Origin of the sequence: Streptomyces chilikensis, assembly GCF_001642695.1 — a bacterium.
Classification (GTDB): domain Bacteria; phylum Actinomycetota; class Actinomycetes; order Streptomycetales; family Streptomycetaceae; genus Streptomyces; species Streptomyces chilikensis.
Genome location: NZ_LWCC02000005.1, coordinates 4,415,032 through 4,469,628 on the forward strand (window position 1 = coordinate 4,415,032; position 54,597 = coordinate 4,469,628).

53 protein-coding genes (1 of these 53 only partly in view) are annotated in these 54,597 nt (G+C 74.3%); 26 read left to right on the plus strand and 27 right to left on the minus strand.

Translation table 11 applies throughout. The features are described from left to right. Nucleotides 1-27: 27 nt before the first annotated feature. Nucleotides 28-591, minus strand: a complete 564-nt coding sequence (locus tag A2U95_RS19840; protein ID WP_166024399.1) for a Dps family protein — start codon at nucleotides 589-591, stop codon at nucleotides 28-30. A gap of 173 nt (nucleotides 592-764) precedes the next feature. Beyond that, nucleotides 765-3,032, minus strand: coding sequence for a catalase (locus tag A2U95_RS19845; protein ID WP_166024400.1), 2,268 nt, complete (start codon nucleotides 3,030-3,032; stop codon nucleotides 765-767). Between the two features lie 317 nt (nucleotides 3,033-3,349). Here A2U95_RS19845 and A2U95_RS19850 point away from each other — a divergent pair, with 317 nt between their 5' ends. Continuing rightward, nucleotides 3,350-4,711, plus strand: coding sequence for an FAD-dependent oxidoreductase (locus tag A2U95_RS19850; protein ID WP_166024402.1), 1,362 nt, complete (start codon nucleotides 3,350-3,352; stop codon nucleotides 4,709-4,711). Nucleotides 4,712-4,898: 187 nt separating this feature from the next. After that, on the plus strand, nucleotides 4,899-5,321 hold the full coding sequence (locus A2U95_RS19855) for a PPOX class F420-dependent oxidoreductase (protein WP_166024404.1): 423 nt from the start codon (nucleotides 4,899-4,901) through the stop codon (nucleotides 5,319-5,321). A gap of 91 nt (nucleotides 5,322-5,412) precedes the next feature. Here the strand turns inward: A2U95_RS19855 and A2U95_RS19860 are convergent, their stop codons facing one another. The 8 genes from A2U95_RS19860 to bdeA form a co-directional block, all read right to left on the minus strand. Next, nucleotides 5,413-6,693 carry an ABC transporter substrate-binding protein gene (locus tag A2U95_RS19860; RefSeq protein WP_166024406.1) on the minus strand — a complete coding sequence of 427 codons (1,281 nt, stop codon included), beginning with the start codon at nucleotides 6,691-6,693 and terminating at the stop codon, nucleotides 5,413-5,415. Further along, on the minus strand, nucleotides 6,690-7,853 hold the full coding sequence (locus A2U95_RS19865; protein ID WP_166024408.1) for a branched-chain amino acid ABC transporter permease: 1,164 nt from the start codon (nucleotides 7,851-7,853) through the stop codon (nucleotides 6,690-6,692). The genes A2U95_RS19860 and A2U95_RS19865 overlap by 4 nt, the downstream gene beginning before the upstream one ends. Further along, complete coding sequence (locus tag A2U95_RS19870) at nucleotides 7,846-8,742, minus strand: branched-chain amino acid ABC transporter permease (protein ID WP_166024410.1); 897 nt, start codon at nucleotides 8,740-8,742, stop codon at nucleotides 7,846-7,848. The genes A2U95_RS19865 and A2U95_RS19870 overlap by 8 nt, the downstream gene beginning before the upstream one ends. After that, a complete protein-coding gene (locus A2U95_RS19875) occupies nucleotides 8,739-9,608 on the minus strand; it encodes an ABC transporter ATP-binding protein (RefSeq protein WP_166024412.1) in 870 nt (289 codons plus the stop codon). Before A2U95_RS19875 ends, A2U95_RS19870 begins: the two co-directional genes overlap by 4 nt. Beyond that, nucleotides 9,605-10,438 carry an ABC transporter ATP-binding protein gene (locus A2U95_RS19880; protein WP_166024414.1) on the minus strand — a complete coding sequence of 278 codons (834 nt, stop codon included), beginning with the start codon at nucleotides 10,436-10,438 and terminating at the stop codon, nucleotides 9,605-9,607. The genes A2U95_RS19875 and A2U95_RS19880 overlap by 4 nt, the downstream gene beginning before the upstream one ends. Nucleotides 10,439-10,788: 350 nt before the next feature. Next, nucleotides 10,789-12,060, minus strand: a complete 1,272-nt coding sequence (locus A2U95_RS19885; RefSeq protein ID WP_166024416.1) for a PucR family transcriptional regulator — start codon at nucleotides 12,058-12,060, stop codon at nucleotides 10,789-10,791. A gap of 221 nt (nucleotides 12,061-12,281) precedes the next feature. Continuing rightward, nucleotides 12,282-15,041: a helix-turn-helix transcriptional regulator gene (locus A2U95_RS19890; protein ID WP_166024418.1), complete on the minus strand. Its 2,760-nt coding sequence runs from the start codon at nucleotides 15,039-15,041 to the stop codon at nucleotides 12,282-12,284. A 217-nt stretch (nucleotides 15,042-15,258) separates the two neighbouring features. After that, nucleotides 15,259-16,194 (minus strand): bis(hydroxyethyl) terephthalate hydrolase, encoded by a 936-nt coding sequence (gene bdeA / locus A2U95_RS19895; RefSeq protein ID WP_435839940.1) that lies wholly within the window; start codon nucleotides 16,192-16,194, stop codon nucleotides 15,259-15,261. A 300-nt stretch (nucleotides 16,195-16,494) separates the two neighbouring features. Here bdeA and A2U95_RS19900 point away from each other — a divergent pair, with 300 nt between their 5' ends. Then, nucleotides 16,495-17,868, plus strand: coding sequence for a type III PLP-dependent enzyme domain-containing protein (locus A2U95_RS19900; protein WP_166024420.1), 1,374 nt, complete (start codon nucleotides 16,495-16,497; stop codon nucleotides 17,866-17,868). Between the two features lie 84 nt (nucleotides 17,869-17,952). On the opposite strand, the gene A2U95_RS19905 is transcribed toward A2U95_RS19900, so the two are convergent. Beyond that, nucleotides 17,953-18,231 (minus strand): GlsB/YeaQ/YmgE family stress response membrane protein, encoded by a 279-nt coding sequence (locus tag A2U95_RS19905; protein WP_166024422.1) that lies wholly within the window; start codon nucleotides 18,229-18,231, stop codon nucleotides 17,953-17,955. A 232-nt stretch (nucleotides 18,232-18,463) separates the two neighbouring features. Between A2U95_RS19905 and tgmA the strand changes: the two genes are divergently transcribed. Then, a complete protein-coding gene (gene tgmA / locus A2U95_RS19910) occupies nucleotides 18,464-18,661 on the plus strand; it encodes a putative ATP-grasp-modified RiPP (protein WP_166024424.1) in 198 nt (65 codons plus the stop codon). Between the two features lie 24 nt (nucleotides 18,662-18,685). Further along, nucleotides 18,686-19,633, plus strand: a complete 948-nt coding sequence (gene tgmB, locus A2U95_RS19915; protein ID WP_166024426.1) for an ATP-grasp ribosomal peptide maturase — start codon at nucleotides 18,686-18,688, stop codon at nucleotides 19,631-19,633. Between the two features lie 4 nt (nucleotides 19,634-19,637). On the opposite strand, the gene A2U95_RS19920 is transcribed toward tgmB, so the two are convergent. Both A2U95_RS19920 and A2U95_RS19925 read right to left on the minus strand, forming a co-directional pair. After that, nucleotides 19,638-20,201, minus strand: coding sequence for a roadblock/LC7 domain-containing protein (locus tag A2U95_RS19920; protein ID WP_166024428.1), 564 nt, complete (start codon nucleotides 20,199-20,201; stop codon nucleotides 19,638-19,640). Nucleotides 20,202-20,332: 131 nt separating this feature from the next. Next, complete coding sequence (locus A2U95_RS19925; RefSeq protein WP_166024430.1) at nucleotides 20,333-20,761, minus strand: hypothetical protein; 429 nt, start codon at nucleotides 20,759-20,761, stop codon at nucleotides 20,333-20,335. A gap of 235 nt (nucleotides 20,762-20,996) precedes the next feature. Between A2U95_RS19925 and A2U95_RS19930 the strand changes: the two genes are divergently transcribed. Further along, nucleotides 20,997-21,488, plus strand: coding sequence for a DUF5709 domain-containing protein (locus A2U95_RS19930; RefSeq protein WP_166025406.1), 492 nt, complete (start codon nucleotides 20,997-20,999; stop codon nucleotides 21,486-21,488). A gap of 149 nt (nucleotides 21,489-21,637) precedes the next feature. Here A2U95_RS19930 and A2U95_RS19935 read toward each other — a convergent pair whose 3' ends face one another. Next, nucleotides 21,638-22,297 carry a GNAT family N-acetyltransferase gene (locus A2U95_RS19935; protein ID WP_166024432.1) on the minus strand — a complete coding sequence of 220 codons (660 nt, stop codon included), beginning with the start codon at nucleotides 22,295-22,297 and terminating at the stop codon, nucleotides 21,638-21,640. 189 nt (nucleotides 22,298-22,486) lie between these two features. Next, entirely contained in the window at nucleotides 22,487-23,605 is a 1,119-nt protein-coding gene (locus A2U95_RS19940) for an alpha/beta hydrolase family protein (RefSeq protein WP_166024434.1), read from the minus strand. Nucleotides 23,606-23,938: 333 nt separating this feature from the next. On the opposite strand from A2U95_RS19940, the gene A2U95_RS33795 reads away from it, so the two are divergent. Then, nucleotides 23,939-24,301: a GNAT family N-acetyltransferase gene (locus A2U95_RS33795; protein ID WP_420857005.1), complete on the plus strand. Its 363-nt coding sequence runs from the start codon at nucleotides 23,939-23,941 to the stop codon at nucleotides 24,299-24,301. Between the two features lie 35 nt (nucleotides 24,302-24,336). Then, on the plus strand, nucleotides 24,337-25,182 hold the full coding sequence (locus tag A2U95_RS19950; RefSeq protein WP_166025408.1) for a PaaX family transcriptional regulator C-terminal domain-containing protein: 846 nt from the start codon (nucleotides 24,337-24,339) through the stop codon (nucleotides 25,180-25,182). 40 nt (nucleotides 25,183-25,222) lie between these two features. On the opposite strand, the gene A2U95_RS19955 is transcribed toward A2U95_RS19950, so the two are convergent. After that, nucleotides 25,223-25,867 (minus strand): histidine phosphatase family protein, encoded by a 645-nt coding sequence (locus A2U95_RS19955; protein ID WP_166024436.1) that lies wholly within the window; start codon nucleotides 25,865-25,867, stop codon nucleotides 25,223-25,225. 314 nt (nucleotides 25,868-26,181) lie between these two features. On the opposite strand from A2U95_RS19955, the gene A2U95_RS19960 reads away from it, so the two are divergent. The 3 genes from A2U95_RS19960 (at nucleotide 26,182) to A2U95_RS19970 (ending at nucleotide 29,124) form a co-directional block, all read left to right on the plus strand. Beyond that, a complete protein-coding gene (locus A2U95_RS19960; protein WP_166024439.1) occupies nucleotides 26,182-27,621 on the plus strand; it encodes an MBL fold metallo-hydrolase in 1,440 nt (479 codons plus the stop codon). A gap of 60 nt (nucleotides 27,622-27,681) precedes the next feature. Beyond that, on the plus strand, nucleotides 27,682-28,263 hold the full coding sequence (locus A2U95_RS19965) for a rhodanese-like domain-containing protein (RefSeq protein WP_166024440.1): 582 nt from the start codon (nucleotides 27,682-27,684) through the stop codon (nucleotides 28,261-28,263). Nucleotides 28,264-28,857: 594 nt separating this feature from the next. Continuing rightward, nucleotides 28,858-29,124, plus strand: coding sequence for a metal-sensitive transcriptional regulator (locus tag A2U95_RS19970; protein WP_166024442.1), 267 nt, complete (start codon nucleotides 28,858-28,860; stop codon nucleotides 29,122-29,124). Between the two features lie 145 nt (nucleotides 29,125-29,269). Here A2U95_RS19970 and A2U95_RS19975 read toward each other — a convergent pair whose 3' ends face one another. Continuing rightward, complete coding sequence (locus A2U95_RS19975; protein WP_166024444.1) at nucleotides 29,270-29,806, minus strand: hypothetical protein; 537 nt, start codon at nucleotides 29,804-29,806, stop codon at nucleotides 29,270-29,272. A gap of 404 nt (nucleotides 29,807-30,210) precedes the next feature. Between A2U95_RS19975 and A2U95_RS19980 the strand changes: the two genes are divergently transcribed. The 6 genes from A2U95_RS19980 to A2U95_RS20005 all read left to right on the plus strand — a co-directional run bounded on the left by A2U95_RS19980 (nucleotide 30,211) and on the right by A2U95_RS20005 (nucleotide 35,323). Continuing rightward, complete coding sequence (locus A2U95_RS19980; RefSeq protein WP_166024446.1) at nucleotides 30,211-31,575, plus strand: MBL fold metallo-hydrolase; 1,365 nt, start codon at nucleotides 30,211-30,213, stop codon at nucleotides 31,573-31,575. A 44-nt stretch (nucleotides 31,576-31,619) separates the two neighbouring features. Continuing rightward, nucleotides 31,620-31,823: a rhodanese-like domain-containing protein gene (locus A2U95_RS19985; RefSeq protein ID WP_166024448.1), complete on the plus strand. Its 204-nt coding sequence runs from the start codon at nucleotides 31,620-31,622 to the stop codon at nucleotides 31,821-31,823. Further along, the gene (locus A2U95_RS19990; RefSeq protein ID WP_166024450.1) at nucleotides 31,820-32,563 is read left to right on the plus strand and encodes a sulfite exporter TauE/SafE family protein; all 744 of its coding nucleotides are present in this window, start codon (nucleotides 31,820-31,822) and stop codon (nucleotides 32,561-32,563) included. The genes A2U95_RS19985 and A2U95_RS19990 overlap by 4 nt, the downstream gene beginning before the upstream one ends. Before the next feature lie 222 nt (nucleotides 32,564-32,785). After that, nucleotides 32,786-33,355, plus strand: a complete 570-nt coding sequence (locus A2U95_RS19995) for a hypothetical protein (protein WP_166024452.1) — start codon at nucleotides 32,786-32,788, stop codon at nucleotides 33,353-33,355. A gap of 637 nt (nucleotides 33,356-33,992) precedes the next feature. Next, nucleotides 33,993-34,577 (plus strand): ECF RNA polymerase sigma factor SigK, encoded by a 585-nt coding sequence (sigK, locus tag A2U95_RS20000; protein ID WP_166024454.1) that lies wholly within the window; start codon nucleotides 33,993-33,995, stop codon nucleotides 34,575-34,577. Then, nucleotides 34,574-35,323 (plus strand): anti-sigma factor, encoded by a 750-nt coding sequence (locus A2U95_RS20005; RefSeq protein ID WP_166024456.1) that lies wholly within the window; start codon nucleotides 34,574-34,576, stop codon nucleotides 35,321-35,323. Before sigK ends, A2U95_RS20005 begins: the two co-directional genes overlap by 4 nt. Before the next feature lie 166 nt (nucleotides 35,324-35,489). Here the strand turns inward: A2U95_RS20005 and A2U95_RS20010 are convergent, their stop codons facing one another. From A2U95_RS20010 to A2U95_RS20020, 3 genes are all read right to left on the minus strand, one after another. Continuing rightward, nucleotides 35,490-36,140, minus strand: a complete 651-nt coding sequence (locus tag A2U95_RS20010) for a fasciclin domain-containing protein (RefSeq protein WP_166024458.1) — start codon at nucleotides 36,138-36,140, stop codon at nucleotides 35,490-35,492. A 105-nt stretch (nucleotides 36,141-36,245) separates the two neighbouring features. Then, complete coding sequence (locus A2U95_RS20015; protein ID WP_166024460.1) at nucleotides 36,246-37,892, minus strand: molybdopterin-dependent oxidoreductase; 1,647 nt, start codon at nucleotides 37,890-37,892, stop codon at nucleotides 36,246-36,248. A gap of 349 nt (nucleotides 37,893-38,241) precedes the next feature. Next, nucleotides 38,242-38,655 (minus strand): MerR family transcriptional regulator, encoded by a 414-nt coding sequence (locus tag A2U95_RS20020; protein WP_166024462.1) that lies wholly within the window; start codon nucleotides 38,653-38,655, stop codon nucleotides 38,242-38,244. A gap of 429 nt (nucleotides 38,656-39,084) precedes the next feature. Here A2U95_RS20020 and A2U95_RS20025 point away from each other — a divergent pair, with 429 nt between their 5' ends. Further along, nucleotides 39,085-40,575 (plus strand): SulP family inorganic anion transporter, encoded by a 1,491-nt coding sequence (locus A2U95_RS20025; RefSeq protein WP_166025410.1) that lies wholly within the window; start codon nucleotides 39,085-39,087, stop codon nucleotides 40,573-40,575. A 264-nt stretch (nucleotides 40,576-40,839) separates the two neighbouring features. Here the strand turns inward: A2U95_RS20025 and arsB are convergent, their stop codons facing one another. Both arsB and A2U95_RS20035 read right to left on the minus strand, forming a co-directional pair. Next, nucleotides 40,840-41,952, minus strand: coding sequence for an ACR3 family arsenite efflux transporter (arsB, locus tag A2U95_RS20030; protein ID WP_166024464.1), 1,113 nt, complete (start codon nucleotides 41,950-41,952; stop codon nucleotides 40,840-40,842). Next, complete coding sequence (locus A2U95_RS20035) at nucleotides 41,949-42,257, minus strand: ArsR/SmtB family transcription factor (protein WP_166024465.1); 309 nt, start codon at nucleotides 42,255-42,257, stop codon at nucleotides 41,949-41,951. Before A2U95_RS20035 ends, arsB begins: the two co-directional genes overlap by 4 nt. A gap of 95 nt (nucleotides 42,258-42,352) precedes the next feature. Between A2U95_RS20035 and A2U95_RS20040 the strand changes: the two genes are divergently transcribed. Further along, on the plus strand, nucleotides 42,353-42,778 hold the full coding sequence (locus A2U95_RS20040) for an arsenate reductase ArsC (RefSeq protein WP_166025411.1): 426 nt from the start codon (nucleotides 42,353-42,355) through the stop codon (nucleotides 42,776-42,778). Between the two features lie 97 nt (nucleotides 42,779-42,875). After that, on the plus strand, nucleotides 42,876-43,232 hold the full coding sequence (locus A2U95_RS20045) for a YkvA family protein (protein ID WP_240957379.1): 357 nt from the start codon (nucleotides 42,876-42,878) through the stop codon (nucleotides 43,230-43,232). Nucleotides 43,233-43,310: 78 nt separating this feature from the next. Here A2U95_RS20045 and A2U95_RS20050 read toward each other — a convergent pair whose 3' ends face one another. Further along, the gene (locus A2U95_RS20050; RefSeq protein WP_166024467.1) at nucleotides 43,311-44,969 is read right to left on the minus strand and encodes a catalase; all 1,659 of its coding nucleotides are present in this window, start codon (nucleotides 44,967-44,969) and stop codon (nucleotides 43,311-43,313) included. Nucleotides 44,970-45,237: 268 nt separating this feature from the next. On the opposite strand from A2U95_RS20050, the gene A2U95_RS20055 reads away from it, so the two are divergent. The 4 genes from A2U95_RS20055 (at nucleotide 45,238) to A2U95_RS20070 (ending at nucleotide 47,174) form a co-directional block, all read left to right on the plus strand. Then, on the plus strand, nucleotides 45,238-45,444 hold the full coding sequence (locus A2U95_RS20055; RefSeq protein WP_166024469.1) for a hypothetical protein: 207 nt from the start codon (nucleotides 45,238-45,240) through the stop codon (nucleotides 45,442-45,444). Nucleotides 45,445-45,586: 142 nt separating this feature from the next. Further along, the gene (locus tag A2U95_RS20060) at nucleotides 45,587-46,012 is read left to right on the plus strand and encodes a MerR family transcriptional regulator (RefSeq protein ID WP_166024471.1); all 426 of its coding nucleotides are present in this window, start codon (nucleotides 45,587-45,589) and stop codon (nucleotides 46,010-46,012) included. Continuing rightward, nucleotides 46,009-46,341 carry a thioredoxin family protein gene (locus A2U95_RS20065; RefSeq protein WP_277350922.1) on the plus strand — a complete coding sequence of 111 codons (333 nt, stop codon included), beginning with the start codon at nucleotides 46,009-46,011 and terminating at the stop codon, nucleotides 46,339-46,341. Before A2U95_RS20060 ends, A2U95_RS20065 begins: the two co-directional genes overlap by 4 nt. A gap of 137 nt (nucleotides 46,342-46,478) precedes the next feature. Then, entirely contained in the window at nucleotides 46,479-47,174 is a 696-nt protein-coding gene (locus tag A2U95_RS20070; protein ID WP_166024473.1) for a DNA polymerase beta superfamily protein, read from the plus strand. Between the two features lie 318 nt (nucleotides 47,175-47,492). Here the strand turns inward: A2U95_RS20070 and A2U95_RS20075 are convergent, their stop codons facing one another. Next, nucleotides 47,493-47,954, minus strand: a complete 462-nt coding sequence (locus A2U95_RS20075) for a DNA-binding protein (protein WP_166024475.1) — start codon at nucleotides 47,952-47,954, stop codon at nucleotides 47,493-47,495. Nucleotides 47,955-48,011: 57 nt separating this feature from the next. Continuing rightward, nucleotides 48,012-48,731 (minus strand): TetR/AcrR family transcriptional regulator, encoded by a 720-nt coding sequence (locus tag A2U95_RS20080; RefSeq protein WP_166024477.1) that lies wholly within the window; start codon nucleotides 48,729-48,731, stop codon nucleotides 48,012-48,014. A 141-nt stretch (nucleotides 48,732-48,872) separates the two neighbouring features. On the opposite strand from A2U95_RS20080, the gene A2U95_RS20085 reads away from it, so the two are divergent. After that, a complete protein-coding gene (locus A2U95_RS20085) occupies nucleotides 48,873-50,567 on the plus strand; it encodes a CocE/NonD family hydrolase (RefSeq protein ID WP_166024479.1) in 1,695 nt (564 codons plus the stop codon). 30 nt (nucleotides 50,568-50,597) lie between these two features. Here A2U95_RS20085 and A2U95_RS20090 read toward each other — a convergent pair whose 3' ends face one another. Next, entirely contained in the window at nucleotides 50,598-50,951 is a 354-nt protein-coding gene (locus A2U95_RS20090) for a YybH family protein (RefSeq protein ID WP_166025415.1), read from the minus strand. Nucleotides 50,952-51,092: 141 nt separating this feature from the next. On the opposite strand from A2U95_RS20090, the gene A2U95_RS20095 reads away from it, so the two are divergent. Next, entirely contained in the window at nucleotides 51,093-51,971 is an 879-nt protein-coding gene (locus A2U95_RS20095) for a LysR family transcriptional regulator (RefSeq protein ID WP_166024481.1), read from the plus strand. A gap of 226 nt (nucleotides 51,972-52,197) precedes the next feature. On the opposite strand, the gene A2U95_RS20100 is transcribed toward A2U95_RS20095, so the two are convergent. After that, nucleotides 52,198-54,597, minus strand: partial view of a tetratricopeptide repeat protein gene (locus tag A2U95_RS20100; protein ID WP_166024483.1) — the 3' portion only. Its footprint extends 117 nt past the window's final position; the window shows 2,400 of its 2,517 coding nt (coding positions 118-2,517); its start codon lies beyond the right edge, outside the window; it ends in the stop codon at nucleotides 52,198-52,200.

Genomic DNA, 54,597 nt, shown 5'->3' on the forward strand with positions numbered 1-54,597 from the left:
CCGCCCGGGTCGGCGCCGGCGGCGGCGTCAGGACGCGTCGCCGCCGGCGGAGGCGCCGTCCTTCTCGGTGGTGGCGTCGGCGGTGGCCAGGGTGCCTCCCGCGCTCTCCAGGTGGGCGCGGACGAACCACTGGAACTGCTCGAGGTCGCGCAGCTGCTCGATCAGCAGGTCCTCGGTGGCCGGGTCGATCTCACCGGCGACCTTCACGGCGTCGCGCAGGGACTCGAGGAGACCGGTGTAGACGACGTCGAGGGCCCCGAGGTGGGCGATGGCGTCGGCGCGGCCGATGGAGTAGTCGTCCCAGGTGCGCTCCTTGACCAGGGCGCCCGGGGTGCCCTGGGCGATGCCGCCCAGGGCGGCGAGGCGCTCGGCGACGTCGTCGGCCATGTCGCGGACCCGGTCCACCTGCGGGTCGAGCATCTCGTGGACCGCGATGAAGTGCGGCCCGACGACGTTCCAGTGGACGTGCTTGAGCGTCAGGTGGAGGTCGTTGAGGGCGTGCAGCCGCAGGCGGAGCAGGTCGATCAGCTTGCGGGCGTCGTCGGTGCTCAGGCCGGGAACGGTGTACTTCGGGGTGGGAACGGTGGCCATGGCGGTGGTGCCTCCTTGGGTGATCGTCTGGTGATGTTGGGCTCGTGCCCCGGGCGGGCGATCCCATTCGTCCCGTTTCGGCCGACGGCCGGGGACCGTTTCGCCGGCCCTCGGCGGGAGGCCGGGCACGAGCGACGGCGGCGGCGGGCCGCCGCCGTCACGCGCTGTGCCGGTCAGACCGTCGTCGGGAACCTCTCCCAGACCCGGTGGCTGCCCATGAGACGGCTGAGCTTCTCCAGGGTGGCCGGGCCGTCGGTGCCGACGACGACGCCGGGGGCGTCGGCCGGAACGCCGGCGGCTGCCAGGGCGGCGTCGCCGCCGCCCCAGGCGCCGATGGCCTTGCCGTGCCGGAACGCCTCGGCGAGGAGCAGCGCCACCCGGGGGTCGACCGGACCGGCCTGGCCCGCGGTCGGGGTGGCCTTCGCGTCCCGGGCGCCGAAGGCGTCGTTGCCCACGGCGGGCGCCCCGACGACCATCACGGCGTCGAACTCGGTGGAGCGTGCCGTGACGAAGGTGCGCTGGGGCTTCAGCCCGCCGCTGCCGAGCGGGCCGCCGGTCGGGGCGACGATCAGCGGCACCATGCCAGCGCCGAGGACGGCCTCACGGACCGTGGCGACGCCCTCCAGGTCGGCGTCGGGCGCGGCGACGATGCCGATCATGCGGCCGTCGGCGGGCCAGACCTCGCCGACCTGGGAGAGCGCCGGGCTGGGCCGCACGTCGGCGAGCGGCACGGTCGGCTCGGGCGCCGGGAGGCCGAGGCCCTCGGCGACCTTGGAGCACAGCACCGGGTCGATGTTGGCCAGGACCTGGAGGTTGCGCTCCTTGATCGCCTGCTCGTAGCACTTGCCCAGTTCGAAGGTGTAGGCGGCGATGATGTGCTCGCGCTCGATGGGGCTCATGGAGAGCCAGAAGCGCCGCGGCTGGCTGAAGTGGTCGTCGAAGGTCTCGGACTGGGCGCGGACCTTGGCCGCCTCGGGCAGGTGCACCGGCACGTCGACGAAGGCGCCGGCGTCCGCTCCGGCCGTGAACGGGCAGCCGCCGTCGAGGGAGTTCGGCCGGTAGGGCGCCACGCCGCGGTGGACGGCGGTCTGGTGGTAGCCGTCGCGCTGCATGTCGTTGACCGGGACGTGGGTCCGGTTGATCGGCAACTGGTTGAAGTTGGGGCCGCCGAGGCGGGTGAGCTGGGTGTCGAGGTAGGAGAAGAGGCGGCCCTGCAGCAGCGGGTCGTCGGTGACGTCGATCCCCGGGACCAGGTGGCCGACGTGGAAGGCGACCTGCTCGGTCTCGGCGAAGAAGTTGGAGGTGTTGCGGTTGAGGGTGAGCAGACCGATCGGCTGGACCGGGGCCAGTTCCTCGGGAACGATGTTGGTCGGGTCGAGCAGGTCGATGCCTTCGAACAACTGGTCAGGGGTGTCGGGGAAGGTCTGGATGCCCAGCTCCCACTGCGGGTAGGCGCCCGCCTCGATGGCGTCGAACAGGTCGCGGCGGTGGAAGTCGGGGTCCACCCCGTTGATGATCTGCGCCTCCTCCCACACCAGGGAGTGCACGCCCAGCTTGGGCTTCCAGTGGAACTTGACCAGGGTGGTCTCGCCGGCCGCGTTGACCAGCCGGAAGGTGTGGACGCCGAAGCCCTCCATCATCCGGTAGGAACGGGGGATGCCCCGGTCGGACATGTTCCACAGCGTGTGGTGGGCGGCCTCGGTGTGCAGGCTCACGAAGTCCCAGAAGGTGTCGTGGGCGCTCTGGGCCTGGGGGATCTCGCGGTCCGGGTGGGGCTTGCCCGCGTGGATGACGTCGGGGAACTTGATGGCGTCCTGGATGAAGAAGACCGGGATGTTGTTGCCCACCAGGTCGAAGACGCCCTCGGTGGTGTAGAACTTCGTCGCGAACCCCCGGGTGTCGCGCACCGTGTCGGAGGAACCACGGGAGCCGAGGACGGTGGAGAACCGGACGAAGACCTCGGTCTCGACGTCCTTGGCGAGGAAGGCCGCCTTGGTGACGGAGGCGGCGGTGCCGTAGGACTGGAAGACCCCGTGGACGCCGGCCCCGCGGGCGTGCACCACGCGCTCGGGGATGCGCTCGTGGTCGAACTGCATGATCTTCTCGCGCAGGTGGTGGTCCTGCAGCAGGACGGGGCCCCGCGGGCCCGCCTTCAGCGAGTGGTCGGTGTCGCGGAGGCGGACGCCCTGCGCGGTGGTCAGGTAGGCGCCGCCCTGGGCGACCTTCGCCTGGTCGACGCCGGTGCTCTGGCCGGTGGGCGACACGGTGGCGGGACCCCGCTGGTCGGCCTTGGGGGGCAGCGGCTCCCTGGGCTCGGTCGGTTCCGCGACCGTGGGCGACTCGGGGCCGGGCTTGCCGGGCACGCCGTCCTGCGGTCCCGTGACGGCCGGATCGCCGGTGATCTTCTGGGCAGCCCTCTTGAGGGGGTTGCTCTCGCTCATGCCTGGTGGATTCCTTCGCTCTCGCCTGTCGCGGGCCGCCGGAGGCGGCAGGACCTCACCTGATCTGGTGACACGGAGCGAGGGAACAAAACATGAAATCACCGGGATGATTTCAGCATGCAGCCATTCGCCGACGGCGCGGCGCGGCGGCCCGGAGGAGCCCCACGACGGCGGTACGATGATCACGCCACCTCTGTGCGGCGGTACCCGCATAAGCCGAGCTTATGGGTCCATAAAGTGGACCCGCATTCAAGGTAAGGCTTGCCTTAGCTTAGGCTTCCCGACGAGGAAGTTCACCGCTCGAAGGGAAACCGCACATGTCCCGCCCCCTGCGGGTAGCCATCGTCGGGGCCGGTCCCGCCGGCATCTACGCCGCCGACGCGCTGCTCAAGTCCGAGGTGGCCGCCGAACCCGGCGTGTCCGTCGACCTCTTCGAGCGGATGCCCGCCCCGTTCGGCCTCATCCGCTACGGCGTGGCGCCCGACCACCCGCGCATCAAGGGCATCATCACCGCCCTGCACCAGGTCCTCGACAAGCCGCAGATACGTCTCTTCGGGAACGTCGACTACCCGAACGACATCACCCTGGACGACCTGCGCGCCTTCTACGACGCGGTGATCTTCTCCACCGGCGCCACGGCCGACCGCGCGTTGCCGATCCCGGGCGTCGACCTCGACGGCTCCTACGGGGCCGCCGACTTCGTCTCCTGGTACGACGGTCACCCGGACGTCCCGCGCACCTGGCCGCTGACGGCCGAGAAGGTCGCCGTCCTCGGCGTCGGCAACGTGGCCCTCGACGTGGCGCGCATCCTGGCCAAGACCGCCGACGAGCTGCTGCCGACCGAGATCCCGGCCAACGTCCACGAGGGCCTGAAGCTCAACCGGGCCAAGGAGATCCACGTCTTCGGGCGCCGCGGTCCGGCGCAGGCGAAGTTCAGCCCGATGGAGCTGCGGGAGCTGGACCACTCCCCCAACATCGAGGTCATCGTCGACCCCGAGGACATCGACTACGACGAGGGCTCGATCGCCACCCGCCGGGGCAACAAGCAGGCGGACATGGTCGCCAAGACGCTGGAGAACTGGGCGATCCGCGACGTCGGCGACCGCCCGCACAAGCTGTTCCTGCACTTCTTCGAGTCGCCCGTGGAGATCCTCGGCGAGGACGGGAAGGTCGTGGGCCTGCGCACCGAGCGCACCGCCCTGGACGGCACCGGCAACGTCAAGGGCACGGGCGAGTACAAGGACTGGGACCTCGGCGCCGTCTACCGCGCCGTCGGCTACCTGTCCGACGCGCTGCCCAAGCTGCCCTGGGACGAGGCCACCGGCACCGTCCCCGACGAGGGCGGCCGGGTGATCGAGAACGGCGAGCACCTGCGGTCCACCTACGTCACCGGCTGGATCCGCCGCGGTCCGATCGGTCTGATCGGGCACACCAAGGGCGACGCCAACGAGACGGTGTCCAACCTGCTCGACGACCACGCGAACGGCCGGCTGCACACGCCGTCCTCCCCCGCCCCCGAGGCCGTGGAGGAGTTCCTGGCCCGGCGGGAGGTCCGGTACACCACCTGGGACGGCTGGTACCGGCTGGACGCCGCGGAGAAGGCGCTGGGCGAGCCGCAGGGCCGTGAGCGCGTGAAGATCGTGGAGCGCGAGGACATGCTGCGGGCCAGCGGCGCCTGATCCGCGCCCCCGCCGGCCGACGCGCGTCGAAGGGCTCCCGGTTCCGGCCGGGAGCCCTTCGGCGTGTCCCGGCGGACTCGGGGCAGGCGGTGCGGGACCGGGGCGGCCCGATGTGGCAGCGTGATCGGGTGACGCCCCGTCGAAAAATCCCGCACGGCCCCCGGGCGTGCGACGAGGAGGAGAGACGATGTCGAAACCGCCGCTTCCCGAAGCAGCGATCACCATGCTGGAGAAGCCCAACCCCGCGGTGATCACCACCGTCCGGGCGGACGGCCAGCCGGTCTCCGCCGCCACCTGGTACGTCTGGGACGACGGCCGGGTGCTGGTCAACATGGACGAGGGCCGCAAGCGGCTCGAGCACATCCGCAACGACCCGCGGGTGACCCTCACCGTCCTGGACGAGGCCAACTGGTACTCCCACATCACCCTCATCGGCAGGATCGCCGAGATGCGCGACGACACCGACCTGTCCGGCATCGACCGGCTCTCGCGCCACTACCTGGGCAAGCCGTACGCCGAGCGGGAGCGGGGCCGGATCAGCGCCTGGATCGAGATCGACCGCTGGCACGGCTGGGGCTCCTTCCGCGACAGCGACCAGGCCGCCGGCTGAGGCCGCCCCCGCGGGAACGCCGGGCGCCCGCGCCGGTGGTGCGGCCGCCCGGCGTTCCCGGCCGGGCCCGGAGGCGGGCCCGGCCGGGGGCTCAGGCGCGGCCCTTCTCCTTCAGGTACTCCTCGACACCGGGGGCGACGGCGGCCTCCTCGACGATCTCGGCGCCGCCGAGGGCGTCCTTGGACGGCTTGAGCACGTAGTTCTCCACCGCGGCCGGACGCTCGACGTCGCTGAAGTCCTGCGGGGTGCCGAGACCGGTGTCGGCGTCGGAGAGCTGCCGGTGGGCCGCGACGACGTCCTCACGTGCCAGGCTGCCGCCGTCGCAGGCCTTCTCCAGGGCGAGGCCCAGGAGCTGGGCGGTGTTGTAGCCGGAGAGCACACCGGTGTCGACCGGGGCCTTCGGGTAGACCTTCCGGTACTTGGCCACCATCTCCTTCACACCGGGGATGTCCGCGTTGACCGCGGGAGCGGCGCTGATCATGTGCAGCATGCCCTCGAGGGCCGGGGCGGCCTCGGAGGCCATCAGCTGCGGGGAGTAGCCGGGGATGTTGGAGACGACCGGGACCTGCAGACCGCGGGAGGCCGCGACGCCGACCAGCGACGCGGTCTGCACCGGGCCGGCGCTGATCAGGATCGCCTTGACCCCGGCCTTCTGCAGGGCGGCCACCTGGGCGGACAGGTCCTGGTCGGTGGGCTTGATCTTCTGCTCGACGATCTCCAGGCCCGCCTTCTGCGCCGCCCACTTCGAGCCCTCCAGGGCGTTGGCGCCGTAGTCGCCCTCGAAGTGGACGTGGCCGATCCTGTCGCCCTTCCCGATGCCCTTGGCGCTGGTGAGGAAGTCGACGGCGGCGATCATGTCGACGTCGTAGGTGGTGCCGGTGACCTGGACGGGCTCGATGCCCAGCAGGGACGCGGACCAGGCCTGCGGGTAGGTGAGGATCCGGTCCTTCTCGATGTCGTCGACCAGCGCGGCGACCACCGGGGAGCCGATGACCTGGGAGAGGGCGACGGAGTCGGGCGCCACCTCGGAGTAGGCGGCGACGGCCTTCTGGACGTCGTAGCCGTGGTCCTTGACGTTGATCTCGATCTTGCGGCCGCAGATGCCGCCCTCGGCGTTCACCTCGTCGGCCCACATCTTCTGGGCGTTGGTGATGGACTCGCCCAGAGTGGCGTACGGGCCCGTCAGATCGGTCAGGGAACCGATCGTGATCGTGGTGTCGGTGACCCCGGGGCCGCCCTTGACGCCGTCGGCGCCCTCCTCGCCCTCGGGGTTCTCGGCCTTGCTGCTGCAGCCCGCGACGAGCAGCGCCGACAGGGCCGCGGCGACGGTGATGCGGGTGGCGCGACGGTGCGCACGGGGCGTTGCGTTCACGGGGTGTGCTCCTTGACTGGAACGGAAGGGGCGGTGGTGGTCGGTGCGGGGGTCACGGGCTCGGCGGGCCCGGGTCCGTGGGGCGGTGCGGGCGGCTCGCGCCGCAGCCGTGACCGCAGCCGCGACCGGAGCCGCCGGGCGAGTCCGTGCAGGCCGTCGGGGGCCCACAGCAGGATCACGACGATCGCGGCGCCGTACAGGTAGCGCGAGGCCTCGGTCGGGCCGAGCGAGCCGTCCGGTGAACCGGGGGCGGCGACCAGCGGGAGCTGGTCGGCGTACTTGGCCATCACCAGCGGCAGGGCGGTCACGAAGAACGCTCCGGCCACCGCGCCGCCCACCGACCCCAGACCGCCGATGACGATCATGGCGAGGTAGTCGATGGAGAGGACCAGGCCGAAGTGGTCGGGCACCACGCGCCGGAAGGACAGCGCGATCAGCACCCCGGCGAGGCCGGCGTACATGGAGGAGACCACGAACGCCGAGGAGCGGTGGCGGGCCACCGGGACGCCCATCACGGACGCGGCGGTCTCGCTGTCGCGCAGCGCCGCCAGGGCCCGGCCGGGGCGTCCGCGCAGCAGGCCGCGGGCGGTGAACCAGGTGAACGCCAGCAGGACCAGGCCGAAGTACCACAGGCGCTCCTCCGCGCCGAACGGCACGCCCAGCACGACGAGGTCGTCCCGCCCGGAGTCGAGGACGAGGCCGCCGATCTCCATCGGCTCCACCGAGCGGCCGTTGAAGCCGCCGGTGACGCCGTCCAGGGTGAGCATCAGGTGGTGGCCGATGAAGACCAGCGCCAGGGTGGCGATGCCCAGGTACATGCCCTTCACCCGGCCGGCGACCGGGCTGAAGAGGCCGCCGGCCGCTCCGGCGAGCAGCACGGCCAGCACCATGGCGACCACCGGCGGGAGGCCGGGGCCGGGGTCGCCGGAGAACCAGACGTAGCCGTAGGCGCCGACGGCCAGGAAGAAGGCGTGGCCCATGGAGAGCTGGCCGGCCGTCCCGGACAGCAGGCTCAGCCCGATGGCGCCGATGGCGGCGGCCATGGAGAACAGCCCGATCCGCAGCCAGTACGACTCCAGATAGAACGGCAGGGCGCACAGGACGAGCAGCGGGACCACGGCCGCGGTCAGGCGCGGCAGGTGCTTGGCGGCGTCAGACACGGGCCGCTCCCTTCGCTCCGAAGAGTCCGTTGGGCCGCACCAGCAGCACCAGGACCATGACCACGTAGGGGGCGACGTCGCTCAGCCCGTCGCCGAGGACGTGCAGGTCGCTCTGGTAGGTGATGACGAACGCCTCGGTCAGGCCGATCACCAGGCTGCCCGCGAGGGCGCCGACCGGTGAGGCGAGACCGCCGAGGATCGCGGCCGGGAAGGCCTTGAGGGCGATCTGTCCGGTGGTGCGCTCCAGGCCGGTGGCCGGGAAGGCGGCGAGGAAGACCGCCGCCAGGGCGGCGAGGGCGCCGGCCAGGCACCAGGCGAGCATGCGGGTCCGGCCCAGCCGGATGCCCTGGAGGGCCGCCGCCTCGGTGTCCTCGGCCGCGCACCGCAGCGACAGGCCCCAGCGGCTGTACCGGAAGAGGGCGAACACGGCGCCGATGACCAGTGCGGAGACCGCGACGGCGGCCAGCCGGCTGTCGGGGACGGTCACCGGCCCGAAGGTGCGGACCCGGTCGCCCCACGGATCGCCGAGGGAGAGCAGGTCCCCGCCGATCCGGCGGGCCAGGTCGGTGACGAGGAGGATGTCGACGCCGATGGTGACGATGGTGGCGACGTGGGCGGCCCTGGGGTCCTGGGGCAGGCGCTGCAGCAGGACCCGGTCGACGACGCCGGCCAGCGCCGCGGTGGCGAGGACGCCGGCCGCCAGGGCCCCGGCGAAGCCCAGGTGCTCGTGGAGCACGGCGGTGAGGTAGCCGCCGAGGAGGAGCATGGAGCCGTGGGCGAAGTTCATGACGTGCGACGCCTTGAAGATGATCACGAAGCCCAGCGCCACCAGCGCGTAGACCGCTCCGAGGGCGAGGCCCGCCAGGAGGGTGTCGAGCAGGCCTGTCATGCCGCTTCCTTTCCGGGCGTCGCGGGACCGGGCGTCCCGGGACCGGGCGTCGCGGGACCGGTGCCCCCGGCGCCGGTGCCCAGGTAGGCGCGCAGCACCTCGGGGTCCCGGCGGACCTCGTCGGGGGTGCCGTGGGCGATGCGCCGTCCGAAGTCGAGGACGGTGACCTCGTCCGCGAGCCGCATCACCAGGCCCATGTCGTGCTCCACCAGCACGATGGACAGCGGCAGTTGTGCGCGCACGGTGCGGATGACCTCGACGGCCTCGGCGCGTTCGGCGGTGTTCATGCCGGCGACGGGTTCGTCCAGCAGGAGGACCCGGGGCTCCAGGCACAGGGCGCGGGCCATCTCGACGCGCTTGCGGTCGCCGTAGGACAGCATGGCGACGGGTGCGTCGAAGTGGCGCTCCAGGCCCACGAGTTCGGCGATCTCCCGGGCACGGGCCAGGTGGGCGCGCTGTTCGCGGACGGCGTGCGGCAGGTGGAGCGCGGAGGAGACGAAGCCGGCACGGGTGAGGGCGTGCCTCCCCAGCATCAGGTTGTCGCCGACGGTGCCCTCGGTGGTGACGATGTTCTGGAAGGTCCGCGCGATGCCCAGGGCGGCGATCCTGTGCGGGGCGAGGCCAGTGAGCCGCTGCCGGCCGTAGCGGACGGTGCCGGAGGCCGGCCGGTGGAGGCCGGAGAGGACGTTGAAGCAGGTGGACTTGCCGGCGCCGTTGGGGCCGATCACCGCGTGGACCGAGCCGGGCGCCACGGTGAAGGACACGTCGTCGAGGGCGGTGAGGCCGGCGAAGCGGACGGTGACGCGGTCGACCTCGAGGGGCTCGGGCGCTTCGGCGGCCCTGGTGGCGGTCGTGCCGGTGTTCATGCCGCACCCCTCTCCGTGCCGCCCGGGGCGGCGCCGTCCGTCTCGGGCGTCTCGCCGGTCCCGCCGGTCTCACCGGTCTCGCCGAGGTAGAGGCGGCGGACGGCGTCGGTGCGGGCGAGTTCGCCGGCCGGGCCGGAGAGGCGGACCTCGCCGACCTCCAGGACGTATGCGTGGTCGGCGAGGGCGAGCGCCATGCCCGCGTTCTGCTCGACCAGGAGGACGGAGGTGCCCTGGGCGTTGATCTCGCGGACCACCTCGGCGATCCGCTCGACCATCTGCGGCGCCAGCCCCAGCGAGGGCTCGTCGAGCAGGAGCAGTCCGGGGGCGGCCATCAGGGCGCGTCCGATGGCCAGCATCTGCTGTTCACCGCCGGAGAGGAGGCCGGCCTGCTGCTTGGTGCGCTCGGCCAGGCGGGGGAAGAGGGCGAAGACGCGGTCGCGGCCCTCCCTGATCCGCTCGGGGGTGCGGCGGCCGAGGCCGAGGCCGCCGGAGCGCAGGTTCTCGTCCACCGTGAGACCGGCGAAGACCCGCCGGCCCTCGGGCACCTGGACGACTCCGGCGCGCACCGCGGCCACCGGGTCCTGGCCGTCGAGGACGGTGTCGCCGTAGCGGACGGCGCCCGCGGTGACGGCTCCGCGGTGCAGGCGCAGGGTGCCGGACACCGCGCGCAGCAGGGTGGTCTTGCCGGCGCCGTTGGCGCCGAGCAGGGTGACGACGCTGCCGGGCGGCACGTCCAGACTCACGGAGCGCAGTGCGGAGACCGCGCGTCCGTAGGTCACGTCGAGGTTCTCCACCCTGAGGGTGGACGCCTCGTCGGATGCTCGGGGCATCACTGCTCCTTGGTTGCGTGCCGCGCGACCGGGGCCGGGGCGGGGGCCGGAGGGGCCGGGCCTTGGCGGGACCGGGGCCTGGGCACGGGGGTCGTCGTTCGTCCGTGCGGGTGTTCCGTGCGGTTGTCCCGTGCGGAAGTGGTGCTCAGACCAGCACGCGCGGAGGGTGCCGGTACAGCGGAAAACCCGTGCTCGCGGCGGTGCACCAACGGTTGCGGGGGCGGGTTGTGCGCGTGCCCAGCGGGTGTCGCGCAGGTGCGGCCGGCGGTGCGCACGGCTGTGCCCCGGACCGCGGTCGGGCGGTCCGGGGCACGGTGGTGCGCGGCGGCCTCCGCGCGGTTCGCCGTCGGTCAGGGGCGCAGCAGGCGGCGGGCGGCGAGGGCGAGGCTGACCTGGACGACGTCGGCGGGGCGGGTGAGGGAACGGCCGGTGAGCTGCTCGCAGCGGCGGAGCCGGTTGAGGACGGTGTTGCGGTGGCAGTAGAGGCGGGCGCCGGCCCGCTGGGCGGATCCGTCGCATTCCAGCCAGGCGGCCAGGGTGTCGAGGAGCAGGTCGCGGTCGGAGGGTTCCAGGCGCAGCAGCGGGCCGAGGACCTCTTCGGCGAGGGCGCGGCCGAGCTCCGGGCTGGACAGCAACAGGGCGGAGGGGAGTTGTTCGTGCAGCCGGACGGAGCCGCCGTCCTCGGGACAGATGCCGAGCGCGGCGTCGGCGTGACGGCGGGCGTCGCCGAGCGCGGCCAGGCCGTCGACGGGGAGGCCGACCCCGATGCGGGCGCCCCGGTGGGCGTCGGGGGCGGGGGCGAGGCGGCGCAGGGCGTCGTCGGTCTCGAGCAGGACGATGCCGTGGTCGACGTCGACGCCGGTGTGCCAGTGGACCCGCATGCCGGCGGGGACGGCCGCGGCGCGGGCCGCGGCGCTCTCGGCGGCGGCGCCGGCGTTGACCGCGACGACGGCGTAGCGGCCCTGCTCGGGCAGTCCGAGGGCCTCGGCCGCCTCGGGGAGGTCGGCGATGCGGCTGGTGCCGTCCAGCAGGGCGGCGGTGAGCAGGCGGAGCCGGTTCTCGCGCCGCCAGGCGAGGCGGCGTTCGACCTGCCGGTAGGCGTCGGCGACGAGGGTGCAGTGTTCGTCGACGAAGTTCCAGACGTCGGCGGCGACGTGGACCAGGAGCCTGACGTCGTCGGGCGCCCTGCGGGAGGTCTCCTCGACGAGGGCCTGCCAGACCAGGGCCCCGCCGAGGCGGAAGGCGTGCAGCAGGGCGTCGAGCGGGAAGCCCCGTTCGGCGCGGGTGGCGCCGATCCGCCACGAGCAGCGGCGGGCCTCCTCGCGGGCGGTGCGCGGGTCGAGCAGGGAGGCGACGCTGTGCCGCAGGGAACCGTGGGCCTCCTGCCAGGTGGCGTTGGGGTCGGTCTCCATGGCCGCGCGGTAGGCGGGTTCCTGTTCGCGCAGGGCGGCCACCAGCCGGTCGGTGAGGTCGGGCAGTTCGTCCTGGATGGCCCGGGCGCCCCGGTGCAGCACGCGGAGCGCCTCCGCGTCGGTCAGCGACCGGAAGCGTGGTGCGCGCGGCCGCGGCACGGCGGGTGCCGTGGGGCGCAGGGCTCCTCGTGACCGTACGGCTTGGTACATCGCGATCCTCCTCCGAGGTCGGCTCTCCCCGGCAGTACGCGTGCGGCGCCCGTGGGCCGCGGCCCCGCGGTCCGGGGGCCGCGGTGCGGCCGTCACCTGACTCGTCCTGCCACGAAGAATGACATACCGTCCGGTCGGTCCCTAGGGGTGTGCGGCTAGTTGCTCATTTGTTACCGACGGGTCTCCGGGGTGGTGCGGGCGGTACGGCCGTCCTCGCCGCGCTACTGTTCCCGGCCGACCAGACGGGCGAGTTCGACCCGGGAGCGGACGCCGAGGGCCGCGAAGATGTTGCGCAGGTGGTGGTCGACGGTGCGGGTGCTGACGGACAGGCGCTGGGCGACCTCCCGGTTGGTGTCGCCGGACGCCACGCAGCGGGCGATCCGCTGCTGCTGGGGCGTCAGCCGGGCCAGCGCGCCGTCCTGCGGGGCGGCCGGGGCCTCGCCGTTGGCCCGCAGCTCGGCACGGGCCTGGTCGGCCCAGGCGCCGGCGCCGCAGCGCTCGAAGACGTGCAGGGCCTCGCGGAGCCGCCCGCGGGCCTCCCGGGGGCGGCGGCGACGGCGCAGCCACTTTCCGTAGAGCAGCTGGGTGCGGGCCTGCTCGAAGTCGCCGTCGGCCTGTTCGTGCAGCTCGAGGGCCTGCCGGTAGAGGGTGTCCGTGCCGTCGGGGTCGTCCGGCGCCGCCAGCAGGGCGCGGCAGCGGGCGAGCTGGGCGGGGGCCTGCCGGTCGGCCCCGAAGTCGGCCCAGAGTTCGAACTCGTCGGCCACGAGGCGGGCCTCGTCGACGCGGCCGGCGAGGACCGCCGCCTCGACGAAGCAGGGCATCACCAGCGCCCGTACGGCGAAGTGGCCTCCGGTGCGTCCGGGCCTGACCAGCGGGCCGAGCCGGGCGGCGGCCTCGGAGGGGCGGCCGCGGCCCAGCTCGGCGCGTCCGGCGGCCCACTCGGCGAGGGTGGCGGTCTGGGCGAGGCCGTGGCTTCGCGCGGTGGCGAGGGCGGCGGACGCCTGCGCGGTCACCTCGTCGACGTCTCCCTCGATGGAGGCGGCGAGGGCGAGGATCGCCCGGTGGTGGGCCGCCGTGTTGCGCCGCCGGGAGTGGAGGGCGCTGCGCAGGCCCTCCTCGGCGTGGGCCCGGGCCCGGGCGTGGCGGCCGGCCCGCAGTTCGGCGTAGGCGAGGTATTCCAGGGTCTGCGGCACGAAGGCCTCGTGGCCCCGGGCACGGGCCGCGGCCAGGGCGCGGGCGCCGGCGCGGCAGGCGGTCTCCACCTCGCCGAGGAGCAGCGCGGCGGTCGCGGCGCGCCGCAGCGCCTCGGGTTCCTCCTGGGTCCAGCCGTGGTCGAGCACCCGGCGCAGCGGCCGGGCGGCGTCGGCGAGGCGGGCCTCGAGGATGGCGCGCATGCCGGTGAGGTAGTCGCGCACCGGGTCGGGCCGGCCGGGGCCGGGCGTGGGCGCGGTGGCCGAGGCGGTGGCGACCGCGGACAGGCAGCCCGTCAGGTCTCCGGCGGCCCAGGCGGCGTCGGCGGCGGCGACGGTGGCGGCGAGTGCCAGGGCGGGCGCCTCGCCGGCCAGCAGGGAGCGGGCGAACAGCAGCGAGGCGTGGGCGTCGGCGACGGGGCCGTCCCCCAGCGTCATGACGCCGCGCAGGAGTTCGGCGCGGCCGCGGACGGTGGCGCGGGCGTCGGGACCGCCGGCGTCGGCGAGCAGGCCGCGGGCCTGTGCGGGACGTCCCGCGATGAGGGCCTGTTCGGCGGCGGCGGTACGGCGTTCGGCCCGCAGGGTGGGGCCGGGGGTGAGGTCGGCGGCGCGGGCGAGGGCGGCGGCGCGCTGGAGGTGGGAGGCGTCGGTGGCCGGGTCGAGCGCGGCACGGGCCAGGTCCTCGGCGAGGACGGGATCGGGGGCGGTGACGGAGTGGGCGAGGTGGAGCAGGGCGGGCAGACGGTGGCCGTCGGCGGTCAGGACGGCGGCGAGCGCCCGGTGCGCGGCGCGGCGGCGGTCGGGGCGGGCGGTGGTGTGGACGGCGCGGCGGACGAGGGTGCCGGTGAAACGCAGCCTGCCGTCGGCGAGCACGATCAGGTCGGCGGCCTGCCGGTCGCAGGCCGGCGGCGCGGCGGCTTCGCCGAGTCGGGCCGCGGCGCGGAGCACCAGGTCCGCGTCGACCCCGGTGCGTCCGTCGGGCGGGGCGGTCTCGTGCGCCACCGCGGCGGTGAGCAGGAGGTCGTCGAGGCCGGCGGGCAGTCCGGTGAGGCTCTCCCCCACCACCGAGGCCAGCACGCCCGCGTCGGCGAGGGGGCGGGGCAGCGGAGCGGCGCCGGTCAGTTCCTCGGAGGTCAGGCGCCGGACCAGGGCGTGCAGCAGGGCGGGGTTGCCGTCCGCCTCGGTGAGGAGTTCCTCGCGGACGCCGGGGTCGACGCCGTCGGGGAGGAGGTCGGCCAGCAGGGCCTGGGCGGCGGGCCGGGGCAGGGGGCCGAGGCGCAGGACGGGCAGCCCCGCGAAGTCGGGGTCGGCGGCGCGGTGTCCGGCGACGGAGATCAGCAGGCCGACCCGGCCGGCGGCGTGCAGGCGGCGGGCGGCGAAGCCGAGGGCGGCGCGGGAGGGGGCGTCCCAGAGGTGGGCGTCGTCCACGCAGAGCAGGAGGGGACCGCCCGCGGCGGCGGCTCTCAGCAGGTCGAGGAGCCCTTCGGGGGTTCTGGGGGTGCGGCGCAGGCCGGCTCCGGTGCGGGCGGCGGCGCAACACACGGCGTGCACCCCGCCGTAGGGGAGGCGGGACTCGGCGGCGGCGGCGCCGACCCGCAGGACGGGGCCGGCGTCGAAGGAACGGGCGACGTCCTCGAGGAGGGTGGTGCGCCCGAGTCCCGGTTCGCCGGCCAGGAGGAGGACGGCGCTGTCGTCCTCCAGACGGTTCGTCAAGGTGGCGGCGGCCGCTCGCAGTTCCTCGCCACGGCCGTGCGTTCGCGGGGGGTTGATGACGGTCGTCTGTCCGGTCATTCCCGCGATGTTACGGAGGAGTAAAGCCCGCCGGAAGTCCGGGGTCCGCTCCTCGCGGAGCGGGTGTGTGGTGTTCCACGGCGGGCCGCGGCGGTCTGTGCGCCGGCACACGTCCGCGTCCCCCGGGCCGCGGGGCGCCGGACGGCCCCGGGGTCTCCGGGAACGCCGGACGGCGGCCGCACGTCCCGCGCGCGGCCGCCGTCGCGGTCCCCCGGGTTCAGAAGGCGCAGGTGTTGCGGTACTCCTCGACGTCGCTGAAGAGTCCGGTGCTGGGGCCCGGGCAGAGGAACTGGGAGTAGCGGGTGTCGTTGTCGACCCACCGCTTCAGCCAGGAGATGCTGTACTTCGCGATCGTCGTGTTCGACGTGTTGGGCGCGAAGTGGCTGGCGCCGTTCAGCTCCAGGTACGCCTTCTCGGTGGTCGAGGGGATGCTGCTGTAGAACGGCTCCGAGTGCGAGGCGACCGGGGCGACGCTGTCGGACTCCGCGCCGAAGATCAGGGCGGGCGTCCGGATCTCGGACCAGGTCTTGTCCAGGTTCCACGGGGTCATCGGGATGATGGCCTTGATGGACGGCCGGTCCTTGGCCGCCTCCAGGGTGCCGCCGCCGCCCATGGAGTGGCCCATCAGGGCGACCCGGGTGGCGTCGACGCGGCTGCGGGCCGTGCTGCGCTGCGTCAGGTAGTCGGCGGCCGCCAGCATCTGGTCGCCGCGGGAGGCCGGCTGGTCCATCGTGGTGTTGGTGTCGATGGTGAACACCACGAAGCCCTGGGAGGCGAGCCGCTCGCCGAGCCACGAGATGGACGACTCGTAGGCGGTGAAGCCCGGCGTGATGACGACGGCGCCGAAGGTCCCGTCGCTGGTGGTGGTCGGGTAGTAGATGGTGCCGCCGCCGAAGCCGGTCACCGCCAGGGACGAGACGGAGGTGCTGGAGACCGAGTAGGGGCCGCGCAGGGCCTCGATGCTCGAGTTGGTCGGGGCCGGGCCGCGCTCGTAGGGGTTGTCGGCCGCGGTGGCGCCCGGAGCGGCGAGGGTGCTGAACGCGATGGCCGCGGCCACCGAGGCGGACAGGCCGGCCACGCGGCCCAGACGCGTCCGACGGTTGACCGGCGTGGGGGGAGCGTCGTTGGACGCGCTGCTCTGCGAGTTCTGCACGACGAGTCGTCCTCTCTGACGTGGCAGACGCCTTGGCGGTCGCGGCACGCGTCGTCCTGACGTGTCCGCGCCACCGGCTGCGCTGCCGCTGACTGGCAACGCCACTGTCGGGCCGTCCGCCGGACGCGTACATCGGCAAAATCACCGGTGTCGGCGCACCGCGCCCGTCGCCGCGGTGTCCGCTCCCCCGGCGGGCGCGGCGCGCGGTCCCCTGGTTCACGGGGCCGGGACGGGGGAGGCTGTACGCGGCCGCCGCGCGCTCCGAGGGCCCGCGGCGCCGGTCCGTCCCGCCGTCGTGCCATGAGGAGTCAGACCGTGCACCCTGTCGTGCCGGCGCTCGTGGAGAGCGCCCCGTTGACCGTCGCCGACGTGCTGCCCCGGGCCGTGGCGGCCGGACTGGTGGGCCCGGACCGGCCGGTGGCCGGGTTCCTGGACACCGCGGGTGTCCTGCGGGCGGTCGAGGGACTGCGCGCGGCGTTCTCCGGGGTTCCCGAGGTGCTGCACACCTTCGCCGCCAAGGCGTGTCCGCTGGTCCCGGTGCTGCGGCTGATGGCGGCGGCCGGGATGGGGTGCGAGGTGGCGAGTCCCGGGGAGCTCCGGCTGGCGCTGGCGGCCGGCTTCCCGCCCGGACGGATCGTGCTGGACTCCCCGGTGAAGACCGAGGCGGAGCTGCGGGAGGCGCTGGAACTGGGCGTGGCGGTGAACGCGGACAACCTGGCGGAGGTGGAGCGGATCGCCCGGCTGCGCCGGCCGGACTGCTCCTCCGTCCTCGGCCTGCGGGTCAATCCTCAGGTGGGCGGGGGCGCCATCGCGGCCACCAGCACCGCCACCGAGCACTCCAAGTTCGGTGTGGCGCTGCGCGACGCCGGGGCGGCGGAGCGGGTGGCGGACGCCTTCGCCCGCCATCCCTGGCTGACCCGGCTGCACGTCCACGTCGGTTCGCAGGGCTGCCCGCTGCCGCTGATCGCCGAGGGCGTGGCCGCCGCGCACCGGCTCGCGGCCGCGGTCGACGCCCGGGTGGGCGAGCGGCGGGTGACCGGACTGGACATCGGCGGCGGACTGCCCGTCAACTTCGCCGACGACCGGGTGACGCCGACGCACGCCGAGTACGCGGCCGCCCTCCGGGAGGCGGAGCCCGCGCTGCTGGACGGCCGTTACCGCCTGGTCACCGAGTTCGGCCGGTCGCTGCTCGCCAAGAACGGCTTCCTCGCCGCGCGGGTGGAGTACGTCAAGGACGCGGGGGGCCGGCGGGTGGCGCTCACCCACGCCGGTGCGCAGGTCGCGACGCGCACCGCGCTGCTGCCCGACGCCTGGCCGCTGCGGGTCTCCGCCTTCGGGCCGGACGGGCGGGCGAAGACCTCGGCGGCGCTGCGGCAGGACGTCGCGGGGCCGCTCTGCTTCGCGGGGGACGTGGTGGCGCACGGCAGGGAACTCCCCGAGCTCGCCGAGGGCGACTGGGTGGTGCTGCACGACACGGGCGCCTACTGCTTCACCGCGCCGTGGAGCTACAACAGCCTGCCCCGCCCCGCGGTGCACGGGTACCGGGCCGGGGACGGCGCGGGAGTGGTCTTCGCGACGGTGCGCGAGGCACAGCCGGTGGAGGAGATCCTGCGGGAGAACGGGCTCGACCACGCGGACGCGCTGCTGGACGGGCCCGGCGGCACGGCCGGCTGATCCGCGCGCACACGTCGGCGCCCGCACCGGAAACGGTGCGGGCGCCGACGAGGGAAAGGGTGTCGCCTGCCGGATCAGGTCGGGTCAGGCGTGGCGGTGCGAGCTTCGGTTGCCTGTCACGGCACGGTAGATCAGCAGCAGGATCACCGAGCCGACGATGGCGGCGATCCACGTGGAAAGGTCGAAGAAGCCGTCGATCGAGTCGACGCCGAAGATGACCTTGCCCAGCCAGCCGCCCAGCAGACCACCGACCACACCGATCAGCATGGTGATGATGATGCCACCGGGGTCGCGCCCGGGAAGCAGCGCCTTCGCGATGGCGCCGGCGATCAGGCCGATCAGGATCCAGGCGATGATGCCCACGATTCCTCCACAGTCATCCAGGTTGTCTGTCCTTCCTTCGGATGATCCGTACACGCCACGGCAAACCAACCAATCGCGCCACCTCCCCGGGTGATTACGGAGCGTGAGGCAACCAATCACCGGCCCGGTACGTATAAGTCCCTGGAGGCGGAGCGCCCGGCGGCCGAGTGGCGGAGCCGGGCGGGACGTGTCCGAACGGAGAAGGTGACGGACCGTCCCAGGGGAGGGACCCATGCGCATGTTCGCCCTCGACTACGCCCGGCCGGCGGAGGAGTCCGAGGTCACCGCCACCCCGGCCTACAGGTACGACCCGCTCCTGCAGCTGAACGTCCTCGACGACGGACGCATAGCCGCGCGCGACCGCGCACTGCTCCGCGAACTGGGGTCGACCACCTCCACCGCCGGTTCCAAGACCCATTTCGACGACTGACGCCGTCGGCGCGGGCGCGGAGCGATGACCGTACTGGTCTTGACATGTACACACGATGTGACGGCGGATCTGGTGGTGGACCGGCTCGACGCCCGCGGCGTCCCGGTCGTCCGCCTGGATCCGGCCGATCTTCCGGGAGCCGTCGGGCTGTCCGGGGAGTACGGGCAGGGCGGGCTGCGGGGCACGCTCTCGGCGGGCGGCCGGCGGGTCGGGCTGGGCGCGCTGCGGTCGGTCTGGGTGCGCAGGCCCGGGGTGGCGGGCAGCGGCGCGCCGGAGGCTTCCGCCTGGCTCACGCAGGAGGCGTCGCAGGCGTTGTACGGGATGCTGCGGGGCAGCGCGGCGCGCTGGATGAATCCTCCGGAGGCGGCGTACCTGGCACGGCACAAGCCCTGGCAGCTGCGGCTGGCGCAGGAGTGCGGACTGCCGGTGCCCGCCACCCTCATCACCACGGTGCCGGACGCCGCACGGGACTTCGCCCGCCGGCACCGGGACCTCGTGGTGAAGCCCGTGTCGGGGTCCCACCCGCAGGACCCTCCCCTGGTGGTGCCGACCAGCAGGGTGGCCCCGGACGCCGACTTCGACGCGGTGGCGCTGGGGCCGACGCTGCTGCAGCGACGGGTCGTCAAGAGCGCGGACGTACGGCTGACGGCGGTCGGCGACCGGCTGCTGGCCGCCCGGAAGGAGGTCTCCCCCGACGCGGCGCCGGAGGACGTGGACGTCCGCTTCGCCCCCTCCGCCCAGGCGTGGCGGGCCGTCGGCGTGCCGCGGTCCGTCGCGGCGGGCGTGCGCGGTTACCTGGACGCCGCCCGCCTCGCCTACGGCGCGTTCGACTTCGCGGAGGACGCCGAGGGCACCTGGTGGTTCCTCGAGTGCAACCAGTCCGGGCAGTTCGCCTTCGTGGAGCTCGACACGGGCCAGCCCATCACGGAGGCCGTGGCGTCCTGGCTCGCGCGGCCCGGACCGGAGCGCTGAGCGCTCAGGCGGTCGGCCGCGGGCCGGCGGAGCGGGGGCCGTCGCCCGGACGCCGGCCGGGGCGGGCGGATCCCGGGGAGCGGACCGGGAGGGCCGCGGGCCTCCCCGTCCCGTCGGCCGGTGCGTGGCCCGCGGACGCCGGGACGGCCCGTCCGCCGCCCGGAGGGCCCTCGGCGACGGGCGCCGTGGGCATCAGGCCGGCCAGCCGCCTGCCCGAGCGGCGTCCCTCCAGGTGGAGCCGGCCGACGTTGACCCGGTCGCCGGCGAGCAGGGTGAGCACCGCGGTCCCGCCCGCGGCGTAGGTGGCGACGTAGCCGTCGGACCCGCGGACCAGCAGTTCGCGGAAGTCACCACGCGCGGCGGCGCCGGAGAGCCGGGCGCCCACGCCCAGGGCGGCGGCGGTGAGCGCGGCGAGCCCGTCCGGCTCGGTGCCGGGTGGCGTCTCGTGGGCCAGCACCAGCCCGTCGGCACTGGCCAGCAGCGCCCCGGTCAGCTCCGGCACGCGGGAGCGCAGCCCGCGCAGCTCCTCCCTGATCTCGGCCTCGTCGATCCCTGCCGCACCGGTCATCGGCCCGCTCCCTTCGCCTCGTCCGTCAACGCCTTCGTCACTTCCCGCGTCACCCCCGCCGGTGACGAGCGGGTCGCCCGTCCCCCCGGCCCCGGGCGGACCGCCGCCCGCGCGCCGCCGTCCCGGCCGCCTCATCCGAGCACCAGCCGGTCCACGACCTCCGCCAGCCGGATCCGGGCCATCGCGAGGTTTCCCTCGGCCCGGTCGAGCCACAGGTGGAGGCAGACGCTGCTGTCGAACGCGGTGGGCACGAACCGCAGGACGTGGTAGGCCGAGGCGGTGGTGACGATCACGTCCTCGACCGGTGGCTCCTGGCCGGCTCCACCGGCCGCCTCCTGTCCCCCGCCGGCCCCCGGAAGGGCGTCCGCCGGGGCGAAGACACGGTGTTCGGCGCTGATCCGGGCCACCTCGGCGACCTCGGCGGCCGCGGTGTCCGGATCCTCGCCCGGGGCCTCGCCGACCGCGCCCAGGGAGAGGCCGCTGATCCAGTCGACCAGTGCGGCGCCCCGTGCGCCGGGCAGCCGGACGGCCTCCAGCAGGCTCTCGTCGATTCCGGGCACGCCGAATCCCCTCCCCCACCGATCGCGCGTCCGCGGACGCGACCAGACACTACGGAATGTGCCGCCCCCCGTTCGGGGCTTTGGCATTTTCATTTTGAACATGCACGTATTCGGATCGATTCGTTGTCATGACCGATCGCGCCCCGGGCCGGGCGTCCGGGTGGCGGCCACGGCCGGGGGGTGTCAGCCGACCCGGGCTGGATACGTGGTCCCCATGACTGACCCGACTGACGCGATGGACGGAAACGCCGACGGCCAGGAGTTCGGCGACGAGGTGTACCAGCCGCAGGACGGCCCGGAGGGGCGCGAGGACGACGGCATCCTGGACCCGGAGGACACCCTCAACGAACGGGAGACCGAGCCCTACGACGAGGGCTACTCGCCTCCGGAGCGGCCGTTGGGGGTGAACAGCCACGGCACCACGGCCCGTGAGCAGCGCGAGGGCGAGACGCTGGACGAGCGGCTGGCCGAGGAGCGGCCGGACCCGGCGGCCGCGCCCCCGGCGGAGGGCGACGGGGTGGGCGACCTGCCGGGCGGCGAGGGGGAACCCCTCGACGACCAGGTGGGCGAGGACCGCGCCGGGCGCCTGGTGGCCCCGGACGAAGGCGCCCGGGAGGACGCGGAGAAGGACATGATCGCGGAGGACGTCGGCATCAGCGGCGGCGCCGCCTCCGCCGAGGAGGCCGCGGTGCACCGGATCCCGGACGAGGACGAGCGGCCCCGGTGAACGACCGCGCGGGCGGCGGATGAAGGCTGTCCGCCGCCCGCCGCGTTCCCGGACGGTGGCGGGGCGGCCACGGTGCAGGGCCCGGCCGGCCCGGACGGTGAGCCGCACCCGCCGCAGCCGGCGAGGAGCGTCAGGCCACGGCCCCTCCCTCAGGCTCCCGGGGTCCGCGGCGAACCGTCGTGGACCCGGACCAGGCCGGTCAGCGGGCCGTGGGTGTGCCAGCCCAGGGCCTCGTACAGCGCCCGCCCCTCGGTCGTCGCGGCCAGCACACCCCTCGAGGAGCCCGCGGCGAGGGCGGCGTTCCCCAGCGTCCGCACGACCAGGTCGCCGAGCCCCTTGCGGCGGTGGTCCGCGGAGGTCTCGACCTGGTCGACCACGGCCGTGCGCCCGGGGCCGGGCACGGCGACCTGTCCACGCGCGGCGAACGCGCCGTCCCCGGTCCGGACGAGCACCCGGGTGACGCCGCCCCGCGTCCAGGCGCGCACCCGGTACCCACCGGGAGCCTCGGCCGCGGCCGGGCGCAACGGTGCCGACATCAGGAAGCCGTCGTCGTCCGGACGCCAGCCGGGCGCCGCCCAGGGGACGACCGCCTGCCGCGGCAGGAAGACCTTGAGCCAGGTGCCCGGAGCGGTGGCCGTCCCGGTCAGTCCGCGGACCAGCGCCTCGTCGGCATCGGTCAGCACGTGCCGGGTGAGCTGGCCGGCCAGTCCCACGTCGACGGTGAAGCCCCAGGGCTCGGCCACCGGCGGCGCGGCTCCGCGCGAGACGGCCCAGCCCTCCACCCACGAACGTACGAGTTCGGCATCCATCCGGATCCATTCGTAAGGGCCGAGAAGCGTAACCGCATATTACCTGGGCCACTTGGCCGGAGAGCGGTGACCGGTGACACGCCGGGCATCCGTCCTGTCCCGGCCCACCCGACGGGGGGCGTCAGCCCGCGAGCCGCTCCCGGAACCGACGGTCCGGCACGGCCGGGGCGAGCTGCCGCACGGTGAGGCTCACGACCGGGTCATGCCACCTCCGCCTCGGCCGAGCTGCTCGAGGAACTGGCGCTGGCCGTCCAGGAATCCGTCCGCGAAGAGCGAGCGCGGGGAGAAGAGCGCGGTGAGCGTGATCCTGAGGTCCGACTGCTCGACGGACCGCTTGAGCAGTGAATGGGTCGCGTCCGGGTAACGCTCGACCCTCGCCGCGCCGCCCGCGCCCAGCACCTTGCGGTAGACGCGCTCCGTTTCGGCGGTGTCCACGTTGACGTCCTGGCCCGCGAGGACCAGCAGCACCGGTACGCCGCGCAGGGCGCGGAGGTCCCGCGTGGCGTCCGCGGTCCAGTTCCTGGAGACGAAGCCCCAGCGATCGGCGGTCATGCCGTCCGCGTCGCCGCCCATCGCCCTGACGTACTCCTCGAAGGTCGCGTGGCGCTCCAGCAGTCGGCGGACGGCGTCGCTCCTGGCGACCTCCGCCTTGACGCGGGCCGCCGACGCGCCGTCGGCGCGCAGCTCGGCGAGGAGGTGGTGGCGGCCCTGCCGGAGCCAGTTGACCGCGGGTGAGACGGCGACGACGAAGCTCACGGGCGTCCTGGCGGCGACCTTCGGCAGGACCCAGCCCGCCTGGCTGGCGCCCCAGAGCCCGATCCGGTCACCGTCGACGTCCGGGCGGGCGCGCGCCCAGGCGATCGCGGCGGCCACCTCGTCGGCGCGGTCGTCCATGGACTGGTCGAGCCAGTCGCCGGGCGCGCCCGCGACGCCGGGCTTGTCCCAGGACAGGGAGGCGTACCCGGCCTTGGCGTTCGCCTCCCACAGGGGCTTGTAGCCGCCGTCGTGGGTGGCGTCGACAGGGCCGTCGCCGTGGACGTACACGACCAGCCCATGGCGCTCGCGGCCGTCCCTGGGGACGGCCAGGACGCCGTTGAGGGTGTGGCCGCCGTGACGGATCGAGACCCGCCGCTCGTCCATGTCGTAGGAGTTCTGCCACAGCACCGCACCGACGAGGCCGGCGGCCACGGCCAGGACCGCGACGAGCGACCACGCGGCGAAGCGGAGCCCGCGCCGCCGGGTCCGGGTCCCCGGACGCGCGGGACGGCTTCCTCTGCTCGGATTCGAGCGACCCAAAACTATCGTCATGGAAACGATCGTAGAGAGTCTGATAGGTTCGAGTCCTGGTTTCGGGGAGAAGGGGGCACGGCATGGGACAGGACGCGACGGTTTCCGGAGCCGGACCGGTGACGGTGCGGCGGGGGCTTCCGGCCGGAGCCGAGCGGCGGGCGGCCGAGCTGTACTGGGACGCCTTCGGCCGCAAGCTCGGCCCCGCCCTGAACCCGCCGGACAGGGCGGTGCCCTTCATCGCCGCCCACCTGAACGCCGATCGCGCGGTCTGCGCGCTCCTGGACGGGCGGCTCGTCGGCCTCGCCGGGTACCAGCACGGCGGACGGGCCTTCACCGGGGGATCGGCCCGCCGTGCTGCGCGCGTACGGACCTCTGCGAGGACTGCACCGGCTCCTGCTCCTCGCCCTGTTCGAACGTCACCCGGCCCCCGGGCAGCTCGTCATGGACGGCATCGCCGTGCATCCGGACGTGCGCGGCCGGGGCGTCGGGAGCCTGCTCATCGAGGAGGTGGCCGCCGTCGCCGCGGAGCGGGACTGCCGGGAGATCAGACTGGACGTGATCGACACCAATCCGCGCGCCAGGGCCCTGTACGAGCGGCGCGGCTTCACGCCCGTGCGGACCGAGCACACGCCCTACCTGCGCCGGCTGCTCGGTTTCGGCGCGGTGACCACCATGCGCCGCCCGGTGGCGACGAGAGGAGCGGGAGAGCGGTGAGCGCCGGTACCGACCACGTCGAGGTCCCCACCCGCATGCTCGTCCACGCACTGATCCGCGAGGACGGCACCGTCGGCGCGGACGAGCTGTACACCGTCGCCAACACCCTGGGCATGAGCGACCAGCAGGTGCGGCTGTGCGTCAGACGCCTCGTGGCCGAGGGCCGGTTCACCCACGAGGGCCGGGGCCGCAAGGCGGAGCTGCACGCGACCGCCGGCACCACGCGCGCCCTGGCCCCCAACGCGGACTTCCTGCGGCACGCGTTCCGGCAGGACGCCGGAAGCGCGCCCTGGGACGGCGTCTGGCACCTGGCCGCCTTCGCGGTGCCCGAGTCGGCGCGCGCCGCCCGGGACACCCTGCGCGAGACGCTCGTCCGCCTCGGCGGCGCCCCGCTCCAGGGCGGGCTGTACGTCTGCGCCAACCCGTGGGAACCGTACGTCGAAGAAGCGGCCCACCGCCTCGGCGCCCACGGCGCGCTCACCCTCCTCACCACCACGGACCTGCGCAGGGGCGACACCCGAGAGCCTGCCGAACTCGCCCGGCGCCTCTGGCCCTTGCAGGAGATCGCCGACCGCTACCACCGTCTCAGCCGCATCGCCCGGCCCCGCCTCGCCCGGCTCACCGGCCCCGGCGGACTCCCCTCGTCCGCACTCCTCACCATCGCCGTCGAACTGGCAGCCGAACTCACCCGCGCCATGGAGCCCGATCCGCTGCTGCCGCCCCAGCTCCTGCCCCAGCCCTGGCCCGGCACCCGGGCCAGGGAGCACATCGCCCGGTGCTGGGCGGCCCTGTACGAGCGCGACCGGGGTGGAGCGCGCCCGGCCCTCTTCCGCGTCTACGCCGACATCACCCGGGAGGCGGCGGGCCGGGTCACGCGCTGAGGACGGGGCGGACCACGCGGAGTTCCGAGGGTCGGGGTGTTCACGGGGAACGACGTCGGCAGTCGAGATGGCGGGTGTCACCGAGGCCGACGACTTGGCGGTTGTGGAAGAAGTCGTCCTCGCGCAGGGTGGTGATGCTGCCGGAGGGCGCCCGGAAACTGACGTAACCGGCCGACTCGATCGGCATCCCGATCCAGGACGCCACGACGTACGTCAGGGATCCGCCGTGCGTCACGACGATCTGGTGCCCGCAGGGGCTCCGCAGGATCTCGTCCATGGCCGCGTAGACGCGCCGCGCCCACACCTCCTTGGTCTCCGCGCCCCGCACGCCCTCGTGGTGGTCCATCCGCTCCCCGGCGGCCGGCGGCGGGACGAAGCGCCGGTCGAGCCACTCCTGCGGCCTTCCCTCCGCCTCGCCGTAGGACTTCTCCCGCAGCCTGCGGTCCAGGACCGGCTTCACGCCGAACACCTCGGACACCTCGTCCGCCGTCCGCAGGGTGCGCCGCAGGTCCGAGGTGAACAGCTCCACCTCGGCGCCGTCCGGAATCCGGGCCCGCAACGCCCGGGCGATGGAGACCGCCGCACGGACGCCGGCGGGTGTCAGCCGCGAGTCGTGCCATCCGCCGACGACTCCCTCGACGTGGTGCGTCGCCTCCGGATGGGTGACGACGTGAAGAGTGCGCATGGGGTGTGTCCTCCTGCCGGGTGGCGTCCGCCTGGTCGCAGACCATCACTGTGGAAGACCGGCTCGGAACCATCAATCGGGTTCTTCGGCTCGCGGGCCCGCTCCCCCGTCCGCGGGAGGCCGGAGAGCGTCGTCGCCCGCCCGGTTCACCTCCCAGGACACGAAGCCGCTCCGGCCGATGACGACGAAGACCCGCACAGGTGATGCGCATCACTCACCGATACCCCCCGGGGCATGGACCGGACCCTGTTACGGTTGGGTTCAGACATACCCCCCTGGGTATCCCTGAAAGCAAGTGAGCAGGAGTTCCCCGCATGGTTCCCGAGATCGACCAGCAGCGGTCCGCCGAGGCGCACGCGGCAGGCGCGCTCGTCGTCCTGCCCGTCGAGACCCCTGGTCTGGGCGACCGCACCTACCTCGCCCACGACGGCTCGGTGGCGCTGGTGGTCGACCCCCAGCGCGACTACGACCGCGTCACCGCGCTGGCCGACGCCGCCGGGGTGCGGATCACTCACGTGTTCGAGACCCACATCCACAACGACTACGTCACCGGCGGCCTGGCCCTGGCCCGCGAGGTGGGCGCGCGGTACCTGGTGAACGCCGACGACGAGGTCTCCTACGAGCGGACCCCGGTGCGCGACGGCCAGGTGGTCGAGGTCGGCGACACCATGCGGGTGCGCGTGATCCACACCCCGGGCCACACCCACACCCACCTGTCCTACGCCCTGGAGGCCGGCGGGGAGCAGGTCGCGGTGTTCACCGGAGGCTCCCTGCTGTACGGATCCACCGGGCGGCCGGACCTGCTGGGGCCGGACCACACCGGCACCCTGGTGCGGGCCCAGTGGCGCTCGGCGCGCCGGCTGGCGGAGGAACTGCCGGACAGGACGGCCGTCTACCCCACCCACGGGTTCGGCTCGTTCTGCTCCGCCACGCAGGCCACCGGCCTGTCCAGCACCATCGGTGAGGAGAAGCGGACCAACACCGCGCTGACCTCCGACGAGGAGACCTACGTCGAGCGGCTCCTGGCGGGCCTGGACGCCTACCCGGCCTACTACGCCCACATGGGCGCGGCCAACTCCAGCGGGCCCGGCAAGCCCGACCTGTCCGCGCCGTCCGTGGCGGAGCCGGCCGAGCTGCGGCGCAGGATCGAGGCCGGCGAGTGGGTGGTGGACCTGCGCGACCGCACCGCCTTCGCCGCCGGGCACCTGGCCGGCAGCCTCAACTTCGGCCTGGACGGCCAGTTCGTCACCTACCTGGGCTGGCTGATCCCGTGGGGCACCCCGCTCACCCTGCTCGGCGGAAGTGCGGCGGAGGTGGCCGAGGCCCAGCGCGAGCTGGTCCGCATCGGCATCGACCGCCCGGCCGCCATGGCCACCGGAGGCCCCGAGGACTGGGCCGGCGGCGAACCCCTGGCCGCCTACGAGCGCGCCACCTTCGGCGACCTCGAGGCCGCCCTGACCGGCGACGACGAGTTCGTCGTCCTGGACGTGCGCCGCGACCAGGAGCGCCGGGAGGCGCACATCCCCGGCACGGTGCACATCCCCGTCCACGAGCTGCCGGGCCGCCTCGGGGAGATCCCCGCGGGCCGCGTCTGGGTGCACTGCGCCGGCGGCTACCGCGCCGGGGTCGTCGCCGCGCTGCTCCACGCCCGCGGCCGCGACGTCGTCGCCGTCGACGACAGCTTCGACAAGGCCCGCGACCTGGGCCTGTGCGCCCTCCCCTCCGAGACCCCCGCACCCCCGGCAGCCCCGTGATCCCCGCACCCCCCGCGACTTCCGACGACCGACGACCGACGACCGACAGGAGACCGACGCGTGACCACCTCCACCACCCCCCGCAGCCTGACCACCGACGAACTGCGCACCAGGCTGGAGTCGGCCGCCCCGCCCCGGCTGCTCGACGTCCGCTCCCCCGCCGAGTTCGAGGGAGCGCACATCCCCGGCTCCTACAACGTGCCGCTGGACACCCTGCGCGAGCACCGCGAGGAACTGACCAAGCACCTGGACGGCGACGTGGTGCTGGTGTGCCGCTCCGGCCAGCGCGCCGGCCAGGCCGAACGCGCCCTCGCCGAAGCCGGACTCCCCGGCCTGGCGGTCCTGTCGGGCGGCATGACCGCCTGGGAGAAGTCCGGCGCCCCGACCACCTACGGCCAGGAGCGCTGGGACATGGAACGCCAGGTCCGCCTGGTCGCCGGCTCCCTGGTGCTGGTCGGCGCCCTCGGCAGCTTCGCCGTCCCCGGCCTGCAGGCACTGTCCGCGTTCGTCGGCGGCGGACTGGCCTTCGCCGCCGTCAGCAACACCTGCGCCATGGGCGTGCTGCTGTCGAGGATGCCGTGGAACCGCACGCCCTCCTTCGACCCGCGCAAGGCCGTCGCCCAGCTCGCCGACGGCAGGTGACCACCATGCCGCCGACGCCCGTCCCGGTCCCCGGGCCGCCGGCGGAGGCGGGTCGATCCTGACCGCGCCGCTGCCGGCGCACGTCGCGGGCATGGACGCCGAGGAGGCCGCCGCCGCCTCCTTGTCCGTCGTCGGCGTCACTCCGCCGTGGGCACGATCCACCGTGCCCACGGCGGGCGGGCGGGGTGGCGACCACACCCTCCCCCGGCTCCCGCCCGGTTCACGCCGGCCGCGGGCGCCTTCGTCCTGATCCGACAGGCGCCCGCCCGCGCAGCCGCCCCGGCCCCCCACTGCCCCGGCGCACGCCCTTCGGCGCGCCGAAGGGCGTGCGCCGGGGCAGTCGCATGCCGTACCGACCGGGAATGGCTCGTCCCGCCCTCCGCGTTCTTTACCCCAGGGGGTATCAAAGGCAGCTCCTCCGGCGAACCGGGAGGGAGTGCCCACGAGCACCGCCGCCCGGCCGCCGCGGGTTTCGGGGACACCGTCACCGGCAACGGCACCACCCTCGACAGGGCCGGCGCCGAGGCCGAGCGGCTCCCGGACCGGCCGATCACCGCGGCCGGCACTCGACCGGTCCTTCGAGAGGAAGATCCCATGGTCCAGCTCCCCGCCGACCAGGTGCGGTCGGCCGCCAACCGCCTCAAGCGCGCCCAGGGCCAGCTCGCCGGCGTCGTGCGCATGCTGGAAGAGGGACGCGACTGCGAGGACGTCGTCACCCAGCTCGCCGCGGTCAACCGCGCGCTGGACCGGGCCGGCTTCGCCATCGTCGCCGGCGGCCTCACGCAGTGCCTGACCCAAGAGGGCGGAGCCGACAGCCTGGACACCCGGAAGATGGAAAAGCTCTTCCTCTCCCTTTCCTGAGACGCTCCCGCCCCGATCAGCCGAGCACCCCGGGGCGCTCGCGTCTTCGCGGCGTGGCTCCGCACACGTCGGGCAGCAGCGCTCCCACGGCGCTCCGGGAGGCAGCCCGGGCGCCTTCCCGCCCGTGGACGACCGCTGTCGCGGGTCACCGGCCGTGAGCCGCGCCCCGGGGCAGGGGGCCGACGCCGGATCGGCGGCCCGGGCGGAGGGCCGCGTGGCGCCGGCCGGGGCCGGGGCCGACGCTCCGCCGGGCGAGGGCGTCGGCGACGGCGCCGGTGGTGAAGGCGTAGACGGCCTTGTGCAGCACGTCGACGACGAGTTCCTCCCGGGGCCAGGTGGACGGCGGGGCTCCGACGCCGGTGGCGTTCTCGAGGATCTGGTCGTTGGTGAGGCGCACGACGGTGAACTTCGCCGAGGCGACCGGTCCGCGCAGCCCGGCCTGCGCCATGACCGAGCGCAGCACGCCGAGGAGGGCGGCCTGGCCGAAGTGCATGGCCCAGTTCAGGGGCAAGGGCTGCTTCCGGGGGTGTTCGGGCAGGCCGGACAGACGCTGGAGAACCCGGGCGGGCACGTAGGAGTCGGGCCGTCCCGTGACGGCCTGTTCGAGTTTCTCGCCGAGGGTCATCACGACGCCTCCGGCGGTGCCGGCGACCAGTCCCTGCCACAGAGCTCGCTTGATCACGCCGTTGCGGGTACCCACCGTCCGGCGCCTCGACCCGGGCCGCCGGAGGCTCACCCGGATGCCGCGCCCGTCGGGCACCTCCGCCGGGCAGCCCTGCCCGGTGCCGGAGGACGGTGGCCCCTGCGCCGCACCGGGTCGTTCGCCGCAGCACGGCACGAGCCGCGGCCGCGCGCCGTGACCGCCTCCCGGTACGCGGCCACCGACCGCGCCGTGCTGGCGGCGGCGACGGCGCGCCGCCCCCTTCGGCGCGGAACGCCCGCTTCCCCTACGTCCCCCCGGGTACCCGCCGCGGTGGACGCGGCACCGGGGGCGCCAGGCTCAGGAATACCCCCCCAGGTATACCTGTTAAAGTGGACGTCGAATACCCCCCGGGGTACCCATTCTCTCGTGGAGGAGTCGCAGCCGTGTTCTTCGTCGACACCCTGGAGTTCGAAGGCCTGGGCAACCGCAGTTACCTGGCCGGGGGCTCCCGCGGCGCGGTCGCCGTCGACCCGCCGCGCGACATCGACCAGGTGATCGCCGCCGCGGCGAAGCGCGGGGTGCGCATCGCGTACGTGGCCGAGACCCACGTGCACAACGACTACGTCACCGGCGGCCTGGAACTGGCCCGCGTCACCGGCGCCGCCTACCTGGTGCCGGCCGGGGCGCACATGTCCTTCGCCCGCACTCCGGTCGCCGACGGCGACACCGTGACGGTGGACGACGGCCTGGTGCTGCGCGCGATCGCGACTCCCGGCCACACCCCGCACCACACCTCCTACGTCCTGGAGGAGGGCGGGCGCGCGGCCGCCGCGTTCACCGGGGGGTCACTGCTGATCGGCACGGTGGGCCGGCCGGACCTGGTCGAGCCGCGGCTGACCGAGCAGCTGGCCCGCGCCCAGCACGCCTCGGCGCACCGGCTGGCCGACGAGCTGGACGACGAGGTGCCGGTGCTGCCCACCCACGGCTTCGGCAGCTTCTGCTCCTCCTCGCAGGCCGAGGGGGACGCGACCACGATCGGCCGGGAGCGCGGGAGCAACGACGCGCTGACCCGGGACGTGGACACCTTCGTCGCCGAGCTGCTCGCGGGCCTGGACGACGTGCCCGCCTACTACGCGCACATGGGCCCGGCCAACGCCGCCGGTCCCGCGCCGGTCGACCTCACCCCGCCGGGGCGTGCGGACGCCGGGGAGATCGCCTCCCGGCTGGCCGCCGGCGAGTGGGTGGTGGACCTGCGCAGCCGCACGGCCTTCGCCGAAGGACACGTGGCCGGGTCGTTCAACTTCGAGGGCGAGGGCAAGCTCGCCACCTACCTGGCCTGGCTGATCCCGTGGGGCAGGCCCGTCACCCTGCTCGCCGAGACCCCCGAGCGGATCGCGGACGCGCAGCGGGAGCTGGCCCGGGTCGGCATCGACCGGCCGGCCGCCGCCGCCACCGGCGACCCGGCCGGCTGGATCCGCGCCGGCGAGGAGCTCGCCTCGTTCCCCCGCGCCGTCTTCGCCGACCTCGCCGACGCGCGCGAGCGCGGCGAGGAGGTGGTGGTGCTGGACGTGCGCCGCGACTCCGAGCGCGCGAACGGCTTCGTCGCCGGCTCGGTGCACATCCCGGTCCACGAGCTGTACGGCCGCCTCGGCGAGGTGCCGTCCGGAACCGTGTGGGTGCACTGCGCGGGCGGGATGCGCGCGGCGATCGCCGCCTCCCTGCTGGACGCCGCCGGACGGCAGGTCGTCGCGGTCGACGACGGCTTCGACGCCGCCACGGACGCGGGCCTGACCGTCACCCGCGCCTGAACCGCCCCACGAACCACCCCGCCCCTCCCGTCGAAGGCACCTCCATGTTCCTCTCCCACCGCGGCACGGACCGCTCCACGCCCGACCGGGCCCGCGTCCTCGTCCGCACCGACGGCGGCACCGCCGTGCCGCTCGACGTCCGTGAAGCACCGGAGGGGGAGGCCGGGCACGCGCCGGGCGCCGTCCGCCCGCCCTTGGCAGGGCTGCCGGCGGCCGGCGAACGCGGGCAGGACGGCCGGATCGCGTGAGCGCCCTGATCCTGGCCCTGATCGCGGGAGCCGTGGTCGGTCTGGCGCTCGGCGCGCTCGGTGGCGGCGGCAGCGTCCTCGCCGTTCCCGCCCTGATCTACCTGCTCGGCTTCGACCCCGCCGAGGCCACCACCGCGAGCCTCGTCATCGTCACCGTGACGTCCCTGACCGCCCTGTACGCCCACGCCCGGGCCGGGAACGTGCGGTGGAAGGCCGGCGCGGCGTTCGCCGCGGCCGGGATCCTGCCCGCCGCCCTGGCCGGAGCCGCCGCCGCCCGCCTGCCCCAGTCCGTCCTCACCCTCGCCTTCTCCGCCGTCGCCGCCTTCGCCGCCTTCAAGATGCTCCGGCCCTCCTCCCCTGCCGGGGACGGCGCGGTCCGGCCGGCCAGGGCCGCCGGGACCGGGGCGGGCCTGGGCGCGCTGACCGGACTGCTGGGCGTGGGCGGCGGCTTCCTCGCCGTACCGGCCCTGGTCACCGTCCTGGCCTTCGAGATGCAGGCCGCCGTCGGCACCAGCCTGCTGGTCATCACGGTCAACTCCCTGGCCTCGCTGGCGACCCGCTCGGGTGCCGCCGTCTCCCTCGACTGGGCGGTGATCGGCCCCTTCATCGCCACCGCCGTCCTGGGCGCACGGGACGGCAAGCGCCTCGCCTCGAAGGTCTCCGGACCGCGTCTGCAGCGGGTCTTCGCCGTGGTCCTGCTGGCCGTGGCCGCCTTCATGCTCGTCGACGTGGTGACGTGAGACGGGGCTCGGGCCGACGGCAGGAGGAGCGTCTCGGGCGGGCGGGCGTCCCGTCCGCGCGGCGGTGGACGCCGCTCCGGTGGCGGAGCGGACGCGGGTGGCCGGCTCGCCCGTTCACCCGTCCGAGCCGCTGTGATGGCGGGGGCTTCGGAGTCCCGTGAGGGTGGAAGGCGCTGTCCACGTCGGCCAGGTCCTCGCGACCGCACCTCGGAAGGATCCGCCATGACTGAACGCAACACCACCATCCGCAGCCTGCACGATCTCGGTCTGGCAGCCTGGTTCGGCGGCTCGCTGATGGGGGCGATCGGCCTCAACGGGGCGGCCGAGGACGAAGGCGGGACGGAGACCGCCCGAGACCGGATCTCCTCGGCGGGCTGGGCGAAATGGGCACCGGTCAACGCCGCCGCGATCGGCGCGCACCTGTTCGGCGGCGGCGGGCTGCTCGTCCTGAACGCCCACCGTGTCGCCACCCAGCAGGGCGTGGCCGCCTCCACCACGGCCAAGACCGTCGTCACCGCCGCGGCCCTGGCCGCCACCGCCTACGCCCGCGTCCTGGGCAAGAAGCTCGAGCTGGCCTCCTCCACCGATCCCGCCGACGCCGAGAAGGCCCGGAAGCACCCCGTCGACCTCGACAAGGCGCGGCGGCAGCTGGCCACCGCACAGTGGGCGGTGCCCGCCCTGACCGGATGCCTGGTCGTGCTCAACGCCCTGCACGGTGAGCAGCAGCGCCCGAGCGAACAGGTCCCCGGCATGTGGGAGCGGGCCCGCTCCGTGACCCATCTGACGCACTGAGCCCCGCGGGCCCCGGGACGCCCGCACCTGGTGCGCGCCCGGCGGCTGTTGTGGCATGCCCGCGACGGCCGGGGTATGCGGGGAGGGCCGTGGCGGACCGGGCGGCCGGGGCCTGCCCTCACGCTCGGACGGGGAGTCGCCACGTCCACCCCCGCACGGACCACCGGCTGACCGGCCCGGGCACCTGACCGCCCTCCGGCCCGGCCGAGGGCGGAAGCAGTGGGGGCGCCGGACCCCGTCACGGCGTTCCGGGCCCCCTTCGGATTCCCCGCACGACCGAGGCGGCTGCCGGACGGCAGCCGCCTCCCCTTCTTTCGTCCGCCCGGCCCGCCCGGCCCGCCCGGTGCGCCCGCGGACGACTCCCACGCGTGCTCGTACACCGTCGGCCCGTGCCCGGTGTACCGCTTCGGCCCGGGCGGGGCCGGCTCCTCGTCGGACTTCCCCTACGACCCCGCCTGCTCGTCGGCCGGGAATCCCACCGGCACCCGGCCCCCCGCATCCCGTCCCACGCCCGCGGCGGAAGTGCCCATGGGCGCCGGCCGCGCGGATCGCGGGGCGCCCGGGACCAATCCGCGGCCTGTCCGGTCCCGGATTACCCGGAGTTGTTCCACCGTGCCGCACCCGTGGGAGGGTCTTTGTGAAGGAACCCGTGTTCATCGACAGTCGTCCAGTTGTCCAGCCCGACCTGCAACGGTTGCTCCACGCCGTGGCGTTGGGCGACCAGGAGGCGTTCGCCGCGCTGTACGACGCGGTGGCCGGCTCCGTCCTCGGGGTCGTCCGGGCCGTACTGCGCGACCGGGCGCAGTCGGAGGAGGTGGCGCAGGAAGTGCTCGTGGAGGTGTGGCGCACGGCCCCGCGCTACCGGTCCGAGCTCGGCACGGCCGTCAACTGGATCCTCACCCTCGCCCACCGGCGGGCGGTGGACCGGGTCCGCTCGGTGGAGGCCGCGGCGGCCCGGGACACCAGGGCCGCGCTGCTCGAGCACCGGACGGCGTACGACGAGGTGAGCGAGGAGGTCGAGTCCCGGCTGGAGCGGGAGCAGGTGCGGCGCTGCCTGCGCACCCTGACCGAACTGCAGCGCCAGTCGGTCACACTCGCCTACTACCGCGGCCTGACCTACCGCGAGGTCGCCGAAGCGCTGGCGCTGCCGCTCGGCACGGTCAAGACCCGGCTGCGTGACGGACTCGTCCGGCTCCGCGACTGCTTGGGGGTGACCGCATGACCACCACCGATCCGCATGCCCTGACCGGCGCGTACGCCCTGCACGCGCTCGACGGCCGGGAGGCTGCCGCCTTCGAACGTCACCTGGCGGGATGCGACGCCTGCGGGCAGGAGGTCGCGGAATTCACGGCGACCACCGCACGCCTGGCCCTGGCCTCCACGGTGCGCACGCCCCCCGCCATGCGGGACCAGGTCCTGCGGCGCGTCACCACCGTGCGGCAGACGCCGCCCGGTGCCGCGCCGCCGCAGCGGGTACGCCGGGGCGTGCGCCGCGGGGGCGGACCGGTCCGGTGGGCGCTGGCCGCCTCCGTGGCCGCCGCGGTCGCGTTCGGCGCGACCGCCGTGTGGCAGTACGAGCGCGCCGAGGACGCCCGCCTGCGGGCCGCTCAGACGCAGCGTCAGGCCGAGGCCCTGGCGGAGGTGCTGGCCGCGCCCGACGCCAGGTCACGCTCGGCGAGGATGGCGGGCGGCGCGGGCACGCTGGTGGTCTCCCCGGGCCGGGACCGGGCCGTGTTCGTGGCGACCGGCATGTCCCCGCCGCCGCGCGGCAAGGTCTACCAGCTGTGGTTCGCCGACGGCGAGGAGATGCGCTCCGCCGGCCTGATGGCTCCCGGCCGCGGCAGCCAGACCGTACTGATGCGGGGCCCGGTCGGCGGAGCCTCGGACGTCGGCATCACGGTGGAGCCGGCGGGCGGATCGAAGCAGCCGACGTCGGAACCGGTGGCCCTGCTCGACATGCCGGCGTGAGAACAGGCGCGGGGAGGCCGTCCGCCGACGGGCGGCCTCCCCGCCCCGGCCGCGCCGGGCGCGGCCCGCACCCGGGCCCCCGGGACGCGTCCGTACGGGGAACGCGGGCGCACAGGGCTGGTGCGCGGACCCCGGGGTCCGCGCACCAGCCCTGTGGCCGAAGGTGTCAGTCCTCGGGCATCAGGACGCTGTCGATGATGTAGACGTTCGCGTTGGCGGTCCTGACGTTGCCGCAGACCACCTCGGCGGAGTCGTCGACCGTGTAGGACTCCCCCGAGCCGGAGGTCGTCACCTCGGTCTTCCCCAGCGTCTCGAAGGAGCCGTTCTCCAGGTCCGCCGGGGTCAGCCTCTGGCCGACGACGTGGTGGGTGAGGATCCGCGTCAGCTTCTCCTTGTCGGCCAGGACCGCGTCCAGGGTCTCCTTCGGGATCTTCGCGAAGGCGTCGTCGGTCGGCGCGAACACGGTGATGTCCTGCGCGTTGTTGAGGGTGTCGACCAGCCCGGCCTTCTTCACCGCCGTCACGAGGGTCGACAGGGCGGGGTTGTTCGAGGCGGCGGTGGCGACCGGGTCCTGGGCCATGCCGTCGAAGGATCCGGCGCCCTCCTCCGGCACGGAGGAGCAGGCCGGCCCGAACGGCCGGTCCGTGCCGCTCGTGCCGTCCGTGCCCCCGCTGCTCGGCGCGGCCGGAGCGGACGCCGCGTTCGAGGCACCGGAGTTGCCGGAGTCACCGCTGTCGCCGGAGCAGGCGGTCAGGGCCAGGGGCAGCACGGCGGCAGCGGCGAGGAGACCGACGGTACGGCGGATACGGGTGTTCATCTTGTCCTCCTGTTGGACGGCGCGGTGCTGGTGCGCCCGCGGTTTCGGTGGTGCGGAAAGGCGGTTCGGGGAGGGCACGGGATCCTCGGCGGCAGGGGCCGGTGATCACTCGACGGTCACGACGACGGAATGCCGTCCGTCGGCGCCGTCGGGGACCGTGCGGGTGCGTCTGCCGGTCTGCACCGCGCCGGTGCGGTCGGTGGCGCGCACCGTGAGGGTGTGGCCGCCTCTGGACGCCTGCCAGGGAAATGACCACTGACGCCAGGTGTCGCGCCCGGCCTCGGCCGCCAGCCGGGCTTCCTGCCAGGGCCCGTCGTCGATCCGGACCTCGACCTTGGCGATGCCCCGGTGCTGCGCCCAGGCGACCCCGGCCACCATCACCGGGCCGGCCTTCGGCCGGGCGAACGGCCTGGGCGTGTCGATGCGCGACTGCGTCTTGACCGGAGCCTCGCGGGCCCATCCGCGCCTGACCCAGTACGGGTCGTAGGACGCGAAGGTCGTGAGCTCGATGTCCTCGATCCATTTGCAGGCCGAGACGAACCCGTACAGACCCGGGACGACCATGCGCACGGGGAAGCCGTGTTCGAAGGGCAGCGGCTCGCCGTTCATGCCGAGGGCCAGCAGGGCGTCCCGGCCGTCCATGACGACCTCGACCGGCGTGCCGAGCGTCATGCCGTCGACCGACCGGGACACCAGCTGGTCCGCCGGGCCTCCCCGGGAAGGAGGCTCGACCCCGCACTCGGCGAGCAGGTCGGCCAGTCGCACGCCGGTCCAGCGGGCGTTGCCCACGTACGGACCGCCGACCTCGTTGGAGACACAGGTCAAAGTGATGTCCCGCTCGACCAGCTCCCTGCCCAGGAGGTCGTCGAAGGAGTAGGTGGCCGGACGGCGTACGCCCTCGCCGTGGATGCGGAGCCGCCAGGCGGTGGCATCCACCTCGGGCACCGTGAGCGCGGTGTCCACCCGGTAGAAGTCGTCGTTGGGGGTGACGAACGGGGTGATGCCCGGAAGCCGCAGCCGGGCCCTCCCGGGCACCGGTCGCGCCGGCGATCCGGGAGCGGGCAGCACGACCCTCCTCCGTGAGGCGACGGCGTCCTGCCCGCGCGAGGTGCTGAGCGACCGGGCCGCCGCTCCCACGACGGCGGAGGCCGCCGCGGCCGACGCGGCCGCCAGCAGGAAGCTCCGGCGGTCCCGTCCTCCGGCTTCGGCCGGAGGCAGGACGCCCGCGGCGCCCTCGGCCCTGGTCCCGGCACCGTGCGCGGCCGGCGCGGGGGTCCGCCTCATCGCGGTCAGGCGGCCCGCGAGGAGGTGGAGGACCAGCGCCGCGGTCACGGCCCCACCGACGGAGGGAAACGCGTCGGTGGGGCCGGCGGAGTCGGGGCGGCTGACGGCGGCCACCGCCCCGACGGCTCCGAGGAGGAGGACGCCGGCGGCAGCGAGCCGCCGGGACCGCACCGCCAGCACGCCCAGCGCCATGACGAGCATCGTCAGCACGGCGAGGATTCCGAGCTGCAGCACGAGCTTGTCGGCGGTGCCGAACTGACGGATCGCCCAGTCCTTGACCGGAGCGGGCGTCGCGTCGACCACCGCGCCGCCCACCGCGACGACCGGACCGGCCTGGGGGCGCAACGCGGCGGCGACCAGCTCGGCCACCGCCAGCCCGGCGGAGCCGGCCGGCAGCCCGCTCAGCGCACCCGGCACCGGACGCGGCCGCTCCGGCCGTTCCCGCTGATCCCTCTCTTCGTCCCTCACGCGGGGAATCCGGTTCAGCCCGGGCGGCGGATTGGTCCTTCACCTGATCAGGTGAAGGAAACGCCCCGGACCCATCCGACACCCCTCCGGGCCACGTATCAATCGTTTGGGCTCCCGGAAGTGCGCCGCCGGGGTGCGGGCCGACGTCTCGCCGTACCGCCCTCGTCCTGTCCTGCGGAGATGACGGTGCGGGACGGGCAGGGGGATGTGACGAGGCGGGATTCCTGGTCGTCGCGGCGGTGACCACCCCGGCTCCGCGTTCCCGGCGAACGCGCCTTCGCCCACCTCAGGACGCGGCGGCTGCGACCGCGGGCCCGCCGTTCCGGCCGCCGGAAGTGCTGCCGCCCCGTCAGGCGCCGGGGACCCGGGGCCCTGTCTCCAGGCGAGCGCCCAGGGTGGCGGCGAAGTCCTCGGCGCGCGCCAGCTGGACGCGCAGCTTCTCCACCTGCTCGACGGCCGCCTGCCGGTAGGTCCGTACGCGTTCCAGCAGGGCTTCGCGCTCGTCCGCGTCGAGGCCGGCGTCGGCGTCGAGGCGGTCGGTGGCCTCCAGCAGGTCACGCATCTGGTCCAGGGTGAAGCCGAGCGGCTTCATGCGGCGGATGACCATGAGCCGGGCCACGTCCGCTTCGGTGTAGAGACGGAAGCCGCCCTGCGAGCGTGCGGACGGGATGACCAGGCCGGTCTCCTCGTAGTGCCGGATCGTGCGCAGGGACAGCTCCGTGCGCGCGGCGACCTCGCCGATCTGCATGTGCCTGCCGTCCATGCCCGTGGTCCCCTGGTCCTTCTCGTCGCCGGCGGTCCCGGCCCCGGGCGGGGCACCGCCGATCTCTACCCTAACGTTAGGGTAGAGTTGCCGACGGCGAGGGCGGTGTTCCGCCGCCCCGCCCGTTGCCGTGCCGGGGCGATGGCGCCCCGGCGAAGATCCGATTCTCGCAGGAGAGAAGCGTGCGCGAGCCCATGGCGCCCGGCGCCGCCGCCTCCCCGCCGTGACGCTTCGCCCCCGGACGTGAGGCAGGGCCGCGCCCTCGGGCCGGCCCGCCCCGTCCGCCCTCGACTTCCGGCTCCGCGTTCACGGGGCCGCCCGCGGGGCGCCGACCCGGTTGCTCCGCGTCCTTCCCGCACGCCCCGGCCCGCCGCGGGGTGTGCCCGAGCGCGACAGGTTCCGCCTCCCTTGTCCTCTGCTGCCACTGCCGTGTCCCCGGCCGCGCGCCTGCGCGGTCTGAAGCCCGACTGGTTCTCCGACCCGAAGGTCTGGCGCACCGAGGTCCTCGCGGGCCTGGTCGTCGCCCTCGCGCTGATCCCCGAGGCGATCTCGTTCTCGGTCATCGCGGGCGTCGACCCCGCGATGGGCCTGTTCGCATCCTTCACCATGGCCGTCACCATCGCGGTCGTCGGCGGACGCCGGGCGATGATCTCCGCCGCCACCGGCGCCGTCGCCCTGGTGATCGCACCGCTCAACCGCGAGCACGGCCTGGGCCACCTGGTCGCCGCCGTCATCCTGGCCGGCGTCTTCCAGGTCGTCCTGGGTGCGCTCGGGGTGGCGAAGCTGATGCGGTTCATCCCGCGCAGCGTGATGGTCGGCTTCGTCAACGCGCTGGCCGTTCTGATCTTCATGGCGCAGGTGCCGGAGATGCGCGACGTGCCGTGGGAGGTGTACCCGCTGATCATCGGCGGACTGGCGCTGATGGTGTTCTTCCCGAGGATCACCACCGTGATCCCCGCGCCGCTCGTCTCCATCGTGATCCTCACCGTGGTCACGGTGGCGGCCGGGATCGCGGTGCCCACCGTCGGGGACAAGGGCGAGCTGCCGTCGTCCCTGCCCGTGCCGGGCCTCCCGGACGTGCCGTTGACCTTCGACACGCTGACGACGATCGCCCCGTACGCGTTCGCGATGGCGCTGGTCGGCCTGATGGAGTCGCTGATGACCGCCAAGCTGGTCGACGAGATCACCGACACCCACTCCGACAAGACCCGCGAGTCCGTCGGCCAGGGCATCGCCAACATCGTCACCGGCTTCTTCGGCGGCATGGGCGGCTGCGCCATGATCGGCCAGACGATGATCAACGTGAAGGTCTCCGGCGCCCGCACCCGCCTCTCCACGTTCCTGGCGGGCTCGTTCCTGATGGTGCTGTGCATCGTCTTCGGCCCGGTCGTCTCCGACATCCCCATGGCCGCCTTGGTCGCCGTCATGGTCATGGTGTCGTTCGCGACCTTCGACTGGCACTCCATTGCCCCCAAGACGCTCAGGCGGATGCCCGCGGGCGAGATCGGCGTCATGGCCATCACCGTCGCGGCCGTCGTGACGACCCACAACCTCGCCATCGGCGTCGTCGTCGGCTCGATCACCGCCATGGTCATCTTCGCCAAGCGCGTCGCCCACCTCGCCCGCGTGCACAGCGTCCTCGACCCCGACGGCACCACGGTTGTCCACCGGGTCACCGGCGAGCTGTTCTTCGCCTCCTCCAACGACCTCGTCGGCCAGTTCGACTACGCCGGCGACCCCGACAGGATCGTCATCGACCTGTCCGAGGCCCACGTCTGGGACGCCTCCTCCGTGGCCGCTCTCGACACGATCGAGACCAAGTACGCCCAGCGCGGCAAGACCGTGGAAATCACCGGGCTGAACGACCTGAGCGCCGACCTCCACGGCAAGCTCACCGGTGAACTCTCCGGCAGCCACTGACACGGCACACGGCCCCCGGAAAGCCGCCCGCGACCGTCAGGCGCCCAGGTGCCGCCCGATCCGCCGCGCAGCGTCCCGGGCCGGCCGGCCCACGCCGGCGAGGGGGCGGAGGCGGGGCCGGTCCGGTCGCCGTGACCGGGGAGGGACGGGCGGGGCTCGCCGGCGGCCCGGGTGGCGGTGGCGCTGACGACCGCCTTCGCCCGCCTGCGGGGGGCGAGCCCCGCCCGGCCGCCGCCGGCCACCGTCACTCCCGTGTGCGCCGCGTCACGGGACCGTCGTGACCGCGACGGAGGGGAACTTCCGCCGCCAGGCGAGTGCGACGTGGACCAGGCCGATCAGGACCGGGACTTCGATGAGCGGGCCGACGACTCCGGAGAGGGCCTGGCCGGAGGTGACGCCGAAGGTGGCGACGGCGACCGCGATGGCCAGTTCGAAGTTGTTGCCCGCCGCGGTGAACGCCAGCGTCGCCGTGCGGTCGTAGGCCAGGCCCAGGCCCTTGCCGAGGAGGAAGGTGCCGAAGAACATGACCGCGAAGTAGACCAGCAGCGGCAGCGCGATCCGGGCGACGTCCCAGGGCTGGGAGGTGATGGTCCTCCCCTGGAGGGCGAAGAGGACGACGATCGTGAACAGCAGCCCGTACAGCGCCCACGGACCGATCTTCGGCAGGAACGTCCGCTCGTAGTCGGCGCGGCCCAGCCTCTGCTCGCCGATGCGGCGGGTGAGGAAGCCGGCCAGCAGCGGGATGCCGAGGAAGACGACGACGTTCAGCGCGATGTGCCAGACGGACACGTCCAGTCCCTGGCCGTCGCCGAGGTTCATCCAGCGCGGCAGCAGGTCGAGGTAGAACCAGCCCAGCAGGCCGAAGGCGAGCACCTGGAAGACCGAGTTCAGCGCGACCAGCACGGCCGCGGCCTCGCGGTCGCCGCAGGCGAGGTCGTTCCAGATGATGACCATGGCGATGCAGCGGGCCAGGCCGACGACGATCAGTCCGGTGCGGTACTCGGGCAGATCGGGCAGGAAGATCCACGCCAGGGCGAACATGACGGCCGGGCCGACGATCCAGTTGATCACCAGCGAGGAGATGAGCAGCTTGCGGTCGCCGGTCACGCGGTCGAGCCGGTCGTAGCGGACCTTGGCCAGAACCGGATACATCATCACCAGCAGGCCGAGTGCGATCGGCAGGGAGATACCGCCGATCTCGATCTTCGCGAGCGCGTCGTTCATCCCCGGGATCAGGCGGCCCAGGCCCAGGCCGACGGCCATGGCCAGCAGGATCCACACCGCGAGGTAGCGGTCGAGGGTGGAGAGCTTCCTGACGATCGAGTCGTCCCCGGCCGGGCCGGAGCCCTGGACGGTGATGGGCTCGGTGGAGGTCACGGGCAGGCCCTCTTGTTCCCTGCGGCGGTGCGGGCGGAGTCGGCCAGTGCGGCGAACTGCTCGGAGAGCCCGGCGAGGGCCTCGGGCTTGAGCTTGTAGTAGGTGAAGCGGCCGCACGGCTCGGTCTCCACCAGTCCGGCCTCGCGCAGCACCTTCAGGTGGTTGGAGAGGTTGGTCTGCCTGGCTCCGGTCTCCTCGACCAGGTGCGTCGTGCAGAGCGTTTCGCGCGCCAGCAGGGTCACGATCCTCAGGCGGAGCGGATCGCCCAGCGCCCGGATCACGTCAGGATCGACTGAAGTCAGCATGCACTGATACTTTCACATCACCGTCCGCCGACACCGGTGCGGGCCGAAGCCGTCGGCGGCAGGGTTCCGCCATGCGACGAGAGAGAACGATCACCATGGCCGACAAGCCCTCCGTCCTGTTCGTCTGCGTCCACAACGCCGGCCGCTCCCAGATGGCCGCGGCCTGGCTGACCCACCTGGCCGGCGACCGCGTCGAGGTCCGCTCCGCCGGCTCCGCCCCCGGCGACCGGGTCAACCCGGCCGCCGTCGAGGCCATGGCCGAGGTCGGCGTCGACATCTCCGCCGAGACGCCGAAGCTCCTCACCGTCGACGCGGTCCGCGAGTCGGACGTCTGCGTCACCATGGGCTGCGGCGACACCTGCCCCGTCTTCCCCGGCAAGCGCTACCTGGACTGGGAGCTCGAGGACCCGGCCGGCCAGGGTGTCGAGGCCGTGCGCCCGATCCGCGACGAGATCAGGGCCCGGGTCGAGCGCCTGATCGCCGAGATCGCCCCGGAGGCGCCGGGCCGCCCGCGGGCGTGAGGCCGGCCACGCCGGAGGCCGTACGGGCCGCCGGTCGGGGAAGCTGGAGAGGGAGGGCGTCGCATCCGCGCCGCCCTCCACGCTCTGGAGGTGCTCGGTGGACGAGCGGACGACGCTGGTGCTGATCGTGACCGTCGTGGTGGTCGCGCTGGCCCTGCTGGCGATCGCGGTGCGGCTGCTGCTGCGGCTGGTGCGCACCCGCCGCGCGCTGCGGCAGGCCGGTCTGCCGGCCGGCCCCAAGTGGGTGTTCTGGGGCGCGGTCGCCTATCTGGCGCTGCCGGCGGACCTGGTCCCGGACCCGGTGTACCTGGACGACATCGGCGCCCTGCTGCTCGCCCTGCGCAGCGTGGGCGCCGCGCTGCCGAAGGGCGCGCGGCTGCCGAAGGGCGCGGGCGGGCCCGTTCACGGCGGCACGCGCTCCCCCGGTGTCACCGCCGGGCCCCAGGAGGACTGACCGCTCCTCCCCCACGGCCGTCGTGTGCGATGCCCCCCGCGGAGATCCGCGGGGGGCATCGCAGGCGGGGAGGCCGGGTCAGCGGGTGACCACGAACCGCTCGTTGGGAACGCAGTGCGTCATGGTGAGGCCCTCGACGTCGCGCGGCGGGTTGTCACCGAGGTTGCGCAGCCGCTCCCGGTCCTCGTCGGTGAGGTCCTGGCTCTCCAGCGGCTCCAGGTGGGCGACGTCCTTCGCGCCGATGCCCAGACCCTCGCCGACCCGGGTGCCGAGGTCGTTCTCCACCAGCAGGAAGTGCCAGACCATGCGCTCCTGGATGGGGCGGTCGCACTGGGAGAGCAGGTCGATCATGTTCTTGACCAGGTCGTCCCGCTCCCACTGCTCCATCAGGCAGTACCGCTGTCCGGCCTGGAGGTAGTCGTTGGTCCGCGGGATGCGCTTGCGGGTGAGGCGGCCGCGGATCTCCGGACCCTGTTCGTCGTGGGTCGGGTAGTGGGCCTCGCGCAGCCCGCCGAGGATGGACGGCTCGTAGTTGACGATCGGGTTACCGCCGCCGCCGTCGACGTGGTAAGTCATCTGGCCGTCGCGCTGGTTGGTGCGGACCAGGCCGTGGTCGGGCTGGTTGACGGGAAGCTGGAGGTAGTTGGGGCCCACCCGGTAGCGCTGCGTGTCGCTGTAGGAGAAGGTCCGGCCGACCAGCATCTTGTCGTCCGAGAAGTCCAGGCCGTCGACGAGGACGCCGGTGCCGAAGGCGATCTGCTCGGACTCGGCGAAGAAGTCCTCCGGGCAGCGGTCGAGCACCATCCGGCCCACCGCCTTGGGCGGGAACTCCTGCTCGGGCCAGGTCTTGGTGTCGTCCAGCGGATCGAAGTCCAGCTCGGGGTGCTCGTGGTCGTCCATCATCTGGACGAGCAGCTCCCACTCCGGGTACTCGCCGCGCTGGATGGCTCCGTAGAGGTCCGCCGTCGCGTGGCCGACGTCCTGGGCCTGGAGGTTGGCGGCGTCCTCCTCGGTCATGCTCCTGACGCCCTGCTTGGGCATCCAGTGGTACTTGACCAGCTTGGTTTCTCCCTGCTGGTTGACCCACTTGTACGTGTTGACGCCGAACCCCTGCTGGTGCCGGTAGTCGGCCGGGATGCCGCGCGGGCTGAACAGGTTGACCAGCATGTGCATGGACTCCGGGGTCTGCGACATGAAGTCGAAGATCCGGCGGGGCTGCTGCACGAAGGTGACCGGATCCGGCTTGAGGGCGTGGATGACGTCCGGGAACTTGATCGCGTCCCGGATGAAGAAGACGCCCAGGTTGTTGCCGACGAGGTCCCAGTTGCCGTCCTCGGTGTAGAACTTCACGGCGAAGCCGCGGGGGTCGCGGTTGCACTCGGAGGAGTCGCGTCCGCCGATCACGGTGGAGAAGCGGCAGGCGACCCGGGACCGCTTGCCCCGCTCCTGGAAGAGCTTGGCGCGGGTGTAGCGCGCGATGGGCTCGTCGCCCCAGGCCCCGTAGGCCTCGAAGTACCCGAACGCGGTGGCGCCGCGGGCGTGGACCACGCGCTCCGGGATGCGCTCGCGGTCGAAGTGGCTGATCTTCTCGAGGAACTGGTAGTTCTCCAGCGTGGCCGGTCCCCGCGCGCCCACGGTGCGCTGGTTCTGGTTGTCGTAGACGAAGTGGCCCTGCCGGTTGGTGAGGATTTCCCTGTCGTCACCCTGCGCGGGGCCCTTGCTGGATACGTCCGTCATGCGGGGAGTGCTCCTTCGGCTGGTCGCCACGCTCACGCACCGTGTGCGGGTACGCGACACGCAGTTATGGGGCTTTCAAGTTTTTAGCACCTTTTGCCCGGTGCGGCGAACGGTACGCCCGGGAGACACGGGGCCCCCGGGAAAGCCCCGCACACCGCGCCGCCCCCGGCCGCCGCGCGACAGGGGCGACACCTTGCCCGTTTCGGAGGCATAGGTCAGGTTTTCCCCGGGTACGCGGGTGCTCATCGGCGAGCCGAGGGAGAGACCCATGTCGACCGCACAGCCCGACGAGTCCCGCGCCTCCTTCGAGGGGGTCACCCCGGACGGGAAGCTGCACACCCGTCCCGACACCGAGGTGACCCCCGAGGACCTGATCCTGGCCACGGGACGCGACGTCACGCCCGACACCCTGAAGTGGGCCGAACGCAAGCTGGCCGCCGAAGGCCCCGCGGCGATGGAGAAACTGCTGCCCTAGTCCTGCCGGGGCGACCACTTCCCCCCGCGCCGGGGGCGGCTCCGACCGCCCCCGGCGTTTCGTGTGCCCCCGGTGCTCCGCGCGCCCGGTGCGGCGCCGGGGTGTTGCCTTGACGTCGGCGTCAGGCCGTAGCGTCGTCGGCATGCGAATCGGCGAGCTGGCCGCTGAGGCCGGGACCACCACCCGGGCCCTGCGGTACTACGAGTCGCGCGGGCTGCTGCCGGCGCGACGGGACGGCAACGGACACCGCACCTACGACGAGCGCGATCTCGCGCAGGTCCGGCAGATCCGGACGCTGCAGGACTTCGGCTTCGGGCTCGAGGAGACCCGGCCCTTCGTCGAGTGCCTGCGCGCGGGGCACGCGGAGGGGGACTCCTGCCCGGCGTCCCTGGTGGTGTACCGGCGCAAGCTCGAGGAGCTCGACTCGATGATCGAGCGGCTGGGGGCGGTCCGGGAGAAGGTCGCCCGGCAGCTGGCCAGGGCCGAGCGGGCGCGTGACGAGCTGGCCGCCGGCGCGCCGGCTCCGGGGGGCCCGGAGCCCGTCTGCGAACTGGGAGGCCGAGGGTGATCAGGGCGAAGGGCGTGGCCGAGGTGACCGACGCGGACTTCGGGACGGAGGTGCTCGGGGCGGAACTGCCGGTCCTGGTGGAATTCACCGCGGACTGGTGCCCGCCGTGCCGGCAGATGGCGCCGGTGCTCAGCGCGCTCGCGGCGGAGGGGGCCGCGCGGTGGAAGGTGGTGCAGCTCGACGTCGACACCAGCCCGGAGACGACCAACCGGTACGGCGTGCTGTCCATGCCGACCTTCATGCTGTTCCGCGGCGGCGAGCCACTGCGCTCCATGGTCGGCGCGCGGTCCAGGCGGCGGCTGCTGGAGGAACTGGACGAGGCGTTGTAGCGCGCGGCGGGCGGGCCGCCCGGCGCGTCTGCCACGGGGAGAAATGCGGGTGACGTCCGGGGAGGCGCGCCGGAGAATGGGCGCCGAGCGGGTCCGGCCGGATCCGTGGCGCGACCACCCGGGGGGAAGGCGGCACCATGAGCGCTGTTCCGAACGTGCTGCTGTCCGGGATCGTCGGCTCCACCGCCTACGGACTCGCCCACGCGGGCTCGGACGTGGACCGGCTCGGCGTCTTCGCCGTGCCCACCGTGGAACTGCACGGGCTGCGGGCGCCGAAGGAGTCGTACGTCACCACCGCACCGGACCGCACCCTGCACGAGGCGGCCAAGTGGTGCCGCCTCGCCCTCTCCGGCAACCCCACCGCCGTGGAACTGGTCTGGCTCCCGGACGAGCTGTACGAGGTCCGCACCCCGCTGGGGGAGGAACTCATCGCGCTGCGCGGCGCGTTCCTGAGCGCCAAGAGGGTGCGCGACGCCCATCTCGGATACGCCGCGCAGCAGTTCGGGAGGCTGTCGCGCCAGGACGACGGTCCCGCCTCCGCCGGGCGGCGCGGACGGACCGCCAAGCACGCCCGCCACCTCAAGCGGCTCTGCGCACAGGGACTGGAGCTGTACACCACCGGCCGGCTGAACCTGCGGGTCGACGACCCGCGGGAGTACCACGACTTCGGCGACCGGGTGGCGGACGACCCCTCGGTGGCGCTGTCGCTGCTGCGGGACTACGAGGCCGCCTTCGACGCGGCCCGCAGCGTCCTGCCGGAGGCGCCGGACGAGGGCCCGGTGGAGGCCTGGCTGCACCGGGTCCGCGCGCACTTCTGCCCGCCCGCGCCCTGAGGCGCGTCAGCGGTTCCGGTGCGTCGTCACCGCGTCGCCCCGCTGCCGGATACTTCCCTCCCGCTCGCGGGCGTCGGAGCGGCCCCCCGTGGCGGCCGGGTGCGCCTCGTGGGCCCGGCCGGTGAGGCGGGCGCGGGGAGACCGCCGGGTTCACCGTGAAGGCATCGCCCGGGTGGACCGCGAGCGGCGCCCACGAGGTGGAGCACGTGACCTTCGTCCGGCCGGACGAAGGTCACGGTCACGGGGCGGCAGCGGTGCTTCGCGCCCGACGGCGGGGGCACCCCGCCGTACGTCGCCGCCGAGGAGGACGGCCGGAGGTCAGGGCGCCTCCTCCCGGGCGGTGCGGGAGGCCAGGCGTTCGTAGCGCTGCCGGGCGGCCTGCTGCGTGCCCAGGCCGAGGCCGAACGCGATCTCCTGCCAGGTCATCCCGCGGCCGCGGGCCATCTGCAGGAGACCGGTCTCGAGCTCGTCCAGCTCGCCCCGGACCAGCGGAAGGAGGGTGAGGGCGGCGGTGATGTCGGCCTTGTCGACCTCGGGTTCGCCCTCCTCCGGGCGGGCGGCCCCGCTGAGCAGGAAGGCCACCAGGCGGACGGCCTCGTGCGGCGCCGGCAGTATCGGGTTGGTCTGCCGGCGGCGCTGTTCCTCGGTCGCCGCGTGCCGTTCGGCGATGCGGAAGAGGGCGGAGGGGGCCCGCCCGGCCCGCGCCCGTTCGGGGTCGGGGGGCAGGAACGGATCGGCTTCGGCGTCGGCGGAGTGTCCGGGTGCGGGTGTCTCAGGCATGGACCCAGGGTCACGCCAATAACCAATGTTGTCAACGGAACGTTGTGAACGGTTTGTTCACAACTCTGCGTCGAGACCGTCGACGAGCCGGTCGAGGAACCTGGTGAAGGTGGCGTCCGGATCGGCGGGCTCCCTGGAGGAGGCCAGGACCGCGGCGAGTTCCGGGTGGCGGCCGTCGGCGGCGACCTCGGCCAGATAGCGCGCCTCGGCGGCGAGGCGTTCGGATGTCCACGCGGCCGAGGCCTGGGCGACCTCGTGGGCGACGTGTCCGGCGACGAATGCGGTGACCTGCGCGAACACCTCCATCCTGGCCGCGCCGTCCAGCCCGGCCGACCGCAGCGCGGCGAGGACGTGCTCCATGAACGCGAGGGTGTTCGGGCCCGGTGTGCGGCGGGTGGCCAGGGCCGCCGGGAGCCAGGGGTGGCGCAGCATGTTGGCGCGCTGCGACCGGGCGACGGCCTTGAGGTCGGCCCGCCAGTCCCCGGTGACCTCCCGGCCGGCGGGCAGTTCGCCGGCCACCCGGTCGATCATCAGCTCCAGCAGCGTCTCCTTGTCGGGGGCGTAGCTGTACAGCGACATGACCCCGGCACCCACCCGCGCGGCGACCCTCCGCATGGTGACGGCCTCCAGGCCCTCCGCGTCGGCCAGTTCCACCGCCGCGGCGACGATCCCCTCCCGGCTGAAGGCCGGCCGCCGGCCCCGGCGCGGCCGGGCCTGGGACAGCCAGAGTTCCCGGGGGTCCACTCCCCCGGCCCGGGAGGCCTCGTCATCCGGCATCCGTCGCCACCTGTCCCTCCGGTCCCGCGGTGCGGCGCTCCACGGCCTCGCGGACGCCATCCAAGCATGGACTATTGTCGTACGTCGTACGAGAATAGTCCGGTCAGAGCTTCCATGAGTTGCCCAGCCGAGGAGTTGGCGATGCGGCCACACCCGAACGACGCACCCACGAGGACCGGTTGGACGCCGCCCGGCGGCAGGCCGCCGCTCTCCTCGCGCCTGCTGCGGGCGACCTGGCGCGGACTGCCCGGGCGGCGGTACCGGGCCGGACGGGAACGGTCCCTGCCCGTCGCGGCCGCCGACGGCAGCGTGCTGGTCACCGACCACTACTTCCCGCGCTCCCCGGGCGACTTCCCGACCCTGCTGGTGCGGTCGCCGTACGGCAGGGGCCTGCCCTGGTCACCGATGTACGGAGTGCTCTTCGCGGAGCAGGGTTTCCACGTCGTCCTGCAGAGCTGCCGGGGCACGGGCGGGTCGGGCGGGAGGTGGCACCTCTGGCGCAACGAGTCCGCCGACGCCCTGGCCACGGTCGAGTGGCTGCGGCGGCAGGTGTGGTTCGACGGCCGGCTGGGCACGGTCGGCCCCAGCTGTCTCGGCTACACCCAGTGGGCGCTGGCCGCCGATCCGCCCCCGGAACTCAAGGCGATGGCCGTCCAGGTCGGCCTGCACGATCCCCACCGGTTCTTCCACGCGGGGGGCGCGCTCCACCTGGAGAACGCCCTGATCTCCGGTGTCGGCATGACGCACCAGCATCGGGGCGTCCTCCGGTTCGCCGCCGCGGCGAACCGGCTGCGCCGCGATCTCGGCCGCATCGCCGCCGCCTGGCCGATGAGACCCGCCTGGCGGCGGGCCCTGGGCGAGGAGGCCCGCTGGCTGGACGACGCCCTCAGCCACCCGGACGCCGACGACCCGTACTGGGACGGCGCCTCGCCCGAAGGCGCCGCGGACGGATCGCGGGTGCCCACCGCCCTGGTCACCGGCTTCCACGACGCCTTGGCCGGCCAGAGCTTCGAGCAGTACGCCCGGCTGCGCGCGGCCGGCTGCGAGGTCTCGCTGCTCGCCGGCCCCTGGACCCACGGCACGGCCCTCCAGCAGGGCTGGGCCGAGGGGTTCGCCGAGATGCTCGCCTGGCTGCGCGCCCATCTGTGCGACGACCCGTCGGCCCTCCGCCCCACCCGGGTACGCGTCCACGTCGGCGGCGCGAACGTCTGGCGGGACCTGGACGACTGGCCGCCCGCCGCGGACCCGTCCCCCTGGTTCGCGGCGCCCGCGGGCCGGCTCGGGCGCGGGAGGCCCGAGGCCCCGGGGCTCCTGGCCTCGTTCCGTTACGACCCCGCCGACCCGACCCCGTCGGTCGGCGGCCCCCTGCTCTCCCCCGGCGCGGGCCCCCGGGACAACCGCGCGCTGGAGGCGCGGGAGGACGTGATCACCTTCACCGGGGAGCCCTTGACCGCACCGCTGGAGGTCGTCGGTCCGGTCTCCGCGCTCGTCAGGGTGTCCGCCGACAGCGGGCGGTGCCACGTCTTCGTCCGGCTCTGCGACGTCGACGGGCGGGGCCGATCCGTCAACGTCTGCGACGGGCTGGGGGTGCTGGACGCGGAGCGCGAGGCGGTCGTGGAGCTCGCCGTCCCGATGGGTGCGGCGGCGCACCGTTTCGCGGCCGGGCACCGGATCCGCTGGCAGGTCAGCGGCGGCGCCCATCCCCGGTTCGCCCGTCACCCGGGCACCGCCGACCCGGTGGCCGAGGCGGCGGCGGGCACTCCGGTCAGGATCACGCTCCGTCCCGGCTCGGCGCTGCTGCTGCCGGAGACCGGCGAGGTCCGGCCCTCCGGCTGAGGCCCGGGCCCGGGCCCGGGCCCGGGAAGTTCAGCCTTCCACCGGTTCCACCGGAAGGAACTCCGGCCGGTCGAGCACCCGCAGCCAACTGCCGTCGGGCCGGCGGCGGACGACCTGGGCGCGGGCGCCGGCGCCGTCCTTCGGCGGGGTGGCGGTGAGCGCGATGCCGTCGGCGACCAGGGTGGGCAGCGGTTCCTCCGGCTCGAAGCGGGGGCGGGCGGCCAGCACCTTCTCCCACAGGGCACGGATGGCCTCCCGGCCGACGGTGGTGGAGCCGGGCGGGTAGGCCATCACCGCGTCCTCCTCGTAGAGCGCGGCCACACCGGCGGCGTCGCCGGCGTTGGACCGCTCGACGAAGAGGCGGGTGACGTCCTCCGGCCGCATGGCCTTCTCGTAGTCCTCGTAGGCGGGCACGGCTTTCCTTCCGGTCGAAGCGGATGCGTTCCGTCGGTTCGCCTCCAGCCTCCGCCCGGACGGATGCAGAAGTCCAACAGATGATTCTGCTGGTCACTAGAATCAGCAGTCATGGAACTGCGCCAGCTGGAGTACTTCGTCGCGGTCGCCGAGGAGCGGAACTTCACACGCGCCGCCGAGCGGGTCCACATCAGCCAGTCCGGGGTGAGCGCCCAGATCCGCCGGCTCGAGCGGGAGCTCGGGGCGGAGCTCTTCGACCGGTCGGCGCGGACCGCCACCCTCACCGTCGCCGGCAAGGCGGCGCTGGAGCACGCCCGGGCGGCGCTGGCCGCGGCCGAGGCGGTGCGGCGGAGCGTGGAGGAGGTGACGGGGCTGCTGCGGGGGCGCATCGCGGTCGGCATGGTCGTGGGGTGCACGGTGCTGCCGTTGTTCGAGGCCCTCGCCGCCTTCTACGAGGCGCACCCGGGCGTGGAGATCTCCCTGCTGGAGGACGACTCCGACCGGCTGGTGGAGGCGGTGCGCGGCGGCGCCCTCGACCTGGCGCTGGCCGGGGCGGCGTCCCTGCCGGAGGGGGTGGGCTCGGTGGCCGTGGTGAGCGAGCCGCTGGTGGCCGCGGTGGCCGCCGGGCATCCGCTGGCGCGCCGGAAGCGGGCCGGTCTGCGGGAGGTCTGCGCCCATCCCCTCGTGTGCATGCCGCCGGGGACCGGCCTGCGCACGGTCTTCGACCGGGCGTGCGCCGCGCAGGGACTGCGGCCCCGCATCGCCCTGGAGGCGAGCGCCGCGGACGCCGTGGCCGACCTGGCGGCCCGGGGCCTCGGGGTGGCGGTCCTCAGCGAGTCCATGGCCGCCCGTCACGGCGACCGGCTCACCGCGGTCGCCCTGCGGGACGTCCCGGACCCGGCGCTGCTCGCGCTGGTGTGGCGCGACGGCGCTCCCGCCGTGCCGGCGCTGTTGGGGCGGATGCGGCAGGCGTTCGGCCTGGCCGACTGAGCGGAGGGCGGCGCGGGCGGGCACCCGGGCGCCGCCGCCGGGACCCGGCCCGGGGCGGCCGGACGCGGTGGACGGCGCCGGCACCGGAGTTCCTCCTGCCGGTGCGTGACGCGCACGGCGCACCGGGCTCAGGGTGGCTGGGCGCCCCGCCGCGGACGGGGGGACGCCCCGTCCGCGGCGGGGCGCCGCCGGTCCTCCCCGGGTGCCGTTCCGGGAGCACGCGGCCTCATGCGGTCGGTGCGCCGGGAGGTGCGCCGGGGCCGCCCGCCCCGCCCACCGTGTCGTGGCGCCACGCGCCGTCGGGGTCCAGGGCCGCCGCCCGGTCGAAGTCCCGCCGGGCCTCGGCCGTGCGGTGTGCCGCGGTCCGGGCACGGCCTCGCCCGACGAGAGCCCAGAGGTCGTCCGGGTCGATGTCCAGCGCCGCCGTGAAGTCGGCCTCCGCCGCCTCGTGGCGGGCGGCCGCCAGATGGGCGTTGCCGCGTTCCACGAGCGCCCAGCGGTAGTCGGGGACGAACGCGAGCGCGGCGGTGAGGTCGGCGACCGCCTCGGCCGGCCGGCCCGCCAGGCGGTGCGCCTTGCCCCGCTCGGCCAGAGCCCAGGCGTAGTCGGGCCGGAGCCTCAGCGCCGCGGTCAGGTCCGCCACCGCCTGCGGGTAGCGCCCGGCCTGCCGGTGCGCCTGCCCCCGCGAACCGAGCGCCCACGCGTAGTCCGGAGCGATGGCCAGCGCGGCGGTGAAGTCGGCGACCGCCTCGTCGAGCCGTCCGGCCTGCCGGTGCACCTGGCCGCGGGAACCGAGCGCCCGGACCTGCCGGGGGTCGAGGGCGAGCGCGGCGGTGAGGTCGGCGACCGCCTCGTCGAACCTCCGGGCCCGGCGGTGCGCCTCGCCGCGCTGCGCCAGCGCCCGCGCGTCGCGGGGGTCGAGGCGGACGGCGGCCGTCAGGTCGTCCACGGCCTCGTCCTGGCGTCCTGCCCGGAGGCGGGCGCGTCCGCGGTGGAACCGGGCCCCGGCGTTCTCCGGATCGAGGGCGACGGCCCGGTCGAACGCGGCGGCCGCCTCCTCCTCCCGGCCGGCCGGTTCCAGGTGCCGGCCGCGCGCGACGTGTGCCTGCGCCTGCGCCTGCGGGGTGAGCACGGAGTGGGCGAGCAGCGCGCCCAGCGCGGCGACGACCGGGTCCTCTCCCGTCGCCGTGGCGTCGCGCAGCCGGCCGGTCCAGGCGCCCAGGGTCTCGTCGTTGGTGTCCAGCGCCGCCTGGGTGAAGGCGTCGCCCCACTGCCGCAGCGTTTCCGGACCGCCCTCGGCGCAGTGCACGGCCTCTTCCAAGGCGTTCGCCAGGGCACCGCCGGGGTGCGCGCAGAGCCGGTGGTACATCTCGTCCAGCCGGTGACAGAGCCAGCGGGCGTCCTGCCGGTGCCGGCCGTCGGGCAGGTTCCGCTCGATGTCGGCTCCCCAGGCGGCGTGCGCGTCGGCCAGCCGCAGATGGACCGCCGTCCAGCCCTGCGGGGAGCGGGTGCGCTCACGCCGCACCATCCCGGCGCGCACCACGGCGTGGTACCGCTTGAAGTCGCCGTTCCCGCTCACGAACGGCTGCCCGCAGAGCCACTCCCACAGCCCTCGTGCCTCGTCGGGCACCACCGTGGCGAAGACGTCCGCGTTGAGCCGGGGCGCCAGCGCGCAGGTCAGGACCACCTCCCGGTACAGCGGATCGGCGATCCACCGCACGAACCGTTCGACGGCGGCCTCCACGAGGTCCCCGTTCGCGTCGACGGCGGCCGCGCTCTCCGGCCGGGCGAGGGCGAGGATGTCCGCCAGGAGGGGCAGCCCCATGGACAGCCGCACCACCGCCTCGACGGTCTCCGGCTCGTCGACGCCCCTCCTGGCCAGCAGTTCGCGGGTCTCCGGTTCGGTGAACGCCTCCAGCGGCACGTCCCGCCCCTGGGCCATGAGACCGCTCCAGTCCCGGTGCAGGTCGTCACGGCCCGCCAGGACGACCATGACGTTGACCGGCAGGGGCCCGAACCCGTCGCGCAGCAGCGTCCGCAGCCACGCGTCGAGATGGCGGCCGGTCTGCTCCCAGGTGTCCAGGAACAGCACCACCCAGGGGTGTTCCGCGCACAGTTCGTCCAGCACGTCGACGAACGCCCGGCTCACCGTGTCGCGTTCCACGTCGCGGCCCCGCGCCCTCCGGCCGCGCACCCGGTCCCATGCCTGGTCCATGCCCTCGGCCACCGCGTCCGGGTCGACCATGGCGGCGATGGCGCCGCCGCCGGGCAGGAGGGCGGTGGTGCCGCCGACCACGGCACGGGATATCGCCCGGCTCGTCACCGAGGGGCCCTCGTCGGCCGCCCCGTCGAAGTCGGCCGGCCGCGCGGCCGCCTCCTGCTCCCTGCGGCACTCCTCGACCGCCCTGTCGAAGGCCTTCAAGGGCCGTGTCCGCTCCGCCAGTTGCCGGGCCATGGCGACCATCGCGGACAGGACGCCGTGCACGTCGTTCTCGTCCACCGCGGCGGTGACCGCTCCCGCCTGCCGGGCGGCCTCCCTCCACTGGCGCAGCAGCGTCGACTTGCCGACGCCGCCCACACCCCGCACGTGGAAGAGGTAGGCCGCCGGATCCGCCGGCGACAGCGG

Excerpts from the sequence above, each read along its gene's own strand:
- A2U95_RS19885 (WP_166024416.1), bottom strand. The coding sequence starts at position 12,060 with ATGTACCAAGCCGTACGGTCACGAGGAGCCCTGCGCCCCACGGCACCC.
- A2U95_RS19950 (WP_166025408.1), top strand. The coding sequence starts at position 24,337 with ATGCTCGTCCACGCACTGATCCGCGAGGACGGCACCGTCGGCGCGGAC.
- A2U95_RS19875 (WP_166024412.1), bottom strand. The coding sequence starts at position 9,608 with ATGAACACCGGCACGACCGCCACCAGGGCCGCCGAAGCGCCCGAGCCC.
- A2U95_RS19935 (WP_166024432.1), bottom strand. The coding sequence starts at position 22,297 with ATGGATGCCGAACTCGTACGTTCGTGGGTGGAGGGCTGGGCCGTCTCG.
- A2U95_RS20090 (WP_166025415.1), bottom strand. The coding sequence starts at position 50,951 with ATGCGGCCGGAGGACGTCACCCGCCTCTTCGTCGAGCGGTCCAACGCC.
- A2U95_RS19900 (WP_166024420.1), top strand. The coding sequence starts at position 16,495 with ATGAGGAGTCAGACCGTGCACCCTGTCGTGCCGGCGCTCGTGGAGAGC.
- A2U95_RS19920 (WP_166024428.1), bottom strand. The coding sequence starts at position 20,201 with ATGACCGGTGCGGCAGGGATCGACGAGGCCGAGATCAGGGAGGAGCTG.
- A2U95_RS20060 (WP_166024471.1), top strand. The coding sequence starts at position 45,587 with ATGCGAATCGGCGAGCTGGCCGCTGAGGCCGGGACCACCACCCGGGCC.
- A2U95_RS20005 (WP_166024456.1), top strand. The coding sequence starts at position 34,574 with ATGACCACCACCGATCCGCATGCCCTGACCGGCGCGTACGCCCTGCAC.
- A2U95_RS19960 (WP_166024439.1), top strand. The coding sequence starts at position 26,182 with ATGGTTCCCGAGATCGACCAGCAGCGGTCCGCCGAGGCGCACGCGGCA.
- A2U95_RS19870 (WP_166024410.1), bottom strand. The coding sequence starts at position 8,742 with ATGACAGGCCTGCTCGACACCCTCCTGGCGGGCCTCGCCCTCGGAGCG.
- A2U95_RS19890 (WP_166024418.1), bottom strand. The coding sequence starts at position 15,041 with ATGACCGGACAGACGACCGTCATCAACCCCCCGCGAACGCACGGCCGT.
- A2U95_RS20085 (WP_166024479.1), top strand. The coding sequence starts at position 48,873 with ATGCGGCCACACCCGAACGACGCACCCACGAGGACCGGTTGGACGCCG.
- A2U95_RS20010 (WP_166024458.1), bottom strand. The coding sequence starts at position 36,140 with ATGAACACCCGTATCCGCCGTACCGTCGGTCTCCTCGCCGCTGCCGCC.
- A2U95_RS20035 (WP_166024465.1), bottom strand. The coding sequence starts at position 42,257 with ATGCTGACTTCAGTCGATCCTGACGTGATCCGGGCGCTGGGCGATCCG.
- A2U95_RS20075 (WP_166024475.1), bottom strand. The coding sequence starts at position 47,954 with ATGCCTGAGACACCCGCACCCGGACACTCCGCCGACGCCGAAGCCGAT.
- tgmB (WP_166024426.1), top strand. The coding sequence starts at position 18,686 with ATGACCGTACTGGTCTTGACATGTACACACGATGTGACGGCGGATCTG.
- A2U95_RS19970 (WP_166024442.1), top strand. The coding sequence starts at position 28,858 with ATGGTCCAGCTCCCCGCCGACCAGGTGCGGTCGGCCGCCAACCGCCTC.
- A2U95_RS20020 (WP_166024462.1), bottom strand. The coding sequence starts at position 38,655 with ATGGACGGCAGGCACATGCAGATCGGCGAGGTCGCCGCGCGCACGGAG.
- A2U95_RS20095 (WP_166024481.1), top strand. The coding sequence starts at position 51,093 with ATGGAACTGCGCCAGCTGGAGTACTTCGTCGCGGTCGCCGAGGAGCGG.
- A2U95_RS20055 (WP_166024469.1), top strand. The coding sequence starts at position 45,238 with ATGTCGACCGCACAGCCCGACGAGTCCCGCGCCTCCTTCGAGGGGGTC.
- A2U95_RS19845 (WP_166024400.1), bottom strand. The coding sequence starts at position 3,032 with ATGAGCGAGAGCAACCCCCTCAAGAGGGCTGCCCAGAAGATCACCGGC.
- A2U95_RS20040 (WP_166025411.1), top strand. The coding sequence starts at position 42,353 with ATGGCCGACAAGCCCTCCGTCCTGTTCGTCTGCGTCCACAACGCCGGC.
- A2U95_RS19995 (WP_166024452.1), top strand. The coding sequence starts at position 32,786 with ATGACTGAACGCAACACCACCATCCGCAGCCTGCACGATCTCGGTCTG.
- A2U95_RS19955 (WP_166024436.1), bottom strand. The coding sequence starts at position 25,867 with ATGCGCACTCTTCACGTCGTCACCCATCCGGAGGCGACGCACCACGTC.
- A2U95_RS19880 (WP_166024414.1), bottom strand. The coding sequence starts at position 10,438 with ATGCCCCGAGCATCCGACGAGGCGTCCACCCTCAGGGTGGAGAACCTC.
- A2U95_RS20070 (WP_166024473.1), top strand. The coding sequence starts at position 46,479 with ATGAGCGCTGTTCCGAACGTGCTGCTGTCCGGGATCGTCGGCTCCACC.
- A2U95_RS19940 (WP_166024434.1), bottom strand. The coding sequence starts at position 23,605 with ATGACGATAGTTTTGGGTCGCTCGAATCCGAGCAGAGGAAGCCGTCCC.
- A2U95_RS19930 (WP_166025406.1), top strand. The coding sequence starts at position 20,997 with ATGGACGGAAACGCCGACGGCCAGGAGTTCGGCGACGAGGTGTACCAG.
- tgmA (WP_166024424.1), top strand. The coding sequence starts at position 18,464 with ATGCGCATGTTCGCCCTCGACTACGCCCGGCCGGCGGAGGAGTCCGAG.
- A2U95_RS20080 (WP_166024477.1), bottom strand. The coding sequence starts at position 48,731 with ATGCCGGATGACGAGGCCTCCCGGGCCGGGGGAGTGGACCCCCGGGAA.
- A2U95_RS20050 (WP_166024467.1), bottom strand. The coding sequence starts at position 44,969 with ATGACGGACGTATCCAGCAAGGGCCCCGCGCAGGGTGACGACAGGGAA.
- A2U95_RS19855 (WP_166024404.1), top strand. The coding sequence starts at position 4,899 with ATGTCGAAACCGCCGCTTCCCGAAGCAGCGATCACCATGCTGGAGAAG.
- A2U95_RS19850 (WP_166024402.1), top strand. The coding sequence starts at position 3,350 with ATGTCCCGCCCCCTGCGGGTAGCCATCGTCGGGGCCGGTCCCGCCGGC.
- A2U95_RS19985 (WP_166024448.1), top strand. The coding sequence starts at position 31,620 with ATGTTCCTCTCCCACCGCGGCACGGACCGCTCCACGCCCGACCGGGCC.
- A2U95_RS19840 (WP_166024399.1), bottom strand. The coding sequence starts at position 591 with ATGGCCACCGTTCCCACCCCGAAGTACACCGTTCCCGGCCTGAGCACC.